General features: G+C 72.8%; 52 protein-coding genes, 1 tRNA gene and 1 pseudogene (1 of these 54 running past the window's edge). 34 read left to right on the top strand and 20 right to left on the bottom strand.

Annotated features, from left to right (window positions below; all coding sequences use genetic code 11):
- On the bottom strand, positions 1–219 hold the beginning of the coding sequence (locus tag FHX44_RS00265; RefSeq protein WP_170308704.1) for an STAS domain-containing protein. The gene continues 246 nt to the left of window position 1, outside the view; 219 of the gene's 465 nt are visible here — the first part of the coding sequence; its start codon is at positions 217–219; its stop codon lies beyond the left edge, outside the window.
- 628 nt (positions 220–847) lie between these two features.
- On the opposite strand from FHX44_RS00265, the gene FHX44_RS00260 reads away from it, so the two are divergent.
- The 5 genes from FHX44_RS00260 (at position 848) to FHX44_RS00240 (ending at position 4,367) form a co-directional block, all read left to right on the top strand.
- Positions 848–1,693, top strand: a complete 846-nt coding sequence (locus FHX44_RS00260) for a helix-turn-helix domain-containing protein (protein WP_147253586.1) — start codon at positions 848–850, stop codon at positions 1,691–1,693.
- Positions 1,694–1,708: 15 nt separating this feature from the next.
- Positions 1,709–1,909, top strand: a complete 201-nt coding sequence (locus FHX44_RS00255) for a DUF397 domain-containing protein (protein ID WP_147253585.1) — start codon at positions 1,709–1,711, stop codon at positions 1,907–1,909.
- Positions 1,906–2,115, top strand: a complete 210-nt coding sequence (locus FHX44_RS00250) for a DUF397 domain-containing protein (protein ID WP_147253584.1) — start codon at positions 1,906–1,908, stop codon at positions 2,113–2,115. The genes FHX44_RS00255 and FHX44_RS00250 overlap by 4 nt, the downstream gene beginning before the upstream one ends.
- Before the next feature lie 5 nt (positions 2,116–2,120).
- Entirely contained in the window at positions 2,121–3,401 is a 1,281-nt protein-coding gene (locus FHX44_RS00245; RefSeq protein ID WP_170308703.1) for a glycosyltransferase 87 family protein, read from the top strand.
- Positions 3,402–4,175: 774 nt separating this feature from the next.
- Complete coding sequence (locus tag FHX44_RS00240) at positions 4,176–4,367, top strand: hypothetical protein (RefSeq protein WP_425469098.1); 192 nt, start codon at positions 4,176–4,178, stop codon at positions 4,365–4,367.
- Positions 4,368–4,480: 113 nt separating this feature from the next.
- Here the strand turns inward: FHX44_RS00240 and FHX44_RS00235 are convergent, their stop codons facing one another.
- Entirely contained in the window at positions 4,481–4,816 is a 336-nt protein-coding gene (locus tag FHX44_RS00235; RefSeq protein ID WP_246170888.1) for a carboxymuconolactone decarboxylase family protein, read from the bottom strand.
- 462 nt (positions 4,817–5,278) lie between these two features.
- Between FHX44_RS00235 and FHX44_RS00230 the strand changes: the two are divergent.
- Positions 5,279–5,682, top strand: a pseudogene (locus FHX44_RS00230) (DUF1269 domain-containing protein).
- Between the two features lie 129 nt (positions 5,683–5,811).
- Here FHX44_RS00230 and FHX44_RS00225 read toward each other — a convergent pair.
- From FHX44_RS00225 to ctaE, 7 genes are all read right to left on the bottom strand, one after another.
- Positions 5,812–7,536, bottom strand: coding sequence for a SulP family inorganic anion transporter (locus FHX44_RS00225; protein WP_147253582.1), 1,725 nt, complete (start codon positions 7,534–7,536; stop codon positions 5,812–5,814).
- Positions 7,537–7,555: 19 nt separating this feature from the next.
- Positions 7,556–7,780, bottom strand: a complete 225-nt coding sequence (locus FHX44_RS00220; protein WP_147253581.1) for a hypothetical protein — start codon at positions 7,778–7,780, stop codon at positions 7,556–7,558.
- Positions 7,781–8,130: 350 nt separating this feature from the next.
- Positions 8,131–10,329, bottom strand: a complete 2,199-nt coding sequence (locus tag FHX44_RS00215; RefSeq protein ID WP_342793505.1) for a phosphatase domain-containing protein — start codon at positions 10,327–10,329, stop codon at positions 8,131–8,133.
- An 861-nt stretch (positions 10,330–11,190) separates the two neighbouring features.
- A complete protein-coding gene (qcrB, locus tag FHX44_RS42605; RefSeq protein ID WP_147253579.1) occupies positions 11,191–12,864 on the bottom strand; it encodes a cytochrome bc1 complex cytochrome b subunit in 1,674 nt (557 codons plus the stop codon).
- A complete protein-coding gene (qcrA, locus tag FHX44_RS00205) occupies positions 12,861–14,021 on the bottom strand; it encodes a cytochrome bc1 complex Rieske iron-sulfur subunit (RefSeq protein ID WP_147253578.1) in 1,161 nt (386 codons plus the stop codon). The genes qcrB and qcrA overlap by 4 nt, the downstream gene beginning before the upstream one ends.
- A complete protein-coding gene (qcrC, locus tag FHX44_RS00200; protein WP_147253577.1) occupies positions 14,018–14,860 on the bottom strand; it encodes a cytochrome bc1 complex diheme cytochrome c subunit in 843 nt (280 codons plus the stop codon). Before qcrC ends, qcrA begins: the two co-directional genes overlap by 4 nt.
- A 32-nt stretch (positions 14,861–14,892) precedes the next feature.
- The gene (gene ctaE, locus FHX44_RS00195; RefSeq protein WP_147253576.1) at positions 14,893–15,516 is read right to left on the bottom strand and encodes an aa3-type cytochrome oxidase subunit III; all 624 of its coding nucleotides are present in this window, start codon (positions 15,514–15,516) and stop codon (positions 14,893–14,895) included.
- 76 nt (positions 15,517–15,592) lie between these two features.
- Here ctaE and FHX44_RS00190 point away from each other — a divergent pair, with 76 nt between their 5' ends.
- Both FHX44_RS00190 and trpD read left to right on the top strand, forming a co-directional pair.
- Entirely contained in the window at positions 15,593–16,042 is a 450-nt protein-coding gene (locus FHX44_RS00190) for a response regulator transcription factor (RefSeq protein WP_147253575.1), read from the top strand.
- Positions 16,035–17,081 (top strand): anthranilate phosphoribosyltransferase, encoded by a 1,047-nt coding sequence (gene trpD, locus FHX44_RS00185; RefSeq protein ID WP_147253574.1) that lies wholly within the window; start codon positions 16,035–16,037, stop codon positions 17,079–17,081. Before FHX44_RS00190 ends, trpD begins: the two co-directional genes overlap by 8 nt.
- Positions 17,082–17,110: 29 nt before the next feature.
- On the opposite strand, the gene FHX44_RS00180 is transcribed toward trpD, so the two are convergent.
- The gene (locus FHX44_RS00180; RefSeq protein ID WP_147253573.1) at positions 17,111–17,389 is read right to left on the bottom strand and encodes an Lrp/AsnC family transcriptional regulator; all 279 of its coding nucleotides are present in this window, start codon (positions 17,387–17,389) and stop codon (positions 17,111–17,113) included.
- Positions 17,390–17,638: 249 nt separating this feature from the next.
- Here FHX44_RS00180 and FHX44_RS00175 point away from each other — a divergent pair, with 249 nt between their 5' ends.
- Positions 17,639–20,173, top strand: a complete 2,535-nt coding sequence (locus FHX44_RS00175; RefSeq protein WP_170308701.1) for an ATP-binding protein — start codon at positions 17,639–17,641, stop codon at positions 20,171–20,173.
- Positions 20,174–21,070: 897 nt separating this feature from the next.
- Here the strand turns inward: FHX44_RS00175 and FHX44_RS00170 are convergent.
- Positions 21,071–22,783 carry a DEDD exonuclease domain-containing protein gene (locus tag FHX44_RS00170; RefSeq protein WP_147253571.1) on the bottom strand — a complete coding sequence of 571 codons (1,713 nt, stop codon included), beginning with the start codon at positions 22,781–22,783 and terminating at the stop codon, positions 21,071–21,073.
- 108 nt (positions 22,784–22,891) lie between these two features.
- Between FHX44_RS00170 and FHX44_RS00165 the strand changes: the two genes are divergently transcribed.
- The 11 genes from FHX44_RS00165 to FHX44_RS00110 all read left to right on the top strand — a co-directional run bounded on the left by FHX44_RS00165 (position 22,892) and on the right by FHX44_RS00110 (position 34,553).
- Positions 22,892–24,250, top strand: coding sequence for an NYN domain-containing protein (locus FHX44_RS00165; RefSeq protein ID WP_147253570.1), 1,359 nt, complete (start codon positions 22,892–22,894; stop codon positions 24,248–24,250).
- 100 nt (positions 24,251–24,350) lie between these two features.
- Complete coding sequence (locus FHX44_RS00160) at positions 24,351–24,629, top strand: hypothetical protein (protein ID WP_147253569.1); 279 nt, start codon at positions 24,351–24,353, stop codon at positions 24,627–24,629.
- A 369-nt stretch (positions 24,630–24,998) separates the two neighbouring features.
- On the top strand, positions 24,999–25,973 hold the full coding sequence (locus FHX44_RS00155) for an NlpC/P60 family protein (RefSeq protein WP_246170887.1): 975 nt from the start codon (positions 24,999–25,001) through the stop codon (positions 25,971–25,973).
- Between the two features lie 95 nt (positions 25,974–26,068).
- Positions 26,069–27,217 carry a glycosyltransferase family 4 protein gene (locus tag FHX44_RS00150; protein WP_147253567.1) on the top strand — a complete coding sequence of 383 codons (1,149 nt, stop codon included), beginning with the start codon at positions 26,069–26,071 and terminating at the stop codon, positions 27,215–27,217.
- A 45-nt stretch (positions 27,218–27,262) separates the two neighbouring features.
- The gene (fdh, locus tag FHX44_RS00140; RefSeq protein ID WP_170308700.1) at positions 27,263–30,598 is read left to right on the top strand and encodes a formate dehydrogenase; all 3,336 of its coding nucleotides are present in this window, start codon (positions 27,263–27,265) and stop codon (positions 30,596–30,598) included.
- Positions 30,591–31,487 carry a 4Fe-4S dicluster domain-containing protein gene (locus tag FHX44_RS00135; RefSeq protein WP_147253564.1) on the top strand — a complete coding sequence of 299 codons (897 nt, stop codon included), beginning with the start codon at positions 30,591–30,593 and terminating at the stop codon, positions 31,485–31,487. Before fdh ends, FHX44_RS00135 begins: the two co-directional genes overlap by 8 nt.
- Positions 31,484–32,389, top strand: a complete 906-nt coding sequence (gene nrfD, locus FHX44_RS00130) for an NrfD/PsrC family molybdoenzyme membrane anchor subunit (RefSeq protein WP_147253563.1) — start codon at positions 31,484–31,486, stop codon at positions 32,387–32,389. Before FHX44_RS00135 ends, nrfD begins: the two co-directional genes overlap by 4 nt.
- 1 nt (position 32,390) lies before the next feature.
- Complete coding sequence (fdhD, locus tag FHX44_RS00125; protein ID WP_147253562.1) at positions 32,391–33,254, top strand: formate dehydrogenase accessory sulfurtransferase FdhD; 864 nt, start codon at positions 32,391–32,393, stop codon at positions 33,252–33,254.
- Between the two features lie 5 nt (positions 33,255–33,259).
- A tRNA-Sec gene (locus FHX44_RS00120) sits at positions 33,260–33,355 on the top strand.
- A 325-nt stretch (positions 33,356–33,680) separates the two neighbouring features.
- On the top strand, positions 33,681–34,151 hold the full coding sequence (locus FHX44_RS00115) for an AbfB domain-containing protein (protein WP_147253561.1): 471 nt from the start codon (positions 33,681–33,683) through the stop codon (positions 34,149–34,151).
- Positions 34,152–34,211: 60 nt separating this feature from the next.
- Positions 34,212–34,553, top strand: a complete 342-nt coding sequence (locus tag FHX44_RS00110) for a hypothetical protein (protein WP_147253560.1) — start codon at positions 34,212–34,214, stop codon at positions 34,551–34,553.
- Between the two features lie 33 nt (positions 34,554–34,586).
- Here the strand turns inward: FHX44_RS00110 and selD are convergent, their stop codons facing one another.
- On the bottom strand, positions 34,587–35,648 hold the full coding sequence (gene selD / locus FHX44_RS00105; RefSeq protein WP_147253559.1) for a selenide, water dikinase SelD: 1,062 nt from the start codon (positions 35,646–35,648) through the stop codon (positions 34,587–34,589).
- A gap of 23 nt (positions 35,649–35,671) precedes the next feature.
- Here selD and selA point away from each other — a divergent pair, with 23 nt between their 5' ends.
- The 3 genes from selA to FHX44_RS41880 all read left to right on the top strand — a co-directional run bounded on the left by selA (position 35,672) and on the right by FHX44_RS41880 (position 39,295).
- Entirely contained in the window at positions 35,672–36,967 is a 1,296-nt protein-coding gene (gene selA / locus FHX44_RS00100; protein WP_147253558.1) for an L-seryl-tRNA(Sec) selenium transferase, read from the top strand.
- Positions 36,937–38,775, top strand: coding sequence for a selenocysteine-specific translation elongation factor (gene selB / locus FHX44_RS00095; protein WP_147253557.1), 1,839 nt, complete (start codon positions 36,937–36,939; stop codon positions 38,773–38,775). Before selA ends, selB begins: the two co-directional genes overlap by 31 nt.
- Positions 38,776–39,139: 364 nt before the next feature.
- Complete coding sequence (locus FHX44_RS41880; protein ID WP_170308699.1) at positions 39,140–39,295, top strand: DUF6131 family protein; 156 nt, start codon at positions 39,140–39,142, stop codon at positions 39,293–39,295.
- A gap of 53 nt (positions 39,296–39,348) precedes the next feature.
- Here FHX44_RS41880 and FHX44_RS00090 read toward each other — a convergent pair whose 3' ends face one another.
- Positions 39,349–41,172 carry an AMP-dependent synthetase/ligase gene (locus tag FHX44_RS00090; RefSeq protein WP_147253556.1) on the bottom strand — a complete coding sequence of 608 codons (1,824 nt, stop codon included), beginning with the start codon at positions 41,170–41,172 and terminating at the stop codon, positions 39,349–39,351.
- 91 nt (positions 41,173–41,263) lie between these two features.
- Between FHX44_RS00090 and FHX44_RS00085 the strand changes: the two genes are divergently transcribed.
- Genes FHX44_RS00085 through FHX44_RS00060 form a run of 6 tightly spaced genes read left to right on the top strand, consistent with a single transcriptional unit; the run spans position 41,264 to position 45,508 of the window.
- Positions 41,264–41,659 (top strand): polyketide cyclase / dehydrase and lipid transport, encoded by a 396-nt coding sequence (locus tag FHX44_RS00085; RefSeq protein ID WP_147253555.1) that lies wholly within the window; start codon positions 41,264–41,266, stop codon positions 41,657–41,659.
- A 19-nt stretch (positions 41,660–41,678) separates the two neighbouring features.
- Entirely contained in the window at positions 41,679–42,467 is a 789-nt protein-coding gene (locus FHX44_RS00080) for a metallophosphoesterase family protein (RefSeq protein ID WP_147253554.1), read from the top strand.
- A gap of 27 nt (positions 42,468–42,494) precedes the next feature.
- The gene (locus FHX44_RS00075) at positions 42,495–42,935 is read left to right on the top strand and encodes an SRPBCC family protein (protein ID WP_147253553.1); all 441 of its coding nucleotides are present in this window, start codon (positions 42,495–42,497) and stop codon (positions 42,933–42,935) included.
- 49 nt (positions 42,936–42,984) lie between these two features.
- Positions 42,985–44,208, top strand: coding sequence for an ArsA family ATPase (locus FHX44_RS00070; protein WP_147253552.1), 1,224 nt, complete (start codon positions 42,985–42,987; stop codon positions 44,206–44,208).
- Positions 44,205–44,555: a hypothetical protein gene (locus FHX44_RS00065; protein ID WP_147253551.1), complete on the top strand. Its 351-nt coding sequence runs from the start codon at positions 44,205–44,207 to the stop codon at positions 44,553–44,555. The genes FHX44_RS00070 and FHX44_RS00065 overlap by 4 nt, the downstream gene beginning before the upstream one ends.
- Positions 44,552–45,508, top strand: coding sequence for an ROK family glucokinase (locus FHX44_RS00060; protein ID WP_170308698.1), 957 nt, complete (start codon positions 44,552–44,554; stop codon positions 45,506–45,508). Before FHX44_RS00065 ends, FHX44_RS00060 begins: the two co-directional genes overlap by 4 nt.
- 11 nt (positions 45,509–45,519) lie before the next feature.
- Here the strand turns inward: FHX44_RS00060 and FHX44_RS00055 are convergent, their stop codons facing one another.
- Positions 45,520–45,990: a hypothetical protein gene (locus tag FHX44_RS00055; RefSeq protein ID WP_147253550.1), complete on the bottom strand. Its 471-nt coding sequence runs from the start codon at positions 45,988–45,990 to the stop codon at positions 45,520–45,522.
- A 174-nt stretch (positions 45,991–46,164) separates the two neighbouring features.
- On the opposite strand from FHX44_RS00055, the gene FHX44_RS00050 reads away from it, so the two are divergent.
- Genes FHX44_RS00050 through FHX44_RS00040 form a run of 3 tightly spaced genes read left to right on the top strand, consistent with a single transcriptional unit; the run spans position 46,165 to position 48,301 of the window.
- The gene (locus FHX44_RS00050) at positions 46,165–46,956 is read left to right on the top strand and encodes a lysophospholipid acyltransferase family protein (protein WP_147253549.1); all 792 of its coding nucleotides are present in this window, start codon (positions 46,165–46,167) and stop codon (positions 46,954–46,956) included.
- A 51-nt stretch (positions 46,957–47,007) separates the two neighbouring features.
- A complete protein-coding gene (locus FHX44_RS00045) occupies positions 47,008–47,772 on the top strand; it encodes a hypothetical protein (protein ID WP_147253548.1) in 765 nt (254 codons plus the stop codon).
- A gap of 40 nt (positions 47,773–47,812) precedes the next feature.
- Complete coding sequence (locus FHX44_RS00040; RefSeq protein WP_147253547.1) at positions 47,813–48,301, top strand: polyadenylate-specific 3'-exoribonuclease AS; 489 nt, start codon at positions 47,813–47,815, stop codon at positions 48,299–48,301.
- 11 nt (positions 48,302–48,312) lie between these two features.
- Here FHX44_RS00040 and FHX44_RS41875 read toward each other — a convergent pair whose 3' ends face one another.
- Positions 48,313–48,459, bottom strand: coding sequence for a GPGG-motif small membrane protein (locus FHX44_RS41875; protein WP_170308697.1), 147 nt, complete (start codon positions 48,457–48,459; stop codon positions 48,313–48,315).
- Positions 48,460–48,571: 112 nt separating this feature from the next.
- Between FHX44_RS41875 and FHX44_RS00035 the strand changes: the two genes are divergently transcribed.
- Positions 48,572–49,960 (top strand): class II 3-deoxy-7-phosphoheptulonate synthase, encoded by a 1,389-nt coding sequence (locus FHX44_RS00035; RefSeq protein ID WP_147253546.1) that lies wholly within the window; start codon positions 48,572–48,574, stop codon positions 49,958–49,960.
- 14 nt (positions 49,961–49,974) lie between these two features.
- Here the strand turns inward: FHX44_RS00035 and pknB are convergent, their stop codons facing one another.
- Positions 49,975–51,750: a Stk1 family PASTA domain-containing Ser/Thr kinase gene (pknB, locus tag FHX44_RS00030; RefSeq protein ID WP_170308696.1), complete on the bottom strand. Its 1,776-nt coding sequence runs from the start codon at positions 51,748–51,750 to the stop codon at positions 49,975–49,977.
- 67 nt (positions 51,751–51,817) lie between these two features.
- Between pknB and FHX44_RS00025 the strand changes: the two genes are divergently transcribed.
- Positions 51,818–52,174 carry an Rv2175c family DNA-binding protein gene (locus FHX44_RS00025; protein WP_246170129.1) on the top strand — a complete coding sequence of 119 codons (357 nt, stop codon included), beginning with the start codon at positions 51,818–51,820 and terminating at the stop codon, positions 52,172–52,174.
- Between the two features lie 252 nt (positions 52,175–52,426).
- On the opposite strand, the gene FHX44_RS00020 is transcribed toward FHX44_RS00025, so the two are convergent.
- From FHX44_RS00020 to FHX44_RS00005, 4 genes are all read right to left on the bottom strand, one after another.
- Positions 52,427–53,368, bottom strand: coding sequence for a phytoene/squalene synthase family protein (locus tag FHX44_RS00020; RefSeq protein WP_147253544.1), 942 nt, complete (start codon positions 53,366–53,368; stop codon positions 52,427–52,429).
- Positions 53,346–55,022, bottom strand: a complete 1,677-nt coding sequence (gene mptB / locus FHX44_RS00015; RefSeq protein ID WP_170308695.1) for a polyprenol phosphomannose-dependent alpha 1,6 mannosyltransferase MptB — start codon at positions 55,020–55,022, stop codon at positions 53,346–53,348. Before mptB ends, FHX44_RS00020 begins: the two co-directional genes overlap by 23 nt.
- A 28-nt stretch (positions 55,023–55,050) precedes the next feature.
- Positions 55,051–56,607 carry a phytoene desaturase family protein gene (gene crtI / locus FHX44_RS00010; protein ID WP_147253543.1) on the bottom strand — a complete coding sequence of 519 codons (1,557 nt, stop codon included), beginning with the start codon at positions 56,605–56,607 and terminating at the stop codon, positions 55,051–55,053.
- Between the two features lie 13 nt (positions 56,608–56,620).
- A partial coding sequence (locus tag FHX44_RS00005) for a polyprenyl synthetase family protein (RefSeq protein WP_147253542.1) occupies positions 56,621–57,671 on the bottom strand: 1,051 nt, incomplete at its 5' end.

Here is a 57,671-nt window from a genome sequence, read left to right as displayed (position 1 = left end):
ACCTCGCGCTTCGAGCGCACCCACCGCGCGCTCGACGCAGTGCACCCCGGCGACGGCGAAGAACCGGACCCCGGTGAGATCGACGAGGATCGACGGGGAGCCGACGGCGAGGGCGCGCTCCAGCGCGTCGGTGAGAGCGGCCCGAGTGCCCGTGTCGACGTCGCCGGTGACCCGGACGGCGACATACCCGTCGCCCGGGCGACCATTGACCTCAGCCACGAACACCCCGATCGGACCTTTCTGCTCGAACCCCGCTGTGCCCTTGTGTACCCAGCGTGATCCGGTATGTGCGGGAGGTCAATACCGCGACGGGAGAAAGATCACCACGACCTGGTGACTTCCTCGGCCGTTCGGCCACGCTGCGCAAACCCGGCCCCGCGGACCTCCGTCGAGTCGGGCATCTCAACGCGGCGAGTCGGGCGTTCTGGCGCGGCGAGTCGGGCATCTCAACACGGCGAGTCGGGCGTTCTGGCGCGGCGAGTCGGGCATCTCAACACGGCGAGTCGGGCGTTCTGGCGCGGCGAGTCGGGCATCTCAACACGGCGAGTCGGGCGTTCTGGCGCGGCGAGTCGGGCATCTCAACACGGCGAGTCGGGCGTTCTGGCGCGGCGAGTCGCGCGATCGGGCCGGCCGGGTGCGCTGATCGATCTGCGAGATGCGTGCGACCGCCATCGCGAGGGCGGCGAGCGCGATGTCGCAACGATCACGGCGCAGTGATCGATCCGACGTGCGGTTTCTCGCCCTGTCGAGGGCGCTCCGGCGGATGTCGGAACGATCAGGGGGGTGGGAATCCCACCTCCGTCGTTCCCGATGCCACGATCGGTCATCGGCCGGACGCGGAGGGCGCATGGGGGCGAAGCGGAACGGGGCGTCGATCAGGCGGCGCATCCTGGCGCGCAGATTGCGGAAGTTGCGGGAGGGAGCCCGGCTGACGCTGGACGAGGCGGCACCGGCGCTGGACACGTCGGCGAGCAGGCTCAGCCGCATCGAGAACGGGCAGCAGAAGGCCGACGTGCACCTGGTGAAGAGCATGCTCGACCTGTACGACGCCGGTGACGTGTGGACCGAGATGCTCGAGCTGGCACGGGAAGCGGCGAAGCCGGGCTGGTACCGGGCCTACGGGCTGGGCGACAACTCGTATGTGGGTTACGAGACCGAGGCCACGCAGGTGCAGGAGTATGCGACGGGGTTCGTGCCTGGGCTACTGCAAGTCCCTGACTACAGCCGCGCCCTGTACGAGGCGTCACCGCTGCCCCGGCCCACTGACGAGCGCGAGCGCGACATCCAGGTTCGCATGATCCGGCAGGAGCGCCTGGAGTCCGACGATGACCCGTTGCATTTCGTAGCGATCATTGATGAGGCTGTGCTCCGCAATCCCGTCGGGGGCAGGGCCACGTTGCGAGCTCAGCTGGAGCATCTGCTGACCGCGAGCGAGTTGACGACCGTCTCCCTGCAGGTGCTCCCCATGGGACGAGGCGCGCATCCCTCCCTCGCATCTGGCTTCCTCATACTCAGCTTCGGCGATCTCGGCGAACCCGACATGGCCTATGTCGAGCACGCCCTCGGCGCCACCCACCTGGAGAAGGAACCGGCCGTCACGCTGGCTAGACTCAAGTTCGAGCGGCTCCGGACCCTCGCGCTGGCCCCGCCCGAGTCGCGGGAGATGATCCGGCGGATCGCCGATGAGCTGTAACCCGAAGGGGGCGCCGTGAACCTGGATCACCTCGACTGGCACACGAGTACCTTCAGCGGTGAGAACGGTGCCAGCTGCGTCGAAGTTGCGCCGACGCCCGCCGGCGTCGCCGTCCGCGACACCAAGGACCGCACCCGCGCCCCCCACCTGCACTCCGCCACCGCTTGGCGGGACTTCCTCACCGCCCTCCGAAAAGGGGAGTTCGACCACTCATGACTTCGCGCGTGCCCGAGGACGTCGTCTGGATGCGCAGCAGCACCAGCGCCGGTGACGACGCCGTCGAGATCGCCCGGCTGCCCGACGGCGGGGCGGCGCTGCGCCGCGCCAACGACCCGGACTGCGAGCCGCACGTGTACACGGCCGCCGAGTGGGACGCGTTCGTGAAGGGCGTGGACGCGGGCGAGTTCGACCTCCCCGAATAGTGGGGGTGCGCCTCCTCTCCGGGGCCGCCGCGCTGGTGCTCGCCGCGCAGGCCCTGGTGTTCGCGCTGTGGCCCGACGCGCACGCGCTGCTGATCGACCTGCAGGTCTACCGGGCGGGCGGGGAGCACGTGCTCGCCGGTGGCCCGCTGTACGCGGGCGGGGTGCTGCTGGACCTGCCGTTCGTCTACCCGCCGTTCGCCGCTGTGCTGTTCGCGCCGCTCGCGCTGCTGCCGCTCGACCTGCTCAAGGCGGTGTGGACGGGCGCGGGGATCGCGCTGCTCGCCTTCGTCGTGCACCGGTGTGCGCCCCGCGCGGGGTGGCCGGTGGTCGTGCTGGTCGCGGTGGTCGCGACGGCGCTCGACCCGGTGCGCACCACCCTGTACCTCGGGCAGATCAACATCGTGCTGCTCGCCCTCGTGGTCGGTGACCTGCTCGGGAGGCCGGGGAGCCGGCTGCGCGGGGTGGGGGTCGGCCTCGCCGCGGCCGTGAAGCTGACGCCGCTGCTGTTCGTCGTGTACCTGGCGGCCACCCGGCGGTGGCGGGCGGCGGCCACGGCGCTCGCCACGTTCGCGGCGGCGGCCGGCCTCGGCTTCCTGCTCGCGCCCGCCGACTCGGTGACGTTCTGGCTCGACGGCACGTTCCTCGCGGCCGACCGGATCTCCGACGTCGCAGGCCCCAGCAACCACTCCCTGAACGGCCTGCTCGCCCGCCTCGGCGCCGAGGGACTGCCCTGGCTCGCTGCTGCCGCCGTGCTCGGGGCGGGCACGATCGCGCTGGCCGTGCGGGCGCACCGCTCGGGGGAGGAGCTGCTCGCGGTGACGCTGTGCGGGCTCGCCTCGGCGGCGCTGGCCCCGTTCGCGTGGTCGCACCACTACGTGTGGGCCATCCCCCTCGCTGTGCTGCTCGGCACCCGCGTCCTGGTGGGCGACCGCTTGGCCGCGGCAGGCCTCGCCGGTGTACTCGCGACGACCGTCGCGGTGGTGACGGCGCTGCCCGGCCCGCAGGTCGGCCCGATCCCGGCCACCGGTCTGATCTCGTTCTGGCCGGACGCCTACCTGCTGCTCTTCCTGGCGGCGCTGGCCGTCGCGGCCCGCTCCCACACCGATCGCGGAGCCGGCACACCAACTGCAGCGGGTGTCACCTTCGCAACAAGGCAGTGCAGCTGCGCTACCCGCGCAAACGCCCCGGTTCGCTCGGCGAGCGCGGGAGGGCCGTCGGTCGAACCGCCCACCCTCGATACGTCCAGGGCGTGGTGGGTGTCACGCTCTGTGCCGACCGCGATGTAGCTTCCGCGGTCGAGAGCATGGCGTGATCAAGAGGCAGCGCGCGGGCCGGATCCAAGAGCTGAACCTGGCGAGTCCGCCAGCAGCCCGGTCAGGGTGCGGCCACGTACTTGCGTGCTGTCCACGTGCGCAAGGCAGCATCCGTGCAGCCCGCCGGTGTGGGAAGGTGTCGCGGCCTCAGCACCTCATCGGCGGAGTTGCCGCGTTCGATCTCGGCGGGGTTGCCGTCGACGTGGTCGTCCGTCGATCGAGCGTCTCCTCGTCGGACGGGGTGACCGGATCCGCGTCGGGTTCGGGCCGGATCCGCAGCTGCCCGTCCCGCGTCCGGCTCTCCGGTCTCTCCCTCGGCCTTCCCCTCGCAGGGGACGGCTGACGGATGCCGGTGACTCGGCGGAGCGACCCTGTTCAGGGCCTCCTCGATCCGCCCCAATCCGAGTGAAGCTGCGATCAGGAACAGTGGCACCAGCAATCCGGTCACGAGTAACTCTGTGATCACGGCCCTCTCCCCCGCGGTGCGAGTTCGGCAGCCGTGATCGTTACCGCTCGGAGGGGGCCGTTCCTCATCCGAGACGGATGAGCTCGTGCTTCGAGCTCGCCCGGGAGAGCTCAGGGACACCCGCGTGCGCCGAACACCGCCCTGCGCAAGGCGGGCATCGAGGTCACCAACATCGAGGGTGGCTTTTCCGCGGTGCGGCGGGCGCGCGAATGGGTCGGCGGCTCGCATCGCATGACGTGCCCGATCGAACGCGATGCCGCGTTCTGACCCCCGGGGCTTCCATGGCGTTCAACCTGAGCGGCCGCAGCTTCCTCAAAGAGATCGACTTCGAGCCGGCCGAGCTCCGATACCTCCTCCGTCTCGCGGAGGCGCTCAAGCTGGCGAATTACGCGGGCAACGAGGTGGAACGGCTCGGCGGCAAGGAGATCGCGCTCATCTTCGAGAAGACGTCCACCCGCACCGCTCCGCCTTAGAGGTCGCTGCGTACGACCAGGGCGCTCATGTGACCTACCGGGGAGCGGACGGCCGTGGCTGCACCCGGTGGCGCCGCGTCCCGGTCGAGCAGCACAAGCACTCGGGCCAGGACCTACTGCCCGGCGTCCGCTTCCTCAGCCATTTCGGCCTCGACGACCATGATCGCGAAGCCGAGGGCCCGGAGGATGTTGCCGGCCGCCGCCACGATCCTGGGCGTGCCGACAACCGGGGCAATCCCAATCATCACTGCCTGAATGTCATCAGCGGTGACGCCGCTGTCGGCGGCGGCACCGGCGTTGGCCACATAGGAGGCGGGCGGTGCGTCCACCGCGATCAGGGTGGCGATCCTGGCGAGCATCAGCTCACGCGGTGGGAGAGCGCAGCGCTGAACTGAGATGGTGGTGAGGTCGACGAGTGTGTCGAGGACGGGTGTCTCGGCGGCGGTCACGGAAGCCCCAATCTGCTCGGTTCGCGCCTTTTCAGTCGCGCTTGGCACTGTCCGAACAGTCCAGCGCTGCTCCGACCGCCGGTCATCACCTCGGGCGGGTGAGCTCCGCCGAACTGCAGAGCACGACCTGGTCGAGCGCTGGCGCCGCCCACCACCCGGCATGCCGATCTGGGCTGCGGCGGCAAGGGCGAAGCGTGAACGTCACGAACAGCACGCGTTGGGGCGGCAGCGGCAGCGGGCAGCGGCTGCCGATCGAGGGCCATGCGGTATCGGAGCCTGGGACGGGCAGCGGGGGCCGGGGTCACCCGCGGTTGGCAAGATCCGGCTCGCCCGCATGGGGTGGTGCCGCAGGGGCCCGCCGACCGACAGTTCCGACGTATTGCAGGGTGGTCGAGGGAGCTGAGATGACGGCGTTGACGGTGGAAGTTCGATTCGGCCGATGGCGCGCGCAGCGCTCTCGACCTGCTGCAGCGGCAGCAGAAGAAGGAGCTGATCCAGATCGTCGACGCGGCGATTGTTACATCGCCGCAGGGGAGCCGGAAGCCCAAGACCGAGCAGCTGCGCAGCCTGGCCGGTGTAGGGGCGCTGGGCGGGAGCTTCTGGGGGCCTGCTGTTCGGTCTGCTGTTCTTCGTTCCGCTGCTGGGGATGGCGGTCGGCGCCGGGATGGGGAGCACTGGCCGGTTCGTTAGCTGACGTCGGAATCGATGACGACTTCATCCGCACGGTGCGCGGGGAGGTACAGGAGGGCACGTCGGCGCTGTTCGTGATGTCGGGCATTGTGCCCGATCGGGTGCTGGGCAACTTCCGCGGAACGGGGGCTCATTTGGTATCGAGCAACCTGATCGCTACGGCGAAGACCGTGTAGCCGTTCATCCACGCGTGCTTGGGACTCCTCCGGCTCCTCGTTGACGGGGATGGGATCTCCGCACTCATGTACGCCTCCTTCGAGGAGAGGGGTTCATCGGCGACATCGTTCAACTGCTTAATAGCCCCGTCACGAGGCCTCCTCGGCAGGAGCCGGGCCCCACTCGGCGCCTGCCGTCGTCCGGAACGCGGTGATCGCGGCGTCGAGCGTGGGGTAGAAGTGCGCCGGGTCGATCGTCGCGGTCAGCTCGTACTGGTCGATCTTGCGCCGCACCGGGTCCTTCATCTCGGCGAAGACGATGTCGACGCCCTTCTTGTTGAGCTCGAGGTCGAGGTCGAGGTCGCGGAGCATGTCCGCCGCGGTCGTGTCCACGTCGGTGATCGGCTCGGCGGCGACGATGATCCATGCGGGTCGCGGCTGCGACTCCGCGAGCGCGAGGATCTGTTCCCGGAACGTCCGCGCGTTCGCGAAGAAGACCGGAGCGTCGAACCGGTATATCGGACACCCGGGAAGACGCTCGGCGTGCGGGTAGCTCCGCACGTCGTGGTACCCCGGGATCCCCGGCACCCGGCCGAGGACGGTCTGGTACGGCCACCATGCTCTGCGGAATACGTTGCCGATTGACAGCGCGACCGCCACCGCGATGCCGGGGAGCACGCCGAGCCACACGACGCCGACGAAGGCGGCGATCGACAGCGAGAACTCGGTCCGGCGCAGTCGGTAGAGCCGCACCGTGCCAGGGATGTCGGCGAGCGAGAGCGATGCGGCGATCACCACCGCGGCCAGGGTCGGCTGCGGGAGGTTGCGGAGCAGACCGGGGGCCAGCAGCAGGATCAACGAGATCGCGCCTGCGCCCACGAGGCCGGTGACCTGCGTCCTCGCTCCGGCCTGTTCGGCAACGGCGGTGCGGGAGCCACTTGTGCTCACCGGAAATCCCTGGAACAGCCCCGCTGCGACGTTGGCCGCGCCGATGCCGATCATCTCCTTGTTGCCGTCGACGCGCTGGCCGGTGCGGGCGGCGAACGCCGTGGCCGTGGAGATGGTGTCGGCGAGCGAGACGACGGTGATGCCCAACGCGCCGGCCAGCAGGAGTGGAACGTCGGACAGGGTGATGTAGGGGATCGTGAGCGGGGGGAAGCCCTGGGGTAGGGGGCCGACGAGGTCGACGCCGCGGTCGCCCAGCCCGAGGACGGCGGCCGCGCCGATCGACAGCACGACGACGACGAGGACGGCCGGGATCTTCGGCAGCACCCGCTGCAGCGCCAGGATCACGACCAGGCCGCCCAGGCCGATGGCCAGGGCCGCGGGCACCGTCGCGCCGCCCGCCACCTCCGCCGCGAATCCGATGAGCTCGGCGAACAACCCGCTCGCGTCCACCGAGAAGCCGAAGAGCTTCGGGAGCTGGCCGACCAGGATCGTCAGCGCCAGCCCGTTCATGTAGCCGATCATCGTCGGCTTCGAGATCAGGTCGGCGATGAAGCCCAGCTTGCCGATCCCCGCGAGCAGGGCCATCGCCCCGGTCATGAGTGCGAGCGCCGACCCGAGCGCGACGGCGCGCCGAGGGTCCCCGTCCGCCGCGACCAGCGGGAGGACCGTGGCGGCGATCATCGGTCCGAGCGAGGAGTCCGGGCCGAGCACGAGGATCCGCGACGGGCCGAAGAACGCGTACCCCAGCAGGCAGAGGATCGAGGTGTACAGGCCGGTGATCGCGGGCAGCCCGGCGAGCTCGGCGTAGGCCATGCCCTGCGGCACCAGCAGCGCGGTCAGGACGAGGCCGGCGACGAGGTCGCGGGGCAGCGACTTCGCCGGGTAGGAGCCCAGCAGAGCCACACCGGGGACGAGCGAGGCCCTCATGGCACGCGTCCTGCGCTGGTCATGGCGCGTTGGGCCGAACAGGGTCCGCCTTCCGTTGCGACCCCGGGGCGATGAGCTTGCCGGGCTCCCAGAAGAACAGCAGCCCCACGGCGGGCACGACCGCCCGCAGGAACTGCACCGCGTTGACATCGACCCTGTCGAGGCCGGGCTCGACATGGTCGATCTCGCCCGCGTACTTCAGCGGACGCCGAGGGCACCCCCCGTCGTTCGCGAAGTGCACCATCCTTTTCGGGTGTACGCGCAGCGGCTCGACGAGCTCCGCGTTCCGTTCGCGCCCTCTTGTCGGTCATGGTCTGCCAACCGTTCCTCCGAGGGCGATCGTGCGGGCTTCCGCGGGCGGCAGCCTCATCCCCAGGAGGTGAGCGCGGCGTCGCCGCGTCTTGGGTCCGCCGCCAAGGGCTATGTCCCTCGCACCAAAGGAGCCGTTGACCGCGCTGCGCATCCACCCTCGCCGCCGAGGACCTCCATGCGCCACAACCCGACGCCCGCGGGAGCGGGCCGCAGGTATCCGGTTCACGACCGACTGGGCGAGGTGGCGGTCGACCCAGGACGCACGGCATCCGCCCGGTCGGCTCAGTAGGTGCGCCGCAGTCGCATATCAAGGGGGCGACCGTCCGGGTCGAGAAAGGACCGGTAGATCGGGGCGGTGAGCCAGCGATGCCGGGCGGGCAGCTTGCCTTCCTTACCGATGGGGTGGCTGCGCAGTCGGCCGGCAGGTCGGGGTCCGTGGCATCCGCCGTCATGCCACGCGTCGAGCTCGGCGGCGCTCTTGCGGACGGTTTCCGCGGCCCCAGTGGGGTCGAGCAGATCATCGTCCTCGTCGAGGTCGAGGTGTTCGCGCATCAGCGTGAGACGTAGTTCACGCGCGAACCGGCGGGCTCCGTCCCCGAGCCCACCGGGATCGGTCGGGGCGCGCGGGTCACGTTCGGTGTCCAACACCGCGACGGTCAGCTCGGAGTCGTGCGTCCAGGACCTCGTGTTGAAGTTGTCGCTACCGACCGCTGCCCAGACATCGTCGACGACGCACAGCTTCGAATGAACGTAAACGGGTAAGCCCTGCAGGTTCTCGACATCGAGCACCTGGACCCGGTCCCCGCCCGCCTCCCGCACCATGGCCAGGGCTTCGGCGTGTCCCAACATCGCCGCCTCGTTGTAGAACTGGTTCTCGTTGTCCGGCCGCCGAGGCACCACGGCGATCACACGGAGTCGTGACGACCGCTGGAGGGCGGCGGCGAAGATGCGGGCGACGTCGAACGACCACAGGTACTGGTCCTCGATATAGATCAGTTGCTCCGCCCGGCCGAGCGCCTTGGTGTAGGCCAGGGCGATGCTGCGTTCCCCTGACGGGGCATACGGGTAGCGGGGTCGTCGGCGCGGGTAGGTCCGCAGCAGCTGGACCGAGCACGTACCGGTGGCCGGGGGGGCGGGTGACGCCGGCGGGAGCGGAGAGGCGGTGCGGGGAAGGCCGTGGATCCGGTCGGGTACCACGTGCCAGGGCAGCCGCGACACCGCTGCCGGGTTCTGCCACCGCTCGCGGAAGGTCTCCTCCGCCTCCCGCACCACCGGACCCTGCAGCTCCAGTTGTACGTCGTGATAGGCGGGGTTGGGTCCGTACACGGGATCGGCTCCCACGCTCTGCCGATCGCCACGGTGATCGGCGTCGTCGCGGCTGCCGTGGTCGAGGTCGATGCCGCCGACGAACGCCACATCGTCCCGGGGACGGCCGGGATGGCGGACGATGACCATCTTCTGGTGGTGGCAGCCGAACGGGAGCACCCGCTGGTCCAGCAGCACCTCACCACCCGCCTTGCCCACGGCCAGGGCGAGCATCCGGTTCGGACCCACCTGCGAACCCACCGCGCCCGTGTGGGCGTGCCAGAGCAGCCCACGCACCCTCGCCCCACGACCCGCCGCCCCGGAAAGCGCCTCGACGACCGTCGGCCCGCCGTCGGCGAGGAGCTCATCGGCATCCCCTCGCCACCCCACGAACTGGACCGAATCGCCGTCGCCCGCCGCGGCCAGCACTCTCGCCAGGGCGTCGTAGTACACATGTCCGTGCACCAGTGGGCGCACTGCGTTGCCCTCGGTCCATGCCCTGAGGCGGGTGGCCGCATTGCCGCGCTCGAACTCCGAGAGGAACCAGTCCGCGACCGATCCCTCCCGGGGTTGCCCGATCCCGAGAGCGGCTCGCACCAACGGCAGTAGCTCCTCGCCGTTCGGTGCCCCGACCAGGGCCGCACCGACAATCTCGTCGGCCCGGGAGGACAGATTGATCTTCGAGCGACCTACGTCGAACACCTGCCGCAACGCGATCACCGCAAGACGGTCCCGGCGGCGGCACGCGAAATCGACGAATACCTGCGGGTCGTGCCCCCCATCATCCCCGAGGAGCACCCATCGCACGTTCGGCATCCGGTCCGCGAGGTGTTCGATGCCAGCAAGCTTGCGCGCCCTGCTGCCCCCGACGACCCATCGCGGCGCGAAGTTGCGGCCCATCGTCAGCAGCGTGCCCGAAGGATAGCCATCACGTCTGAGCAGGGACGTGATCGGCCGAGCCAGCACGCTCGGAAAGGCCGTCAAGTAGAACACCGGCGCGCTGCCCAGATCAGCTGAAAGTGCGCGGATGAGACGGGGCATGGCCAGCATCGAACGGCGATCTCGGAGACTGGTCGTGCGCAGGGCTCGAAGCCGCCCCAGCAGACGACGGAGCGACCCCCACCGGAGCACACCATCCACATCGAAAATCACGCCATGAGCATCGCCGCTCGACATCATCGAACTCCAGCTGTAACCCGGTTGAACCGTCGTGTGTGGAGGAGGCGCTGATTCAGCCAGGAAATTGCTGAGGCGGTGATCTGCAGGGGTGCCTCAGTCCCGTCCTTCCGCGGATCGCCGTTCGGCCGTGGACTTGTGGGCGAGTTGGGTCTGGTTTCGACCTCGACGACGCGAACCTGGTCAGCAGCCACGACAGCACCGCAGCATCGCCGTGTACCGCGCGAGGCCGCTCATCCGGCTCTCCGGCAGAAGCTGGCCCACGCCGACTTGCGCTGTTCCGTCGGTGACCGGAACGGGTTCCCGGTACTCATGTGCTGCTCCTCATTTGAGTGCGTCGGTCACGCTTCGCGGATCGTCACCGCCTCGCCAACCCCGCGCATCGCCCGTCTCGGGTGACCACCGATCCCCCGGCCTACGTCGTCGAGCAGTTGCCCCTCAAGCGGGTCGTACCTGCTCGTGGTGGCCTCGCAACCCCTCCGCTCGTTCAGGGTCTGCCGGCAGGTTTCGACGAGTTCGCCCGCAAGGGGGGATACGCAGTCGCCTGCGTCTGAGGATGGTTGTGCAATGGCCGAGCCCCAGACGGTCCGCGTAAGAGACGGGGTGCGTCGGCCGAGACGGGGCGCCGGCGGCGGGGGGTGGGGGAGCGGGCGGTTGGCGGCCGCGCTGACGCACCCCTTCTCCGCCCAGGTACCCCCTGTCCGCTGACGCCACGGATCGACGGGTCGCGTCAGCGGAGGCGGGATGCGCCGTCCGAATCGGCGTGCGCGGGCGCGTTCTGGCGAATGGGATCGGGCGGCGGGCGGAACGACGAAGGCCCCGCCGGGCGACCGGCGGGGCCTTCTCGTGGTGATCGGGACCTTACTGCTGGCCGATCGCCTCACGCTCTTCCGTGCGGGTGGCGACCTCGGGGGGCTGGTGCCCGTTGCGGGCCGCGGCCTCCCGCTCGGCCTCCTCGTGCCGGGCCCGCTCCAGGGCCACGGTCTGGTCGGCCGGGTCCGGCGTGAGCAGCGAGCCGGGGACCGGTGCGCCGCCCATGCCGAGCTGGTTCATCCGCTTGGGCACCGGGGCGCCCTGGTACTCCAGCGGGATCGCGTGGCCGTGGTCGTCGACACCGCCCAGCGGCTGGTGCACCTCGATGAACTCACCGTGGGGCAGTCGCTTGATGATGCCGGTCTCGATGCCGTGCTCGAGCACCGCCCGGTCGGAGCGCTGCAGGCCGATGCAGATCCGATAGGTCACCCAGTAGGCGATCGGCGGGACCACCAGCACCCCGATGCGGCCCGCCCACGTGGTGGCGTTGAGCGAGACGTCGAAGAAGTAGGCGATCAGGTCGTTGCTTCCCGACAGGACGAGCACCGTGTAGAAGGAGATGCCCATGACGCCCAGCGACGTGCGGACCGGCACGTCCCGCGGGCGCTGCAGCAGGTTGTGCAGGGCGTTGTCCTTGGTGAACTTCCGCTCGATCCACGGGTACGCCCCGGCGATCGTGTAGAGGATCGGGAGGAATGCCGGGCTCGCCCAGAACGCGGGCGGGACGTTGTAGTCCCCGAGGTAGATGTCCCACGGCGGGAAGATCCGCAGCATGCCCTCGGTGAAGAGGACGTACCAGTCGGGCTGGGACCCGGCGGAGACGTGGGCCGCGTTGTAGGGCCCGAAGTTCCAGATCGGGTTGATCTGCAGCAGTCCGCCCATGATCCCGAGGACGCCGACCGTGACGGCGAAGAACGCGCCGCCCTTGGCCGCGAACGCCGGAAGGATCCGCACGCCCACGACGTTGCCCTCCGTGCGGCCCGGGCCGGGGAACTGGGTGTGCTTCTGGTACCAGACCAGCCCGACGTGCACCGCGATCAGCGCGAGCAGGATGCCCGGGATGAGCAGCACGTGCACGATGTAGAGCCGCGGGATGATCTCGGTACCGGGGAACTCACCACCGAAGATCGCCCAGTGGCTCCACGTGCCGACCACCGGGACGGCCAGCATGAACCCGGACGCGATCCGCAGGCCCGTGCCGGACAGCAGGTCGTCGGGGATCGAGTAGCCGGTGAACCCGGCGAAGAAGCCGAGGAACAGCAGCAGCACGCCGATCACCCAGTTGGCCTCGCGCGGCTTGCGGAAGGCGCCGGTGAAGTACGTGCGGAACATGTGCACGACCATCGCGGCCATGAACAGCAGCGCCGCCCAGTGGTGCACCTGGCGGACGAACAGCCCGCCGCGGACCTCGAAGGAGATCTGCAGGGTGCTCTCGTACGCCCGCGACATGTGGATGCCGCGCAGGTTCTCGAACGTGCCGTTGTAGGTGACCTCCTCCATGGAGGGGTCGAAGAAGAGTGCGAGGTAGGTGCCCGACAGCAGCAGCACGATGAAGCTGTAGAGCGCGACCTCACCGAGCATGAACGACCAGTGGGTCGGGAAGACCTTGTTGAACTGCTTCCGCAGGCCAGCGGCCGGGTGGTAGCGCTGGTCGAGCTCGTCGAGGGCGCCGATCACCTTGGCGTTGGCTCCCGAGCCCGTCGGAGTGGTGAGGGCGCTCACGGGTTGTACCTCCGCTCCCAGAAGGCCGGGCCGACGGGCTCGGCGAAGTCGCTCGCGGCCACGAGGTATCCCTCGTCGTTCACTGTAATAGGAAGCTGGGCGAGCGGCCTGGTGGCCGGACCGAACACGGGCCTGGCGTACTCCGTGGCCAGGAACTGCGACTGGTGGCACGGGCAGAGGATCCGGTTGGTCTGCGACTCGTACAGCGAGGTGGGGCAGCCCAGGTGGCTGCAGATCTTGGAGAAGGCGTAGTAGTCGCCGTAGTTGAAGTTCTCCTGGCCGTTGCGGTGCACGACGCGCTCGTCGGGCCGCAGGCGGATCAGCATGACCGGGGCGTCCGAGGCCCGAAGGCTGCGGATCAGGGCTTCCTCGTTGTCCCGGTCGGACTCCCGGAACGGGAACACCGTCTCCATGGAGCCGGGCGCCTGGTCCTCGGGGCGGACGAGCGAGATCTCGTGCGGGTCGCCCGTGTCGCGGCGCAGGTAGACGGTCTCGCCGTTGACCGGCTTCCACGGGGTGACCCACAGCGCGGCGTTGTCGCCGCCCTTCCACGGGTCGCGCACCAGCGGCGCGACGGCCGCGACGCCCAGCCCGAGGCCGAGCACACCCGCCGCCCCGCCGGCGGCCCGGACGATCAGCTTGCGCCGGGCGATGTCGGTGTCCTTGCCCGCCTTGACCAGCTGCGCGGTGACGGTGAGCCGGGCGACGTCGTCGGAGGCGCCGTCGTGGCGCTGCTGGACCGACACCTCGTCCGGGAAGAACTTCTTGATGTAGGAGATCACGCCGATCCCGATCGCGAGGACCGAGAGCCCGAACGTGCCGCCGACGACCGGCGTGTAGAGCGTGTACGTCAGGTAGCCGGGCTCACCGGGCGCCACGTACTCGAACGGCCACGCCACGAACGCGACGAGGAACGCCAGCCCGGACAGCGCGGAGATGGCGAACCACATCGCCACGGCCCGTTCGGCGCGCTTCTCGGCGCGCGTGCCCGGGATCGGCCACTTGCGCTGGTTGTGGACGACGTCGACGTCGTCGAGGTCACCGGCGAGCCGCGCGCGCTGGTCGAGGGTCATGTCCTCGACCTCGGCCGGCGTGGGCGTGGGTGGCTTCGGGTTCTCCGTGCCGAGTGCGGGTGGATGCTGGCTCGAGGTGGTCATGACTTGGCTCCCAGCCACATTGCGAACCCGACCATGGCGGCGATGCCGACGATGAAGGCGACGAGGCCTTCGGACACCGGTCCGATCCCGCCGAGGGGGTCGCCGCCCGGGTTGTTGTTCCCGTTCGTCACCGACTTGACGTAGGCGATGATGTCTTCCTTCTCCTCCGGCGAGAGCTGCCGGTCGGAGAACTTCGGCATGTTCTGCGGTCCCGTGAGCATCGCCGTGTAGATGTCCAGCTCGGTGGCCGGGTCCAGCGACGGCGCGAACTTCCCGGACGACAGCGCCCCACCGCGTCCGGTGAAGTTGTGGCAGGACGCGCAGTTGAGGCGGAACAGCTCGCCGCCGCGCGCCGGGTCCTCGCCGCGAAGGGCGTGACCCTCGACGTTCGGCCGCGTGGGCCCGCCACCGTTGGCCTGGATGAACGCGCCCAGGGCGTCGATGTTGCGCGCGCCCTCCTCGGTGTTCGGGTCGAACTGGGCGGGCGGCGGCTTGCGCTGCGCCTGCGCCTCCTGGCGGGCCAGCGGCATGCGCCCGGTCGCGACCTGGAAGTAGACGGCCGCGTCACCGACGCCGATGAGGCTCGGACCGCGGTCCTGCACGCCCTGCAGGTTGGAGCCGTGACAGCTGACGCAGGTGTTGTTGTAGAGCTGCTCGCCCTGCGCGATCAGCGCGGCGTCGCCCTCCTGCGCCGTTGCCACCTGCGGCTGCGGGGCGAAGGCGGTGTACAGGCCACCCGCGGTGAGCAGGCCGATCCCCAGCGCCAGCGCGCCCGCCACGCGGCGGCGGAACCGGCTGCGCGGCCCACGGGGCTTCCTCGAAGGGGGTGTGGTGGTCATCGTCGGCGTCGTCCAGCCCTAACGGTCGGGTATCAGCGGATGAAGTAGATGACGGCGAACAGCCCGATCCACACGACGTCCACGAAGTGCCAGTAGTAGGACACGACGATCGCGGCGGTGGCCTGCTGCGGGGTGAACTTGCTGAGCTTCGTGCGGATCAGCAGGTAGACGAAAGCGATCAGCCCGCCGGTGACGTGCAGGCCGTGGAAGCCGGTGGCCAGGTAGAACACCGTGCCGTAGGCGCTCGACGCGAGCGTGGTGCCCTCGTGCACCAGCTGCACGTACTCGTAGGCCTGACCGAGCACGAACGCCGTGCCCATCGCGAGCGTCAGCAGGTACCAGCGGCGCAGCCCGTACACATCGCCGCGCTCGGCCGCGAACACCCCGAACTGGCAGGTGAACGAGGACGCGACGAGGATGATCGTCACGACCAGCGCGTAAGGCACGTTGAGGTGCGTCGGAGCGGGCGGCCACGTCGCGTCCGGCGGGTTCTGCGCCCGAGCCGTGAAGTAGATCGCGAACAGCCCGGCGAAGAACATCAGCTCGCTGGACAGCCACACGATGGTGCCGACGCTGACCAGGTTGGGGCGGTTCAGCGAGTGGATGCGCGCGCTGATGGTGGGAGCCGCAGTCGTCACCGGGGCAGTATGAACCATCTTCTACAGGCTGTCGTCTTTACCCCCGGGCAGGCGGGAGGGGGCGGACGAGCACGTCGCACTACAGTTCCCGAGTGTGAGCAGCCCCGTCGCGCACGAGACCCTGACCGTGCTGGTGTTCAGCCACCGCCCCGAGGTCCGGGAGGCCATCATCTCGGCCATCGGCCGGCGCCCGGCGCCCGACCTCCCCCGCGTCCGCTTCCACGAGGCGAGCGGGATCGCGGAGGTGCTGCAGGGAGCCGACGCCGGCGAGTTCGATCTCGCGATCCTCGACGGCGAGGCCCAGCCCACCGGCGGCATGGGCATCTCCCGTCAGCTGAAGAACGAGATCGACGACTGCCCGCCGATCATCGTCACGGTGCGCAGGCGTGACGACCGCTGGCTCGCCACGTGGTCCCAGGCCGACGCGGTGCTCGTGCACCCGCTCGACCCGCTCACCGCCGCCGAGACGGTGGCCGACGTGCTGCGGGGCTCGGCGCCGCTCCCGGCGCGCAGCGCAGCGCCCATCGGCACAGGCCGTGGCTGAGAGTGTCCTCAGCTGGCCGAGCCTGCTCGGCCGGCTGATCCGCGGCGAGCACCTCGGCGCCACCGACACCGCGTGGGTGATGGACCGGGTGCTCTCGGCCGAGGCCACCCCCGCCCAGCTCGCCGGGTTCCTGGTCGCGCTGCGGGCCAAGGGGGAGACGGCCGCCGAGATCGCCGGGCTCGCCGAGGCGATGCTGCGCCACGCCCGGCGGGTCACGGTGGCCGGTCCGGCCGTGGACGTCGTCGGCACCGGTGGCGACCAGGCGCACACCGTCAACATCTCCACCATGAGCGCGGTCGTCGTTGCGGCCGCGGGGGCGCCGGTCGTCAAGCACGGCAACCGGGCCGCGTCGTCGTCCAGCGGGGCGGCCGACGTGCTCGAGGCGCTCGGCGTCGCGATCGACCTGCCGCCCGATGGCGTCGCGGCGTGCGTGGCGGAGGTCGGCATCGGGTTCTGCTTCGCCCCGGTGTTCCACCCGGCGATGCGGCACGCGGCCGCACCGCGTCGCGAGCTCGGCGTGCCCACCGCGATGAACGTGCTCGGCCCGCTCACCAACCCGGCCCAGCCGCCCGCCGCGCTCGTCGGGTGCGCCGACCGGCGGCTCGCGCCCGTGATCGCCGAGGTGCTCGCCGGACGCGGGGGGTCGGCGCTCGTGGTCCGCGGCGACGACGGCCTCGACGAGCTCACCACCACGACCACCAGCACGGTCTGGGTCGTCGCCGGAGGGCAGGTGCGGCAGGAGAGCATCGACCCGGCCGCGCTCGGCCTAGCCCCCGCCACCCGGGAGGCGCTGCGTGGCGGCAGCCCGGCGGAGAACGCCGATGTCTTCCGCGCGCTGGTCGGCGGGCGCACCGGCGCCGTGCGCGACGCGGTGCTGCTCAACGCCGCCGGCGCGCTGGTCGCGTTCGACGGACCGCCCGCGCAGCTGGCGGACGCCTTCCCCGCGGCCCTCGACCGCGCCGCCGCCGCCATCGACTCCGGCGCGGCCGAACGGCTGCTGACCCGCTGGGTCGAGGTCTCCACCGCCCACAAGCCGTAGGACGGTCCCCAGGAACCCGCGAGTCGCGGTCAGTCCAGGCCGACGGAGAAGGTGGCCTCGGTGTCGGCGCGGGAGTACGAGCGGAAGGCGATGTGGGTGTCGGTGCGCCGCACGCCCTCGATCTTGCTGAGCCGCCCGGCGATCACGTCGGCGAGCTGGTCGTGCTCGGCGACCTTGACAACGGCGATCAGGTCGACGTCGCCCGCGCAGGAGTAGACCTCGGACACCCCGTCGAGGTCGGCGATGGTCTGCGCCGTCTCGGGGATGCGGTCGGCGGCGGTGTGCACCAGGACGATCGCGGTGATCACGACGGCTCCCTCGGGTCTCGGACTGAAGGCGACACTAGCGCCCCCGACCGGAAGTCCTGCACGTACCTCGACGGCCCAGCTTCCCGCTGGGCGCACCGGCGAACCGGCCGAGTACGCCCGGTACGAGGCCGGCTCGGCGGCACACCCAGCGGAAACCTGGATCCGCCGATCCACACACAGCACTTCCGGTCGGGGGCGCTGGTCGTTCCGGCCGCGCCCGTAGCCTGACACCCCGAGGGGTGATCCATCGTGGCCATCGGCGCGAGTCTGCGGGCATGGCGCGAACGTGCGCTGTTGACCCAGGAGCAGCTGGCCGAGCGATCCGGCATCAGCGTCCGGTCGATCCGGCGGCTGGAGGCGGGTGGTGCGGCCCGGCCGCGGAGCTCGTCGCTCGAGCTGCTCGCGGCCGCGTTGGGCCTGACCGAGGCGGAACGGGCCGCACTGATCGGCGCGGCGCGGGACACGGGCGCGATCGGAACGAGGAACGTGCCGGAGCGGTCCGGCGCGTTCCCGTCGCGGCCCCCGGGTGCGGTGCCGCGGCAGCTCCCGGCGCCCCCTCCGGCGTTCACCGGCCGGGCGGCGGAGTCGGCGGACCTGGAGCGGATCCCCGACATGTCGACGGTGGTGATCACGTCGATCGACGGGATGGCCGGTATCGGGAAGACGGCGCTCGCGGTGCACGCCGCGCACCGGATGGCCGGCCACTTCCCGGACGGTCAGCTGTTCCTGGACCTGCACGGCTACACCGAGGGCGTGGCGCCGGTCGAGCCCGCTGACGCGCTGGACCGGATGCTGCGGGCCATCGGGGTGCCGGGCGATCAGATCCCGGGCGACCTGGACGACCGTGCCGCGTTGTACCGCAGCCGGATGGCCGGTCGGAAGGTCCTGGTCCTGCTGGACAACGCGGCGAGCGAGGCGCAGGTGGCGCCGTTGCTCCCCGGGACGCCGGGCTGCCTTGTGGTGGTGACCAGTCGCCGCAGGCTGGTCGGCCTGGACCAGACCCGGGTCGTGTCGCTGGACGTGCTCCCGCTGCCCGACGCCGTCGCCCTGTTCGTCAACGCGGCCGGGGACGGCCGTACGGCCGGGGAGTCCGCCGAGGCGCTGGCGGAGGTCGTCGAGCTGTGCGGGCGGCTCCCGCTCGCGGTGCGGATCGCCGCGGCCCGGCTGCGCGCGCGTCCGGCGTGGTCCGTCGAGAACCTCGTGGAGCGGCTGCGCGACCGGCGGCATCGTCTGGTCGAGCTCGAGGCGGGCTCGCGCAGTGTGGCGGCCGCGCTGGAGTCGTCCTGCCGGGACCTCGATCCGCAGCTGCGCCGCGCCTACCGGTTGCTGGCGCTGCACCCCGGCGGCGAGCTCGACCGGTACGCCGCCGCAGCCCTCCTCGACGCCGACCTGAGCGACACCGGCCGGCTGATCGAGCAGCTCGTCGACGCACACCTGCTGCAGGAGCCGTCGCCGGGCCGCTTCGGGTTCCACGACCTCGTGCGTGACCACGCGCGGGCGGCGGCGATCCGCGACGAGGCCGAGCCCGACCGCCGAGCGGCGATCGCCCGGTTGCTCGACCATCACCGGTACGCCGCGTCGGCGGCGATGGACGTCGCCTACCCGCACGAACGGAGCAGACGGCCCGGGAAACCGCGAGCGCGCACGCCGGTACCGGCCTTCCCCGACCCGGTCCGTGCGGGGGCCTGGGTCGAAGGCGAGCTGTCGAACCTGGTCGCCGCCGCGCAGCACGCCGCCGAGCACGGTTGGCCAGAGCACGTCTCGCACGTGGGCGCCACCCTGCACCGCTACCTGTACGACCGGGGGCGCGGGGCCGAAGCCGCGACGCTCCACCAGCACGCGCTGGCCGCGGCCCGGGCCGCCGGTGACGGCCACGGGGAGGCCGACGCGCTGGTCCTGCTCGGCAAGGTGCACTGGTGGTTCCACAGCAGGCTGGAGCAAGCGGGCGAGCTCTTCGAACTCGCGGCGGCCACCGCCCACGCCGTCGGCCACCACCTCGGGGAGGTGAGGGCGTTGACGTCCCTCGGCGCGGTCCGCAGCCTGCAGGGCGCCCACGCGCGTGCCGCCGATCACTTCGCGGCCGCACTGGCGCGCGTCCGCCACGTCTCGGATCACGACGCCGAGCTGGACGCGCTGTGCTTCCTCGGGTGGCACCACCTCCGGTGCGGCGAGCCTGCGGTGGACGAGTTCGAGCAGTGCGTCGCCCTCGCTCGCGCCCACAGCGACCGGAACGGCGAATGGTTGGCGCTCCACGGCCTCGGTTACGCGCATCGGACCGATGGCCGGTTCGAACGGGCCATCGAGTGCTTCGAACAGGCGTTGCACATCTGCCGGGCCGTCCGCGACCAGCGCGGCACCCTCGGCTGCTTGATCGGCTTGGCGTGTGCCCACCGCGACGAGGGCCATGTCGCGCCGGCCGCCTCCTACTACGAGCAGGCCATCGACCTCGCCCGCGAGGTCGGCAACCCGAGCTGGGAGTACGAAGCCGTGTACGGCCTCGGCCGGCTCGCCTGCGTGGCCGGCCGGGCCGAGCGGGCGCTGGTCCTGTTCCACCAGGCGCTCGACCTCGCGACGACACTCGGCAGGCCCGTGGCCGATGTCCGCGCCCACGACGGCCTCGCCCACGCCCACCACCTGCTGAACGAGCGTGATCACGCCCGCAGGCATTGGCAGCGCGCCCTGGACATCCTGACGGATCTCGGCCTGACGACCATCGGCACGGACATCAGCTACGGCGATCGGATCACCACCACGGCGATCCGCTCCCACCTCCGCGATCTCTAGCGCTCCGCCGAGGCAGGTTCAGCACGCAACTCGGCGGCCCAGGCGTCCGCAGGCCGCGTTGCCGACCGGGCCGAGTACGCCCGGCTGCTTTGCACGATCAGGTCGACCCCATGCGTGCTTGGTTGCGCGGGGGCAGACCCATGGCGTCGATGTGAGGACGCATCGTGTTCATTCCGGAACGCCGCACCGCCCGCCACGGCTGGGCGCGACGACGGGTCGGTGCTGCTGCCGAGGCTCGTGTGGAGTAGTTGGGCCCAAGATCCGCAGTGTCGGTTGGCTATGGCTGTGGCGGCAGCCATGGGCAACCGACACGTGCGATCTTGGCGTTCATGATCCGCGGTGGCGGGTGCTCATGGTCGTCGGCGCAGGCATGGACAACCGACAGTTCGGATCATGCGCGCCGCCGCCCGGTGAGGCCATGGTCCGAGCCTGGTCACCTGCCGGGCGTGAGGCGGTCAGCCCGTCGATCGGGGCCTATCGAGTTCGGCCTGATCGGGCGGGTTCCGGTGGGCGCGCCGTTCCGGTCTCGGGACACACGACGGACGCCGCTCTTCGGGGCCTCCCGCGTGTTCCCGCGGGTCCGCGTCGCACCCCTCACCTGCGCGGGGTGGCCGGGTTGGGTTCACCGCCCAGATGCAGGCTCCGGCCGAACCGGATCGACACGACAGCAGCCCCGCGCCGATACGCGGGGCGAAGCGGCCCGAGCCGGGAACGGCGCGCCCACGAGACGGCTCGACCCGCAGCGGTACCCGGCACGTTCCGCGGAACACACCCGCCACTCAGCCGTGATCAGCGGCTCGGCAACCCGGGGTCAGATCCGCCGACCGCGCACCGACCCGCCGATCCCTGCGGCGGGAAGCCCTCCCCACACGGGCGCAGCGATCGACAGCTGGAGCACTAGGAGTCCACTTCCAGCGGCCTGGCCCGCTCCGCCCACGCCCGCCAGCCGCCCGCACCGCGGGCGGGTTCGGTCCACGCCGGTTCGCTCGCGACGAGGCGCGTGCCCCCGGTGGTGAGCCACCGGTGCAGCAAGCGGACCTCCTCCACGGGCGCGCCGCGCAGCGGGCCGGGGCCGGGCAGGATGGTCTGGGCGCCGAGCCGCAGCGCGTCGATCACGGGCATCGGCCCGACGCCGCGCCGGGCGACGCCCGCGGCGGCGAGCCGCCCGTACCGCACCACGGCGATCTCCCAGCCGCGGTTGCCGTCCGGCCGGGCGCCCACCAGCTCCGGCAAGGAGGCGAGCGCGGTGAGCCGCTGCGACCTCCCGAGCCCGACGATCAGCGCGGCCAGCTGGTCGCGCCTGCGCGCCGCGGTCTCGAAGCGCTCCCTCGCCGCGAGCGCGTCGATCTCGGCGGCCACGCTGCGCAGCGGCGCGTCGTCGCGGCCGTCGACCAGGTCCGACAGCGCGCGGACGGCGGGCGCGTACTCCTCGGGTGTCTGCAGCCCCGCGCACGGTGCCGCGCAGCGGCCCATCTCGTACAGCACGCACGGTGCGGCCGAGGCGCCCTTCGCCGGGATCCGCTGGGTGCACGGGCGCAGCGGCACGACGTCGAGCACGGTGTCGACGGCCGCGGCCGCCGACCGCCGGGACGGGAACGGCCCGAGGGCGCCGTCGCGGGGCGAGGTGACGACGGACAGCCGCGGGAACGCCTCGGCCGTGGGGACCACCCACCACGTGTGGTTCGGGCGCTTGGAACGGCGGTTGTAGCGGGGGTGGTGCGCCGCGATGAGGCGCAGCTCCCGCACCGAGGCCTCGAGGGCATGGGCGCAGACGACGGTGTCGACGCGCTCGGCGATCGCCACCATGTCCCGCACCCGCCTGCGCCGCTCACCCGAGGTGAAGTAGCTGCGGACGCGCCGTTGCAGGTCGCCGCTGGTGCCGACGTACAGCACCTCGTCCCGGGGCCCGCGGAACAGGTACACCCCGGGCGCCGACGGCACCCCCTCGGCGAGCACCCGCTTGCGCCGCTGCTGCTGGGTGGGCCGGTGCGGCGCGGACTCCTTCGCGAGCGCGAGCAGCTCCTCGAGGCTCTGCACACCGAGGTTGCCGACGCGTTCCAGCAAGCGGTGCAGGACCTCGACGGTGGCGCGGGCGTCGGCGAGTGCGCGGTGGGTGGGGCGCGTGGCCGTGCCGAACAGCTCGGCGAGTGCGCCGAGGCGGACGCTCGGCGCTTCGTCGTGGGACAGCACGGCACGGGCGAGCCGCGCCGTGCACAGCACGGGCGGGCGCGGCCACACCTGGCCGTGCCGCTCGCACGCCGCACGCAGGAACCCGGCGTCGAAGGGGGCGTTGTGGGCGACCAGCACGGCGCCGCGCAGGAACTCCAGCACGGACGGGAGCACCTGCGGCAGCCGGGGCGCCCCCGTGATCATCGCGGAGGTGATGCCGGTGAGCGCGACGATGCCGGGCGGCACGCCGGTGCCCGGGTCGACGAGCGTGGCGAGCTCGCCGATCCGCTCGCCTGCCCGCACCTTCACCGCACCGATCTCGGTGATCGAGTCGTTGCCCGCCGACCCGCCCGTGGTCTCCAGGTCGAGCACGACGAACGTGACCTCGCGCAGCGGGGTGCCGAGCTCGTCGAACGTCAGCTGGGGCGACCGGGCAGGCACGGGCGCGGACGCTAGCGACACTCTCCGACAGTTCTTCGAGGCCCGTTGGTACGGATTGTGACCGCCGCGTCACCGGTGAACCGGCGCGAACGCAGATAACCTGGTGCGATGTCCAGGTCCGAGGGCGCTTCCGGCCCGCCCGAGCAGGGTGGGGCCGCGCCGTCGGCCGGGCAGTCCGCGTCGGGGCAGGTCGACTGGGCCAAGCTCCCGGACCCGTTGCGCTCCCGGCTGGCCGAGCTCGCGTCCACGGCCCTCGGTTCGATGCCGGTCACGGACATCCCGGTGCCGTTGCGCCGGCTGGCGCGCTTCACCCCCGCCAAGCGGGCCAAGCTCGGCGGCGGTCCGATCACGGCGGAGCTGGAGGCCTCGGCGGCGTTCCGCACGGCGGTGGTGGCCTGGTGGGAGGACCAGCGTCCGGGCGAGCTGACCACCGCGGCCGACGACCCGCTCATGGCCGCAGCCGCGGCACTGCTGAACGACGACCCGGACGCGGGCGAGGTCGTCGCGGCGGCGGCCCGCCGCGGCGAAGCGGGGGAGCTGCGCGCGGAGCGTGACGCCGCGCTCTCCCGGGTGGACAAGCTCACCACCGAGCTCGAACGGCTGCGCGGCGAGCTCACCGAGGCCCGCGCCCAGGCCCGCACGGCGGGGCAGCAGCGCGACCACGAGTACCAGCAGCTGCGCCGCCGCGTGTCCGAGCAGGGGGCGAAACTCCGGGCGGCCCGCGACGCGCAGGCCGCCGCCGAGACGGCGGCCGAGGAGCTGCGGCGCGCGGCCGAGCGCGATCTCGCCGCCGCCTTCGCCGAGCGCGACCGCGAGCGGGAGCGCGCCGATGCCGAACGCAGGCGCGCCGACCGGGCCGCGGCCGAGGTGGCCGCCGCCCGGCAGGCCGCCAGGGAGGCGCGCAAGGCCGACGAGGTGCGGCTCGCGCTCCTCATGGACACCCTCGGTGGCGCGCTCACCGGCCTGCGGCGCGAGCTCGCGCTCGGCGGTGGCGGTCCCCGCCCCGGCGACCTCGTCGCGGGCGCACGGGCGGCGCGCGGCGGCACCGCCGTCGGCACTGTCGCCGAGCTGGACGCCCTGCTCGCCGTCCCGTCGCTGCACCTGGTGGTCGACGGCTACAACGTCAGCAAGACCGGCTACCCGGAGCTCCCGCTCGCCGACCAGCGCTCCCGGCTCGTCGGGCAGCTCGGCGTCCTCGCCGCGCGCACCGGGGTGGAGATCACCGTCGTGTTCGACGGCGCCGGCGTGATCACCGCGCCTCCGCGCGGATCCCGCGGGGTGCGGGTGCTCTTCAGCGATCCGGGCGTCCTGGCCGACGACGTCATCCGCGACCTGGTGGCGGCCGAGCCGCAGGGCAGGCCGATCGTCGTGGCCACCGCCGACCGCGCCGTCGTGCAGTCGGTCCGGCGCAGCGGGGCGCACGCCGTGCCGTCGGCGGTGCTGCTCACCCGTCTGGTCCGGGGATAGGCGCCCGCCTCTCGCGGCGGGCGGGAATTGTCGGAGGTCACTCCTAACGTCGCGCGCATCGGACGGCGACAGGCGCGTCCGAACCGTCGAGGGAGCAGAAATGATCATCGACTGCGACGGCTGCGCGGTGCGCGGCGTGGCCTGTGGTGAGTGCGTGATCGGTGTGCTGCTGGGTGCGCCGGCGCCGGTGGCGCCCGCCGATCATGATCCGGAGGTGCCGTCCGGCGCGCCGATCGTGCAACTCGACGCACCGGAGCGGCGGGCGCTCGCCGTGCTGGCCGATCAAGGGCTGGTGCCGAGATTGCGGTTGGTGGCCACCCCATCGCGCCGAACGCCTCGGGATGCGAGCGACGGGGGCGTGGTCCGTGACGCAGGGTGAGCGGATCTCCACTTAGACCGCATTTCCGCTGCGCTCCGTGCACGGGGGTGACGTCACAGCACGCCCCACGCCGGGCCGACCCCCGGGTTGAACGTGTTCCGGGTTGCTCCGTAATCTCCGCGAGACCTTGCGGAACGTCAGCCATTCGACCGCGAGTGGCAACGCGAGGTCACCGCGCGATGGTCCGATCGGCGCTCCCCTTCCCCCGATCGAGTCACTCGCGCGGGTGGCGAGAGGAGATCCGTCCGCGTGGAGTCGCGTCGACGCACCTCTTCGGGTCCTCGGAAGCCCGTCCTCCCCGTCGTGGGTCGCATCGGCCGCCACGGCAGGTCGGTGTCCTCCGTCGGATCGATCGTTCTGATCGTGATCATGTCGCTGCTGGTCGGCGCTTCCCCCGCCGCAGCCCAGCAGGACCCACCAGGCGACGCGGAGGACGCCGCGCAGCGGCTCGAGCAGGTCAACCGCGAGGCGGAGGCCCTCACCGAGGAGTGGCACGCCGCGAAGGACACCTTCGCGGCGCGGCAGTCGGAGCTCACCACGCTGCAGGCCGCCGTCGAGCCCGCCAAGGAGGCCGTCCGAGCCGCGGTCGAGGACGAGGAGCGGTTCCGCGTCGAGGTCGACAGCGTGGCGCTGTCGACGTTCGAGAGCGGCAACCTCGACCAGCTCAACGCGCTGCTCGCGAGCCGGTCGCCGCAGGAGTTCCTCGACCAGATGTCCGCGCTGGAGACCCTCGCCGTCGAGTACCGCGAGAAGCTCGACCAGCTGATGACGAAGGTCGGCGACACCGCGCAGAAGCAGGCCGACGCCGACGCCGCGGTCGCGCGTGCCCAGGCCGCCGCCGACGAGGCGGCCCGGGCCGAGCAGGACGTCGAGAACCGGAAGCGCGACGCCGAGAAGCGGATCGACGAGGCCCAGCGCCTCCTCGACCGGCTCACCCCGCAGCAACGACGCCAGCGCAACGGCCCCAACCTGACGGGGCCGAGCGTGATCGCAGGCACCGGCGTCGGGGTGCAGGCGGCGAAGGCGGCCGCGGAGATGCTGGGCAAGCCCTACCGGTACGGCGCGGAAGGCCCCAACTCGTTCGACTGCTCGGGTCTCACCTCGTGGGCGTTCCAGAAGGTCGGGATCACGCTGCCCCGGTCGAGCAGCCAACAGGCACGGGTGGGCACTCCCGTCTCCCGCGACCAGCTCCGGCCTGGTGACCTGCTGTTCTTCTACCAGCCGGTGAGCCACGTGGGCATCTACGTCGGCAACAACATGATGATCAACGCCCCGCAGACGGGCGACGTCGTCAAGTACTCGGACATTTCCCGCCGCCCGCTCACGGGCGCCCGCCGGTTGTAGCCGAAGGACCTCGTCCGCTCCCCGGAACGGGCGGCGGCCGGCCGGGTCGACCGGCCGCCGCCCGATCGCCGAGAGGCGGGGGATAGCGTCGCGCGGTGGCGCGCACGCTCCTCGTGACCAACGACTTCCCGCCCCGCACCGGCGGCATCCAGACATACCTGCAGGCCTTCGCCGACCGCCTGCCGCCCGGGGAGCTCGCCGTCTACGCGCCCGCGTGGCCCGGCGCCGCGGAGTTCGACGCGGCTTCGCCCGTCCCCGTCCACCGGCACGAGACGTCGCTCATGCTCCCCGTCCCGGCGGTGGCCGCTCGCGCCACGGCCCTCGCCCGCGAGTACGGCGCCACCACCGTCTGGTTCGGCGCGGCGGCGCCGCTCGCGCTGCTCGGACCGCACCTGCGCAGGCGCGCGGGCGTCGAGCGCGTGGTCGGGAGCACCCACGGCCACGAGGTCGGCTGGTCGATGGTGCCGGGCGGGCGCCGGGCGCTGCGCCGGATCGGCGCCGACGCCGACGTGCTCACCACGATCTCGCGCTACACCCGCTCCCGCGTCGCGGCCGCGTTCGGACCGCGGGCGGCACTGGAGGTGCTGCCCGCCGGCATCGACACCGAGCGGTTCCGCCCCGATCCGGCCGCGCGGGCGGAGCTGCGCAGGCGCTACCGGATCGGGGAGGCGCCGCTCGTGGTGTGCGTGTCCCGGCTGGTGGCGCGCAAGGGCCAGGACGTGCTGATCCGGGCCCTGCCGCTGGTGCGCGAGCGCGTGCCGGGGGCGCGGCTGCTCGTCGTCGGAGACGGGCCCGGCGCCGCGCGGCTGCGGCGGCTGGCCCTGGCCGGCGGGGTGGAGCGGCACGTCGTGTTCGCCGGCGCCGTGCCCGCGGCCGACCTGCCGGCCCATCAGGCGGTCGGCGACGTGTTCGCCCTCCCGTGTCGCACCCGCGGCGGTGGACTCGACGTCGAAGGTCTCGGCATCGTGCTCCTGGAGGCGGCGGCTGCCGGGCTCCCGGTCGTCGCGGGCCGGTCGGGTGGGGCACCGGAGACGGTCCGGGATGGACGCACCGGGCACGTCGTCGATGGCCGCAGCGTGCCGTCCGTCGCGTCCGCGGTGACCGGCCTGCTCGCCGATCCGGACCGCGCCCGGGCGATGGGCGCCGCCGGCCGGGCGTGGATGCAGCAGGAGTGGACCTGGGCCGCACGGGTGGCGCGGCTGCGGGCTCTGCTCGCCGGGGATCCCGCATCGATCGACCGTTAGTCGATCGCATGTTTCCCCTGGCGCCAGCGGGACAAGCCCCGGGGCGTGGGTGCGCGGACCTTCATCGATCTCTGGCCGGTCGTCCGTCAGCTCTCCGGGCATGACCCGCTGGGCCGTGGCGCGGCCGCGAAGTCCGCTCGGAGCCGGAGCCTGACCGCCCGTACGGAGACCGCCGACCGGATGGTGAAGTCGGTCTGCCCGTACTGCGCGGTGGGCTGTGGCCAGCAGGTCTACGTGTCGGACGAGCGGGTCACCCAGATCGAGGGCGACCCGGACTCACCGATCTCCCGCGGCCGGCTGTGCCCGAAGGGCGCCGCCAGCCACCAGCTGGTCACCGCGCCGACCCGGCAGACGAAGGTCCGCTACCGCCGCCCGGGCGGGACGGAGTGGGAGGACCTCGACCTCGACGAGGCCGTGGACATGATCGCCGACCGGGTGATCGAGACGCGGCGGCGGACCTGGCAGGACACGGACGCCGGCGGGCGGGTCCTGAACCGGACGCTGGGGTTCGCCAGTCTCGGCGGTGCCACGCTGGACAACGAAGAGAACTACCTGATGAAGAAGCTCTACACCGCCCTCGGCGCTGTGGAGATCGAGAATCAGGCCCGTATTTGACACTCGTCCACCGTCCCCGGTCTGGGGACCAGCTTCGGCCGCGGCGGCGCCACCACGTTCCAGCAGGATCTGCAGAACGCCGACTGCATCCTGATCCAGGGCTCGAACATGGCCGAGTGCCACCCGGTGGGATTCCAGTGGGTGATGGAGGCTAAGGCGCGCGGGGCGACCATCCTGCACGTCGACCCCCGGTTCAGCCGGACGAGCGCGCTCGCCGACATCCACGTCCCGCTGCGGGCCGGCACCGACATCGCGTTCCTCGGCGGGCTGATCCACTACGTGCTGGAGAACGACCGGTGGTTCCACGACTACGTCGTGCACTACACGAACGCGCCGATGATCCTCCGGGAGGAGTTCCGGGACACCGAGGATCTCGACGGCCTGTTCTCCGGGTTCGACGCCGAGGGACGCCACTACGACCAGTCGACCTGGCAGTACGAGGGCGCCGAAGTCGCGGCGGCTGCGGGTCAGCGCGACCAGTGGGCGACGATGCAGCGCGACGAGGGCGGGAACGGTGGCGACGATGACGGGGACGATCACGGGGCGCGCGTGAGGCAGTCCTCCTCGATGGAGACGTCCGGCTCCGGTGGCGGCACGTTCCACGGCACACCCCACCGCGACGACACCCTGCAGCACCCGCGATGCGTGTTCCAGGTGCTCAAGCGGCACTTCGCGCGCTACACCCCGGAGCGGGTCGCCGACATCTGCGGCATCTCCGCGCGGGAGTTCCTCCGGATCGCCGAGATCGTCACCCGCAACTCGGGGCGCGACCGCACCACGGCGATCGCGTACGCGGTCGGCTGGACCCACCACACCGTCGGCGTGCAGTACATCCGGACGGCCGCGATCCTGCAGCTGCTGCTCGGCAACATCGGCCGCCCCGGCGGGGGGATCCTCGCGCTCCGCGGGCACGCGTCGATCCAAGGGTCGACCGACATCCCGACGCTGTTCAACATCCTTCCCGGCTACCTGCCGATGCCCCATGCCCACGAGCACCTGGACCTGCGGCAGTACATCTCCTCCGGCGCCGGGAGCAAGGGCTTCTGGGGCAACATGGACACCTACGCGGTGAGCCTGCTGAAGGCGTGGTGGGGCGACGCGGCGACCGCGGAGAACGACTTCTGCTTCGGGTACCTGCCCCGGTTGACCAGCGGGCACTCCAACTACGACACCGTGATCAAACAGGCTGATGGCGGGGCGGAGGGCTACTTCCTGGTGGGGGAGAACCCCGCGGTGGGCACGGCCAACTCGCGGATGAACCGGATCGGGCTGGCAAACCTGAAGTGGCTCGTCGTGCGCGATCTCTACATGGTCGAGAGCGCGACGTTCTGGAAGGACGGCCCGGAGATCGAGTCGGGCGAGCTCCGCACCGAGGACATCGGTACCGAGGTGTTCTTCCTGCCCGCCGCGGCGCACGTCGAGAAGGACGGGACGTTCACCAACACCCAGCGGTTGCTGCAGTGGCACCACAAGGCCGTCGAACCGCAAGGCGACCAGCACAGCGAGCTGTGGTTCTACTTCCACCTCGGGCGGAGGATCCGCGAGAAGCTGGCCGCGTCGACCGACGAGCGGGACCGGCCGATCCTCGACCTCACGTGGGGCTACCCGACGTCAGGTCGCCACGCCGAGCCGGACGCGGAGGCGGTGCTCGCCGAGATCAGCGGCTGGGACGGCGACGGCGAGCCGCTCTCGTCCTACACCGCGCTGAAGGCCGACGGGTCCACCCGCTGCGGCTGCTGGATCTACTGCGGCTCGTTCGCCGACGGGGTCAACCAGACGGCCCGGCGCAAGCCCGGCCGGGAGCAGAACTGGGTGGCTCCGGAGTGGGGCTGGGCGTGGCCTGCAAACCGTCGCCTGCTCTACAACCGGGCCTCGGCGGACCCGGACGGGAGGCCGTGGAGCGACCGCAAGGCCTACGTCTGGTGGGACGCCGACCAGGAGAAGTGGGTGGGTCACGACGTCCCCGACTTCGAGGCCACCAAGCGTCCCGACTACCGGCCGCCCGAGGGTGCAGAGCGGCAGGACGCCCTCGCCGGCACCCACCCGTTCATCATGCAGGCCGACGGACGTGGCTGGCTCTACGTCCCGGCGGGGCTCGCGGACGGCCCGCTGCCCGCCCACTACGAGCCCGCGGAGTCACCGGTCGGCAACCAGCTGTACGGGCAGCAGGCGAACCCGGCCCGCCGGGTGTTCCCGCACCGGCTCAACCGGTACGCCCCGAGCGGCGCCAGCCCGGGGGCGGAGGTCTTCCCGTACGTGTTCACCACCTACCGGCTCACCGAGCACCACACGGCCGGCGGGATGAGCCGGTGGCTGCCGTACCTGTCGGAGCTGCAGCCGGAGATGTTCTGCGAGGTCTCCCCGGATCTCGCGGCAGAACGGGGCCTGGAGCACATGGGCTGGGCGACGATCGTGAGCGCCCGCGCGGCGATCGAGGCACGGGTGCTCGTCACCGAGCGGATGCGGCCGCTGCGGGTGGGCGGCCGGACGATCCACCAGATCGGCCTGCCCTACCACTGGGGGCCGAACGGCATCTCGACCGGCGACGCGGCGAACGAGCTGCTGCCGATCGTCCTCGACCCGAACGTGCACATCCAGCCCACGAAGGCGGACACCTGCGACATCCGCCCGGGACGGCGGCCACGCGGTGCGGCGCGGCTGGCGCTGGTCGAGTCCTACCAACGGCGGGCCGGCATCACCGAGCGCACCGGAACGACGGCGGCCACGACGGACACGGCTACGACGGACGGAGGGCGACGTGGGTGAGTACACCCTCGAGGAGCGGCTGGCCGGCCCGCTGGCCGATCCGGCCGCCGAGGCAGGCCACGCCGAGCACCCGCAGCGGGTCGGCTTCTTCACCGACACCTCGGTCTGCATCGGGTGCAAGGCCTGCGAGGTGGCCTGCAAGGAGTGGAACCTGATCCCGGAGGACGGCCTGGACCTGACCGGGATGTCCTACGACAACTCGGTCGGGCTGGGTGCCTCGACCTGGCGGCACGTCGCGTTCGTCGAGCAGACGCGGACGCGGAAGGACGCGGTCGACCTCGGCATGCCGTCCGTGCCGCAGGGCGCGCTGGAGGCCGACCGCGAAGTGCGGTGGCTGATGGCCTCGGACGTGTGCAAGCACTGCACGCACGCGGCCTGCCTGGACGTCTGCCCGACCGGCTCGCTGTTCCGCACCGAGTTCGGCACGGTCGTCGTGCAGGAGGACATCTGCAACGGCTGCGGCTACTGCGTCCCGGCCTGCCCCTACGGGGTGATCGACCTCCGGCCCGGGGACGGCAGGGCGTGGAAGTGCACGCTCTGCTACGACCGGCTCGGTGCCGGAATGGAGCCTGCCTGCGCGAAGGCATGCCCCACCGACTCGATCCAGTTCGGCCCGCTCGACGAGCTGCGTGAGAAGGCCGCGGAGCGGCTGGACGTGCTCCACGAGGCCGGGGTCGGTGAGGCCCGGCTCTACGGCCACGACCCGACCGACGGCGTCGGCGGCGACGGCGCCTTCTTCCTGCTCCTCGACGAGCCGGAGGTGTACGGCCTGCCACCGGATCCGGTGGTGACCACGCGCGACCTGCCCGCGATGTGGAAGCGGGCCGCGCTGACCGCCGCCGGTGTGGTGGCAGCGGTCGCCGCGGCGTTCGTCGGAGCAGCGCGATGACCGGCGACTTCCGGTCGTACTACGGCAAGCCCGTCCTCAACCGGCCGACGTGGAAGAACCCGGACGTGCCCGCCTACCTCTTCAGCGGGGGGATGGCAGGTGCCTCGGCGGTGATCGCCGAGCTCGCCGCGGCCACCGGGCGTCCTGCCTTGACCCGGGTCGCGCGGCTGGGTGCGGCGGGTGGGGCGATGGCCGGGGCCGGTCTGCTGGTCCACGACCTCGGCCGCCCCGCCCGGTTCCTCAACATGCTCCGGATGTTCAAGGTCACTTCGCCGCTGTCGGTGGGCTCGTGGATCCTCGCGCCCTTCTCCGGGCTGACCGCGCTGGCCGCCGCATCGGAGCTGAGCGGGTACGCCCCCGCGCTGGGCCGCGCGGCCGGCGTGGGCGCCGCCGCGCTGGGCGGGCCGATGACCACCTACACCGCGGTGCTGATCAGCAACACCGCGGTTCCGGCCTGGCACGAGGCGCACCGCGACCTTCCGGTGGTGTTCGCTTCCAGCGCCGTCGCGGCCGGTGGCGCGCTCGGGCTGGTCGGGGTCGGCACGGACGAGAACGCGCCGGCCGCGCGGCTCGCGGTGCTCGGCGCGGCCGCCGAGCTCGCGGCGAGTACCGCGATGGAGCGCAGGCTGGGCCCGCTCGGCACCAGGTACACGACCGGCCGCGCCGGCCGCTGGAGGCAGGCGGCGCGCCTCCTCACCGCGACCGGGGCCGTCGGAGCCCTGCTCGGGCGGCGGCGCCGTGCGGTCGCCGTGGCGTCCGGGCTCGCCGTTCTCGCCGGCTCGCTCGCCACGCGGTTCGCGGTCTTCCACGCCGGTCTGGCATCGGCCGCCGACCCGGCCGACACCGTCGTTCCGCAACGGCAGCGCCTCGGCGGACGGGAACAGGTCGAGGTGGGGAGCTGAGATGGGACGGATCACCGTGAGGCGCCCGGTGCTGGCCCTCTCCGGCGACGGGGAACGGCCCTGTGAACGGCGCAGACCGGACGCTCTCGCCGGCGAGGAACCACTCGAACTGCGGGTCGACGGGGAACCGCTCGCCGTCACGATGCGCACTCCGGGAGCGGACGTCGAGCTCGCCCACGGCTTCCTGCTGGGGGAGGGCGTCATCGGCTCGCGAGCCGACGTCAGCGCCGCGCGCTTCTGCGACTCCCGCGACGCCGACGGCCGCCACACCTACAACGTGCTCGACGTGCGGCTGGCGCCGGGCGTCCCGCCGCCCCGCCCGGACGTCCGGCGCAGCGTCTACACCACGTCCTCGTGCGGGGTCTGCGGGAAGGCGTCGCTCGACGCGGTGCGTACGAGCACGCGTTACCCGCCCGCGTCCGACCCCGTGACCGTCAGCACCGCCGTGCTCACCGGGCTGCCGCCGACGCTGCGGGCCGCGCAACGCGTCTTCGCGGCCACCGGCGGGCTGCACGCCGCCGGGCTCTTCACCGCCGACGGCGAGCTGCTCGTCGCCCGCGAGGACGTGGGCCGGCACAACGCGGTCGACAAGGTCCTCGGTCATGCCCTCCTCGACGATCGCGTCCCGGCGACCGGGCGCGTGCTGATGGTGTCCGGGCGGGCGTCGTTCGAGCTCGTCCAGAAGGCGGTCATGGCCGGGGTGCCGATGCTCGCGGCGGTCTCGGCACCGTCCTCACTGGCCGTCGAGCTGGCGGTGGAGGCCGGTGTCACGCTCGTGGGCTTCCTGCGGGGCAGCACGATGAACGTCTACGCTCGGGCGGACCGCATCGAGCGCCGAGGTCGGTGGTGGTCGGATCTGGCGTAGCCAGGGGAGGCGTCTGGGTGCCTGGTGGCCCCCGCGGTCTTCAAAACCGACGTGGCCGAGTAGCTCGGTCAGGCGGGTTCGATTCCCGTCCGCCTCCGCCAGTACCCGGCGTGCTCCGTGGCCGGGTTGAGCAGAACGGTGGTTCCTCCGCGGTGTCGCGGGTGGGGTACCACTCGCGTCCGATCACGCGGCCGGCCGAACGGCCGCGCTGATCAGTGCCTCTCTGAGCACCCATCCGCGTATCAGGCACCGGGGTTCCCCCTCCTTGTCGAGCGTGGAGGGAGGTGGAGGCGTGGCTCGCGTCGTGCTCGTACGTGCCGACGATCATCTGATCCCGGGGCTCCGTCGGTCGGGATTCACCCGTCTCCCGAGGATCGGCGGCACCCGGCCGGCGACCGACAACGGACACATCGCAGGGAGGGCAACATGCCCCTGGTCTCAGCGTTCTCGAACAACTTCCCGGACTTCTTCATCGTCGAACGGTCCGGCTTGGCGGATATCGCCACGATCGAAACCGATGCCGACCGTGGCGATGCCACGTTCGAGTGGACCGGCTCCGACCTGGGATTCGGCGGAACGGGACAGCTGCGGCGAGCGGTTGCTCCGACCGGCTTCGTGCTGCGCATCGCGACGTTCGACGGTTTCCGCATGCACGGCAAGTTCGTCGACGGCATCACGGATCCTGATATCGCGGCCGAGGTGCGCGCGGACTCGACTTTCGTCCTGGAAAGAGGGGTCATCGACCCGAGCCAGTTCTCATTTCGTTCCGTGAGGTTCCCCGATCGGTTCATTCGGCACAGGGATTTCAAACTCTTTGCGGAGCCGGTGAACACTCCGGACGAACTTCAGTCCGCGACCTTCAGGATTGTCTCACCGCTCCACTCGGACGACCGATAGACGGGTCGCCCCCGACCGCCGGCGAACGAGCCCGGTATCGAGATCGCACAGGAGGATGTCATGGCCACCGCGGGTTTTGCCAAGATGATGTCTCTGGAGGTATTCAGCGTTCGTGATCCAGATGGTGCCGACGAGATCCAGATCAGCAGGACCGGCGGTGCCATCTTCGAGCAGATACGAATGAGTAGAGGCGAGGTGTTCACATTCGACGACGACCGCCTCCTTCCATTCGTCGACCAGGCGCCGATCGAGGTTGTCTTCTTCGAGATCGACCAGGGGGGCTCGAACACCAGGCGCATCGGGACGGCGACCATCAGCGCCGCAGAAGTCGGACTCGGAGAACGACAGCAGCAGATCCGCGGCGCAGGGTCCGAGTACCAGCTGACCTACAAGGTCATTTGACTCCCTCGGTGCGCCCGGCGACGGCATACCCGGTCAGGGTCGGAGCACGATCCGGCCCCGGCCGGGGACCGTCCGGCCGATCAGCGCCGCCTCGAGCCCCTGCGCCCGCAGCTCGGCCACCGCCGCCGCGGCCTGTTCGGGCTGCGCGCCGAACAGCAAGCCGCCCGAGGTCTGGGCATCCGCGAGCAGCACGACGTCGGTCTCGCCGACGCCGGGCGAGACGTCGAGCACCTCGGCCACCCAGTCCCGGTTGCGCCGGGTTCCGCCGGGCACGACCCCGGCGTCCGCCAGCTCCCGCGCGCCGGGGAGCAGCGGCACGGCGCCCACCTCGACGACGGCGTCCACCCCGGACGCCGCCGCCATCTTCCGCAGGTGGCCGAGCAGCCCGAACCCGGTGACGTCGGTGCAGCCGGTGGCGCCCGCGGCGAGCGCGGCCGTGGCCGCTGCGGCGTTCGGCCTGCACATCGTGGCGACCGCGGCGTCGAGCAGCTCGGCGCTCGCGGTGCCCGCCTTCACCGCGGTCGTCGCGATCCCGATGCCCAGCGGTTTGGTGAGCACGAGCGCGTCGCCGGGGCGCAGGCCCGCGTTGGTGAGGATCCGGTCCGGGTGCACCTCACCGACGACCGCGAGCCCGTACTTCGGCTCCGGATCGTCGATCGAGTGGCCGCCGACCACGGCGAACCCGCACTCGCGGCCGACGTCCGCCCCGCCGGCGAGTACCTCGCCGAGCATCTCCGCCGGCAGCACCTCCGACGGCCAGGCCACGATGTTCAGCGCGAACAGCGGACGGCCACCCATCGCGTAGACGTCGGAGACGGCGTTGGTCGCGGCGATGCGGCCCCATGTGCGCGGATCGTCGACGACGGGGGTGAAGAAGTCGGTGGTGGCGACGAGTGCGCGGTCGGTGTCGAGCCGCCAGACGGCCGCGTCGTCGCCGGTCTCCGTGCCGACGAGGAGGTCCGGGTGGGTGGCGGGGGCGACGGTCGCGAGGATCTCCGCGAGCCGGCCGGGACCGATCTTGCAGCCGCAGCCGGCGCCGTGGCTGAACCGGGTGAGTCGTTGGAGGTCCGTCTGCCGCGCCGATGCGTCCACCATGACCGGATCGTAGGCTCGGACCCGTGGCCAGCGATCCGCGCCGCCGGGTGCCCCGCACGGACGCGGTGCTCGCCGATCCCCGGATCGCCGCGGCCGCCGTCCGGCTGGGAAAGCCGCTGGTGAAGCAGGCGGTGACGGCGGCGCAGCAGCGGGTCCGGGAGGGCGCCCTGCCGCCCGATGACGTCGTCGACGCGACCCTCGCCGCGTTGCCCCGGGCCGCCACGACGCTGCGGCCGGTGCTCAACGCCACCGGCGTGCTGCTGCACACCAACCTCGGCCGGGCCCCGCTCGGCGAGGCCGCCCGCGACGCCATCGGCGTCGCCGCGGGGACCTGTGACGTCGAGCTGGACCTCACGACCGGCGCCCGCGGCCCCCGCGGCGCCGGGGTGGTCGACGCCCTGCTCGCCGCCGTCCCCGGCGCCGGTGCGGCGCACGTGGTCAACAACGGGGCCGCCGCCCTCGCGCTCGTCGCCGCGACCCTCGCCACCGGTCGGGAGATCGTCGTCTCCCGAGGAGAGCTCGTCGAGATCGGTGACGGGTTCCGGATCCCCGACCTGATCGAGTCGGTCGGCGCGCGGCTGCGCGAGGTGGGCACCACCAACCGCACCCACCTCGCCGATTACGAGCGCGCGATCGGGCCGGACACCGCGTTCGTGCTCAAGGTGCACCCGTCGAACTTCACGGTCACCGGCTTCACCAGCGCGGTCGGGCCCGCCGAGCTGGCCGGCCTCGGGGTCCCGGTCGTCGTCGACATCGGGTCGGGCCTGCTCGCCCCGCACCCGCTGCTGCCCGACGAGCCCGACGCGGACGGCATGCTCGCAGCGGGCGCCGCGCTGGTGACGGCGTCGGGGGACAAGCTGCTCGGCGGGCCGCAGGCGGGATTGATCCTCGGTGACGCCGAGCTGGTCCAGCGCGTGCGCCGGTTCCCGCTCGCCCGCGCGATGCGGGTGGACAAGCTGACGCTCGCCGCGCTGGAGGCGACGTTGCGCGGGCCGGTGCCGCCCGTTCGCTCGGCCCTCGACACGCCGGTCGCCGAGCTGCGCGTCCGGGCCGAGGCCATCGCCGCCCGGCTGGCCGGGCTGGACGTGGGGGTCGTCGACTCGCAGGCGACGGTCGGCGGGGGCGGCGCGCCGGGCGTGCGGCTGCCCAGCGTCGCGCTGTCGCTGCCCGAGCCCTGCGCCGCGGCCCTGCGCGCAGGCACCCCGGCCGTGCTCGGTCGTCTCGAGGGTGGTCGCTGCCTGCTCGACCTGCGCGCGCTGGCGCCCGCCGACGACGAGACGCTCGCCGCATGCGTGCGCGCTGCGGGGGCCGGGCCGTGACCAGCCGCGTGGTGGCCACCGCGGGACACGTCGACCACGGCAAGTCGACGTTGGTGCGCGCACTGACCGGGATGGAGCCCGACCGGCTGGCCGAGGAGCGGCGCCGAGGGCTGACCATCGACCTCGGGTTCGCGTGGACCCGCCTGCCGTCCGGAACCGACCTCGCGTTCGTGGACGTCCCCGGGCACGAGCGGTTCGTGACGACGATGCTCGCCGGCGCCGGGCCCGCCCCGGCCGTGGTGATGGTGGTGGCCGCCGACGAGGGGTGGATGCCGCAGTCGGCTGAGCACCTCGACGCGCTGGACGCCCTCGGGGTCGAGCACGGGCTGCTCGTGATCACGCGGTGCGACCTGCTCGACCCCGAGCCGGCGCGCGAGGACGCGCTCGCCGAGATCTCCTCCTCCTCGCTCGGCGGAGTGGGGGTGGTGGAGGTGTGCGCGCCCCGCGGTGACGGTCTCGACGCGCTGCGCACCGCACTGGACGGCCTGGTCGCCGCGGTACCCGAACCGGAACCGGGCGCCGACGTGCGGCTGTGGGTCGACCGCGCGTTCAGCATCCGGGGTGCCGGCACGGTCGTCACCGGGACGCTCGGCGCCGGCACGATCCGGGTCGGGGACGAGCTGGACCTGGGCGGCAGGCGGGTGCACGTGCGGGGGCTGCAGAGCCTCGGCGAGCCGGTGCAGGTCGCCCGCGGGGTGGCCCGGGTCGCGGTGAACCTGCGCGGCGTCCCCCGCGAGGTCGTCGCCCGCGGCGACGCGCTGCTCACCCCGGACAGGTGGCTCGCGCCCGCCGAGGTCGACGTGGCGCTGCGCGGTGTGCGGGGGGGCGGGGTGCTGGGGGCGGAGCCGGGCGCACTGCCGCGCGAGGTGATGCTGCACGTCGGCTCGGCCGCGGTCACCGTGCGGGTCCGCCCGCTCGGCTCGGGGTTCGCCCGGCTGCGCCCCGAACGCCCGCTGCCGCTGCGGATCGGGGACCGCGCCGTGCTGCGCGACCCCGGCCGGCGCGCCGTCGTCGCGGGCGTCGAGGTGCTCGACGTCCTCCCGCCGGCGCTACGCCGTCGCGGAGCCGCTGCCCGCCGCGCCGCGGAACTCGCCGAACCGGACGTCGGCACCGCAGCGGCCGAGCTGCGCCGCCGGGGCGTGGTCCGGGCCGCTGACCTGGTGGCGATGGGTGTGCCCCGCGCCGAGGTCGACGCCCTGCCCGCGGTGCGGGCGGACGGCCACCTCGTCGCACCGGCTCGTGCGCAGGAAGCCGTCTCCGCGCTCGCCGCGGCCGTCCGCGTGCACGACGCCGCCGAGCCCCTCGACCCCGGTCTGACGATCGAGGCCGCCCGGCGGGCCGCGGACCTGCCCACACCGGGTCTGGTGACGGCCGTGCTCTCCGCCGCCCGGCCGGGCACCGGAGCGGTGACCCCGCAGCTGCGCGCCGGCCGGGTGCACCTCGGCCGGGCCAGCGGGCTTCCCGAGCCGGTCCGCGTGGCGATGGAGACTCTGCGTGCCGACCTCGTCACCCACCCGTTCCGCGCCCCGGACGCCGAGCGCCTCGCCGAGCTCGGCCTCGGCCCTCGCGAGCTGGCCGCGCTGGTCCGGGCCGGCGAGCTGATCGCGGTCGCCGAGGGCGTCGTGCTCCTGCCGGAGGCGCCGGACCGTGCGGTGGACCTGCTCCGCGGCGTCGGCCCCGAGTTCACCCTCAGCGAGGCGCGTCAGGCACTCGGCACGACCCGCCGGGTGGCGGTGCCGCTGCTGGAGCACCTCGCGCGCACCGGCCGGACCGTTCGGTCCGACGATCTCACCCACCGGCTCCGGTGACCGTCGCCCGGCCGCTCAGGCCCGCGGATCCGGCTCCGGCGGTGGGGCGGGAACGGGCGGTGCGGGGTCCGGTGCGGGCCCCGGCATCGGCTCCGGCTCGGGCATCGGCGGGGCCGGTTCCGGCCCCGGTGGGGGCGTCGGCGGGACCGGCGGCGGCTTCGGAACCGGGCCGGGGCCCGGCACCGGTGGCTCGGTCGCACCGACGGTGGTTGCACGGGATTGGTCCATTCGCCCGGCCTACCCGCGGCCGCCGTGCCCAACACGGCGATTGCGCATGCAAATGCCGGGTACGCACCTGTCAGGTCCGATCGTGGCACATGCGTCGGCCCGTCATCGGGTCGAGCGATCGGGACGAGGAGGAATCGTGATCGTTCTCGGCGTGATCCTTTTGGTCCTGGGATGGCTGCTCGGCATCCAGCTGCTGACCTACCTCGGCGGAATCCTGCTGGTCGTCGGCGTGGTCCTGATGCTGCTGGGCAGCACCGGCCGGGCCATCGGCCCCCGGAGGCACTACTACTAGGCAACTGCACCGAGAACGGCGGGCCACCGATCGGTGACCCGCCGTTCTCGTGCTCAGGCCGGGGCCTTCGCCCCGCTGTAGATGCTCGCGATGTCGGCGGCGAACGTCTTGGCGACGACCGCGCGCTTGACCTTCATCGTGGGCGTCATCTCGCCGCCGGCCTCGGTGAAGTCCACCGGGAGGATGCGGAACTCGCGGATCTGCTCCGCGCGCGACACCGCCTGGTTGGCGTCCTCGACCGCGTGGGCGATCTCGGCGCGCAGGTCGGGGTCGTCGACGAGGTCGGCGATGCGCGCGCCGACCGGCTTGCCGGAACGCTCGAGCCAGCCGGGGAGGGCCTCGGCGTCGATCGTGACGAGCGCGCCGATGAACGGCTGCCCGTCGCCGACGACCATGCACTGGCTGATCAGCGGGTGGGCGCGCAGCCGGTCCTCCAGCACGGCGGGGGCGACGTTCTTGCCCCCGGCCGTCACGATGAGCTCCTTCTTCCGGCCGGTGATCCGCAGGAAGCCCGCGTCGTCGAGCTCGCCGATGTCGCCGGTGTGGAACCAGCCGTCATCGAGCGCATCGGCGGTGGCGGTGTCGTTCTTCCAGTACCGGCGGAAGACGATCGGGCCCTTGACGAGCACCTCGCCGTCGTCGGCTATCCGGACCGAGTGGCCGGGCACCGGCCGCCCGACGGTGCCGATGCGCTGGGCGCCGAGCGCGTTGAGCGTGACGCCTGCCGTGGTCTCGGTGAGGCCGTAACCCTCGAGGACCGGGAGCCCGATGCCCCGGAAGAAGTGGCCGAGCCGCTCACCCAGCGGCGCCGCCCCCGACACCGCCGCCACCACGCTCCCGCCGACGACGGTCCGCAGCTTGCCGTACACCAGCCGGTCGAACAGCGCGTGCCGCAGCCGCAGCGCGAGGCCGGGGCCGCCGGTGTCCCGGGCCTGGCTCCACGCGATGGCGGTGTCGGTGGCCATGTCGAAGACCCGGCCCTTGCCGCTGTCGTGAGCCCGCTGGCGGGCGCTGTTGAAGACCTTCTCGAACACGCGCGGGGCGGAGAGGATGAACGTCGGCCGGAACGAGGCGAGGTCCGGGAGCAGCCGCTTCACGTCGGGCGTGTGCCCCACGACGGTGCGGGTGTACAGGGCGCCGCATTGGATGACCTTGCCGAACACGTGCGCGAGCGGCAGGAACAGCAGCACCGACCCGCGGTCGGTCAGCAGCTCGGGGAGCATGCTGACGGTGCTCTTGACCTCGCTGACGAGGTTGCCGTGGGTGAGCTCGCAGCCCTTGGGGCGGCCGGTGGTGCCGGACGTGTAGATCAGCGTGGCGAGGTCGTCGGCGCGCACGGCGGCGCTGCGCGCTCGCACCTCGTCGGCCGGGGTGTCCGCGCCAAGGGCAACGAGTGCGTCGACGGCACCCGGCCCGTCCTCCGACGGATCGATCTGCCAGACGTGCCGCACGCCGGGGCATGCGGCTCGCACGCTCTCGACCAGGCCGGCGTGCCTGCCCGACTCGACGATCGCGGCGACCGCCTCGGAGTCGGACAGGATCCAGCCGATCTGGTCGGCCGACGACGTCTCGTAGATCGGCACGGTGGCCGCGCCCGCCGCGAGGATCGCGTAGTCGATCAGGCTCCACTCGTAGCGGGTGCGCGACAGCAGCGCCACGCGGTCGCCGGGCCGGACCCCGGCGGCGACGAGCCCGCGAGCCACCGCCACGACCTCGTCGGCGAACTGCGCGCAGGTGACGTCCGACCATTCGCCGGGAGTGTCCTGGCGCCGGTACACCACCACCGACGCGTGCTCATCGGCATTCGCGTACACCGCGTCGAGGAGGTTCTCCTCGTCACCCACGCGGAACGTGGCTGGAACGCTGTACTCGCGCACGGTGTGACCTCCTGGCCGGCACTGGCTCCCGTTTCCCGAAACCTACCTCGCGGTAGGCGATCTCGGCACGACCTGGCACTAGGCTGGCGCGGTGCCGTCGGTGGACGTGGTGGACGAGACGTTCCTCGCCGTGCCGCCCGCCGTGGTGGCGGCCGAGTTCGCGGTGCCGTCCCGGTGGCGGCGGCTGTGGCCCGACCTGGAGCTCTCGGTCATGACCGACCGCGGCGTCCAAGGCATCCGGTGGACCGTCCGCGGCGCGCTCGTCGGCAGCATGGAGGTGTGGCTCGAGCCCGTGCTGGACGGCACCGTGCTGCACTACTACCTGCGCGCCGACCCGCAGGGCCCGGACGGGATGCCGCGGCCTGCGCCACCGCGGCACGCCGCCGCCGAGGTCGATCGACGGCAGCGCGCGGCCAAGACCATCGCGTTCGCGTGCAAGGAACGGCTCGAAGCGGGCCGTGAGCCGGGGGAGCCGCCTCGCGGGTAGGGGGCGCTATGTTGAGCGCATGCGCGTGCACGTGGTCTCCGACGTGCACGGCGCCTCCGACACTCTCGCCAGGGCGGGCGACGGGGCCGACGCGCTCGTCGTGCTCGGCGATCTCGTCGACTACGTCGACTACCGCGACCCGGCGGGCGGCATCCTCGGGCGCGTGCTCGGCCCAGAGGTGAGCGCCGAGTTCGCCCGCCTGCGCACCGCGGGCGGGCGTGACGCGCTGATCCGCTTCGTCCGGGACGCGTGGGCGCGGGTGCCCGACGCGCCCGCCGTGGTGGAGGACGCCGTGCAGGAGCAGTACGACCGGCTCTTCGGTGCGCTCACCGCGCCGACCTATGCGATCCCCGGCAACGTCGACATGCCCCGGCTGTGGCCGCGCTACGCCGGACCCGGGCTCACGCTCGCCGACGGCCGGGTCGTGGAGATCGGCGACCTGCGGTTCGGGTTCGTCGGCGGCGCGCCGCTGCCGCCGGGCGTGGAGCCGGGCACGGGCGGCCCGTGGACACCGCACCTGCTGCGGGCGACGGAGTTCACCGCGGCCGTGAAGGCACTCGACCGGGTGGACGTGCTGTGCAGCCACGTGCCGCCGGCCGTCCCCGAGCTCGCGTTCGACGTCGTCACGCGGCGGGCCGAGGCGTCCTCGGTGGCGCTGCTGGACGTCGTGCACCGCGACCGGCCGCGTGCCGCGCTCTTCGGTCACGTCCACCAGCCGCTCGCGCAGCGGGTGCGCGTGGGGCGCACCGAATGCGTCAACGTCGGGCACTTCCGCTCCACCGGCACTCCCTACGTCCTCCGCTGGTGAGCACAGTGCCCCGGTAACGTTCCCGCCATGGCCGACGCTACGACCTCCTCGATCACCATCGCCGCGCCGCCCGAGCGCGTGATGGCCGTGATCGCCGACTTCCCCGCCTACCCCGATTGGGCCTCGCAGGTGAAGAGCGTCGAGGTGCTGAGCAGCGGTAGCGACGGGCGCGCCGAGCGGGTCCGGTTCACGATGGACGCGGGGCCGATCAAGGACTCCTACACCCTCGACTACACCTGGGCGCCGGACGGCCGCTCGGTGAGCTGGACGCTGGTGAAGGGGCAGATCCAGAAGGCGCAGAACGGCTCCTACACGCTCGCCGGCACGGCCGGGGAGACCACGGTGACCTACTCGCTCGCCGTGGACCTGAACATCCCGATGATCGGCATGCTGCGCCGCAAGGCGGAGAAGGTGATCATCGACACCGCGCTCAAGGGGCTGAAGCGACGGGTCGAGAGCACTTCCTGACGGCCCCGCCGACAGGTCCGACCTGTTCCCGCGATTACGCTTCCGCGTCGTGCGCGTCGTCCTGTTCACCGGCAAGGGAGGCGTCGGCAAGACCACCCTCGCCGCGGCCACCGCCGCTCTCCTCGCGCGCTCCGGCCGCAAGGTGCTGGCGGTCTCGACCGACCCCGCGCACTCGCTCGGCGACGCGTTCGAGGCCGAGCTGGGCGCAGAGCCCACCGAGCTCGACCCCGGCCTCTTCGCCGCACACGTCGACACGCGGACGCTGCTGGACGGCGCGTGGGCCCGGCTCCAGGCCCACCTCGGCACGCTGCTCGCAGGCGCGGGCGTCGACGAGCTGATGGCCGACGAGCTCACCGTGCTGCCCGGCGTCGAGGACCTGCTCGCGCTGGGTGAGGTGCGCCGACTCGCCGAGAGCGGGCTGTGGGAGGTCGTGGTCGTCGACTGCGGGCCCACCGCGGAGACGCTGCGGCTGCTCGGCCTGCCCGAGGCGCTCTCGACCTACCTGGAGCGGCTGTTCCCGGCCCACCGCAGGGCCGTTCGGGGCCTGATCAGCGGCTTCGCCGCAGGCCGCGACGCCCAGCCGGCATGGGACCGCGCGATCGGTGCGCTGGACACGCTGGCCGAGCAGCTCCAGGGGCTGCGCCGGCTGCTCGCCGACGAGGCCACCACCTCGATCCGGCTCGTGCTCACCCCGGAGCGGGTGGTGGCCGCGGAGACCCGCCGCACCCTCACCGCGCTGGCACTGCACGGCCTGCGCGTCGACGGGCTGGTCGCCAACCGGATCGTGCCCGAGGCGCCCTCGTCCCTCCGCGGGCCGGCCGGGCGCTGGCTGCGCGAGCGCTACGCCGAGCAGAGCGCCGTGCTCGGCGAGCTGCAAGCGCTGCCGTTGCCGCTGCGCGTGGCGGAGCACACCGCCGCTGAACCGACAGGGCTGCCGGCGCTGCGGGAGCTCGCCGTCGGCCTCTACGGCACCGACGACCCCGCTGCCGCGCCGGACACCCCGGCCTCCCCGCTGCTGAAGGTGAACCGCACCGCAGGCAGCGGCACGTCCGTGGACTCCGCGTTCGAGCTGGTCCTGCGGCTGCCCGGGGTGGAAAGCGGACCGGTGGACCTCGTCCGGCTCGACGACGATCTCGCCGTCACCACCGGGGGTACGCGGCGGATGATCGCCCTGCCGTCCGTGCTGCGCCGCTGCACGGTCACCGGGGCCCACGTCGCGGGCGACGACCTGTGCGTCGCGTTCGTCCCCGACCCCGCGGTCTGGCTCCGGTGACCGCCGCCGACGGCTGCGGCGGCCACGAGGGGATCGGGGAGGACCTGCGGGTGCTCGCGCTGGCCGCGCTCGAGCGGCTCGACCCGGTGCTCGACCGGCTGCGGGCCGAACCCGAGAGCGACCCGCCCGAGACGTGTGCGTCGTGCCCGATCTGCGCCGTCATCGCCGCGCTGCGCGGGGAACGCCCCGAGCTCGCGGTGCGGCTGGCCGAGCACGCGACCGGGCTCGTGGCCGTGCTGCGCGCCGCGCTGGAGGCGGGTGGTCCGGCTCCCGCTGCCGCGGACGTCACGGAGCGGCCTCCCGCGCGTCGAGTGCAACGGATCAGGGTCGAACGGCGATCCTCATGACCGTGCTGACCATCGGCGTCGACGTCGGCGGGACGAGTGTGCGGGCCGGTGTCGTCGACGCAGAGGGGAACGTCCACGACACGGCGCGCACCCCGACCCCACGCAGCGAGACCGCCCTGGAAGCGGCACTGGCCGGCGTGATCGGCGAGCTCGCGCAGCGGCACCGGATCGGGGCCGTCGGGCTCGCGCTCGCCGGCTTCGTCACGCCGGACCGGCGGGGCGTCCGGTTCGCACCGCACCTGTCGTGGCGCGACGCGCCGGTCGCCGACCGGATCGCCGAGCGGATCGGCCTGCCGGTCGTCGTCGAGCACGACGCGAACGCAGCCGCGCTCGCCGAGCGGCATTTCGGCGCCGCATCCGGGGCGGGCACGGTCGTGTTCATCGCGCTCGGCACCGGCATCGGCTCGGCCCTCCTGATCGACGGCGAGTTGTACCGGGGCGCGTTCGGGGTGGCGCCGGAACTGGGGCACCTGCGGGTCGTGCCGGACGGACGGCCGTGCCCGTGCGGGAAGAACGGCTGCTGGGAGCGTTACTGCAGCGGCACGGCCCTGGCCACCACGGCCGTCGAGCTGCTCGCCCGTGACCCGGGAGGCTCGCCGCTGCTGCGCAGGCTCGTGGCGGGCGACCCGGGCCGCGTCACCGGTCAGCGGGTCGCCGCCGCCGCACGCGACGGCGACCAGGTGGCGATCGCCGCGATGGACGAGCTCGCCAGGTGGCTCGGCGAGGGACTCGCGCTCGTGGCCGACGTGTTCGACCCCGAGCTGGTGGTGATCGGCGGGGGAGTCTCGGTGTCGGCGCCGCTCTTCCTCGACGAGGCGCGCGAGCACTACGCCGCCACGGTGACCGGGGCGGGTCGCCGCCCGCTGGCCCGAATCCGCACTGCGCAGCTGGGTGAGGCCGCTGCGGTGGTCGGCGCGGCTCAACTGGCCCGCGAGCTCGCCCACCGGCACTGACCGCCGTCGGGTCAGATCACCGCGCCGTCGTCGTCCTCGTCGCGCCGGTCCGGTGGGTCGGGCCACAGGCGCAGCACCAGCCAGCCCAGGCCGGCCGCGAGCCCGACCAGGCCCAGCGGGAGGCCGTACGGGTCGGAGACACCCAACCACCCGGGGGAGACGACCAGCACGAGCCCGAGCGCGATCAGGGCCAGCCCGACCAGGGCGGGAGGGCCGAGGCGTGGCAGCGGCGGCGGCTCCGGCGGGATGAAGTGCTCGTCCTCGGGCAGCGTCGGGGGCGAGTAGGACCGCGGCGGTAGCGGGGCGGGCGCGGGTCGCGGAGCGGGATCCTCCAGGTCGGTGGGCGTGGCGACGGGGTCAGGGGTCTCGTCGTCGGGCCACTCGGGCACGTCGCCCTCGTTGCGCCAGAGGGCCACGATCGACTCGAACTCGTCGGGCGCCGCGCCGTCGGGTTGCGGGCGCTCGTCGGGATCGCGGTTCACGCGGCCTCCTCCCTCGGCGCGGGCCGGCGCGGCGGGGACCCCATCCTGACACGACGGCACCGGGGTAGGGGAAGAGTTCGGCCCCTCTTCCGGAGCCGATACCCCTGTGCCCGTTGTCGGCGCGTCGCGGCGATCCGTAGGCTGGCGCAGTCGAGCTGGAGGGGGCACGCCCAGGTGCTGTACTGGTGGTCCAAGTTCGTGCTCCTCGGCCCGCTGCTGCGACTGTTCTTCCGGCCATCGATCGAGGGCCTCGAGCACGTCCCCGCGCGGGGCGGGGCGATCCTGGCGAGCAATCACCTCGCCGTCGCCGACTCCTTCTTCCTGCCGTTGCTCGTGCCCAGGCGCATCACGTTCCTCGCCAAGCGCGAGTACTTCATCCAGCCGGGCCTCGTCGGGTGGCTCAAGAAGATCTTCTTCACCGGGGTGGGCCAGGTGCCGATCGACCGGTCGGGGGGATCGGCGGCGCAGGCGGCGATGGACACCGCCGTCCGCCTGCTGCGCGAGGGCAACCTGCTCGGCATCTACCCCGAGGGCACCCGATCGCCCGACGGGCGGCTCTACAAGGGCAAGACGGGTGTTGCGCGGATGGCGCTCGAGGCGGACGTCACGGTGGTCCCGGTGGCGATGATCGGCACCGACAAGGTCAACCCGATCGGGTCGCGGATCTGGCGGCCGCGCAAGGTGCGCATCAAGATCGGCCCGCCGCTGGACTTCTCCCGGTACGCCGGGATGGCGGGCGACCGGTTCATCGAGCGTTCGATGACCGACGAGATCATGTACGCGCTCATGGAGCTGTCCGGTCAGACCTACGTCGACCTGTACGCGGCGTCGGTCAAGGAGAAGGCGGCAGCGGCGTCGGAGGCAACGGACACCGCCACGACCACCACCACGCCGCCGATCACCACCGACGGCGAGGGCGGCGACGGCCGCGCCGCGAGCCGCGTGCCGGGCACGCGAGCCAGCTAGCTACCCGACCCAGGGGCGACCCCGGTATCGCGCAGGTAATACCGTGCTGGCGTGGCGCGATGGTCGGGTGTGGCAGAGCCGGACGACCCCTTGCGCGCCGACGACCCACTCGTCGGTGCCGAGCACGAGGACGTCCTGCTCGGTTCCGGCACGGCGGAGGAACGCGAGCCGGCCGCCGAGCACGTCGACTCCGTGCAGGACGACCTCGACGAGAACCCGACGTTCGTCGCAACCTCGGACGACCGGCCCACCACCGAACTCCCGCGCGTGGTGGCGCCCACGCCCGCGCCCGAGCCGACGACCTGGTCGGGCGGGGTCGCCCCGTGGGCGGTGTTCGCGGCCGTCGCCGTGGTCGTGATCGCGGCGACGACGACCCTGGCGTCCTGGTTGCAGGGCCCCACGTCCGAGCGTCAGGGCTTCACCGGGCTGACCCAGCCCTTCCCGACCGCCACCTCCGCCCCGCCTGCGCCAGTGGAGGCGCCCGCGGCACCTCCCTCGGCCGAGCCGGAACCCGAGCCGGAACCGGAACCGGCGGCGCGGCCCACACAGCGGCCGCGGGCGACCAAGGCGCCTGCCGCCCCGCGCCCGCCGGCCGCGGCCGTGAACGGGCGGGCCACCCCCAACGGGGAGGAGAAGGAGGAACCCGCGTCGACGACCTCCGCCCCGAGCCTCCCGGCCGCCGCCGACGCAGGCGCGGCCGGCACGGGTGCGGCCGACACGGGCGCAGCCGACACGGACATCGAGAAGGAGTCCTCCGAGGCGGACAACGCGAAGCCCGAGACGGACGAGGACTCCGACGAGTCAGAAGACGGCTAGCGGCGCGCGCTCGGGGAGCATCGTCAACTAACCTCTCGACGTGCGGTTCTTCTACGACTGCGAGTTCATCGAGGACGGGACGACGATCGACCTGGTGTCGATCGGCGTGGTCGGGGAGGACGGGCGCGAGTTCTACGCGGTGTCCACCGAGTTCGACCCCACCCGCGCTGGGCCGTGGGTCCGCGCGAACGTACTGCCGAAGCTGCCGTCACCCGCGGACCCGGCCTGGCGGTCCCGCGCCCGGTTGCGCACCGACCTGCTGCAGTTCCTCACCGCGGCACCGGGTGATGTGGAGCTGTGGGCGTGGATCGCCGCGTACGACCACGTGGCGCTGTGCCAGCTGTGGGGCGCCATGCCGGCGCTGCCCCGCGCCCTGCCGCGGTTCACCCGCGAGCTGAGGCAGCGCTGGGAGGATGCCGGGCGGCCACCGCTCCCACCGCCCACGGCCGACGCGCACGACGCGCTCGCCGACGCGCGGCTGAACCGGAGGCGGTGGGAGGCGATAGAGGCGGCGGTGGCCGCTCGCTGAGCTCTGGGGCGTCAAACGTTGAAGATGCTCACACCGCCCGGCCCCACGAGCAGGCCGACGATGATGAGCACGATTCCCCAGATCAACTGGCGCCGGAGGATCGCGAAGATGCCGGCGACGACGAGGACCACTGCCAGGATCCACAACAGAGTAGCCATGACGCCTCTGTGCCCGGAACCGTCCACTCCGGAATCGGGCCGAACGGGTGATCACGGCCACTGGTGGATCCGGCGCGTGCCGCCGCCGCACGACGGCCTACTCTTGGACATCGTGAACTGGACGGTCGACGCACCGGTCGAGGTGCTGCCCGAGTTGCCTCCGCTGCCATCTGAGCTGCGGGCTCGCCTCGACGACGCGCTGGCCCGCCCGGCGGCGCAGCAGCCGGAGTGGCCCGACGGGGAGCAGGTCGCCCATGTCCGCACCGTGCTCGAGAGTGTGCCGCCCGTCACACTCCCGCCGGAGGTCGACCGGTTGCGGGAGCGCCTCGCCGCCGTGGCCAGGGGTGAGGCGTTCCTGCTACAGGGTGGCGACTGCGCCGAGACGTTCGTCGACAACACCGAGCCGCACATCCGCGCCACCATCCGCACGCTGCTGCAGATGGCCATCGTGCTGACCTACGGCGCGTCGATGCCGGTCGTGAAGGTCGGGCGGATCGCCGGTCAGTACGCCAAGCCGCGCAGCGCTCCCATCGACGCGCTCGGCCTGCCGTCCTACCGCGGCGACATCGTCAACTCGCTGCACCCGACGCTCGAGGCCCGGGTGCCCGACCCCTCGCGCATGGTGCGCGCCTACGCCAACGCGGGCGCGGCGATGAACCTGGTGCGGGCGCTCACCGCCACCGGCATGGCCGACCTGACGATGGTGCACGACTGGAACAAGGACTTCGTGCGCACCTCACCGGCGGGGGAGCGGTTCGAGGACATCGCCACCGAGATCGAGCGCGCGCTGAACTTCATGCAGGCCTGCGGGGTGGACGACCACAACCTGCACAGCGTCGAGTTCTACGCGAGCCACGAGGCGCTGCTCATCGACTACGAGCGCTCGATGCTGCGCCTGGACACCCGCGCACCCGAGCCGCGGCTCTACGACCTGTCGGCGCACTTCCTGTGGATCGGGGAGCGCACCCGCCAGCTCGACGGCGCGCACATCGCGTTCGCGGAGCTGCTGTCCAACCCGATCGGTCTCAAGATCGGCCCCACCACCACCCCGGAGCTGGCCGTCGAGTACGTCGAACGGCTCGACCCGCACGCCACCCCCGGTCGTCTCACGCTGGTGAGCCGGATGGGCAACGGGCGGGTCCGCGACGTGCTGCCCGCGATCGTGGAGAAGGTCGAGGCGTCCGGGCACAAGGTCATCTGGCAGTGCGACCCGATGCACGGCAACACCCACGAGTCCACCACCGGCTACAAGACCCGGCACTTCGACCGGATCGTCGACGAGGTGCAGGGCTTCTTCGAGGTGCACAGGGCGTTGGGCACCCACCCGGGCGGCATCCACGTCGAGGTCACGGGTGAGGACGTCACCGAGTGCCTCGGCGGCGCACAGGAGATCTCCGACGCCGACCTCGCCGGCCGCTACGAGACGGCCTGCGACCCGCGCCTGAACACCCAGCAGTCGCTGGAGCTCGCGTTCCTCGTGGCGGAGATGCTCCGGGGCTGAGCCCGCCGGGGCGGTCAGACCGTGATCAGGGTGACCGTCGAGCCGCGCTCCACCGTCGTGCCCGCACGCGGGCTCTGCTCGACCACCTGGCCGTCGCTACGGCCGAGGAACGGGATCGCGCTGCGCCCCTCGGCGTCGAGGTCGAGCTCGTCGAGGACGTCCTCGGCGTCGTCGAAGTCCTTGCCGACCACGTCGGGCACCTGCACGGTGTCGGACTCGCCGCTGCTCACCACGATCGTCACCGGGGCGCCGAGCCGCAGCTCGGTGCCGGCCTCCGGGGCGGTCCGCAGCACGGAGCCCGCCGGGACGGAGTCGCTGTCGTCGGTGTCGTCCGAGCCGTGCACGGGCGTGAGACCCGCGTCGCGCAGCGCCTGCTCGGCGGCCGCCACCGAGGTGCCCGGCGCGATCTCGGGCACCGTCGGGCGTCCGGTCGAGACCGTGATCTGCACGGTGCTGCCGCGCAGCAACGCCGCCTGCGCCGCCGGGTCCGTGGCGCTGACGAGGCCGTCGGCGACCTCGTCGTCGTAGGCCTCGATCACCCGTACGACGAGATCGGAGTCGGCGAGCAGCTGCTGCGCCGCCGCCGCGTCCAACCCCACCAGGCTCGGCATCTCGGTCCAGCGCCCGCTACCCAGCCACCACGCCGTGACCCCGACGAGCAGCGCCAGCACGAGGACGACCGCCGTCCAGAAGGTGAAGGCCCGGCGGCTGCGCCTGCGGGCCCGCACGTGCGGCGGTGGGGTGCCGTCGTCCGGACGGGGGAGGGCGCGGGTGCCGCGCGGTCCCGGGGCGGGGAGGGCCGCGCTCACCGCCGTGCCGCCTGGTGTGCTCGCCGTGCCCCCTGCGAGGCGCTGCGGTGCCGCGGGCACGGTGTCCTGCTCCTCGAGCGGGCGCGGGGGCGGAACCGGCGGTGGCACGCGCGGGACCTCCAGCCGCACGGCCACCCGGTGCATTTCCGCGAGCATCGCCGCGGCGTCGTCCGGCCGGACGGCCGGGTCGCGACGGGTGGCGCGCAGCACGAGCTCGTCCAGCTCGGGGGGCACCTCGCCGGCGATCTGCGACGGCGGCGGTACGTCGGAGTTCACGTGGCGGTAGGCCACCGAGAGCGCGGTGTCGCCGCTGTAGGGCGGCGCGCCGGTGAGGAGCTCGTACAGCATGATGCCGGCCGCGTACACGTCGCTGCGGGCGTCGGCGTTGCCGGTGGCGACCTGCTCGGGGGAGAGGTACGCGACCGTCCCCATGATCATGCCGGCCGTGCTGGGGCCCGCCTGGGCGCTCGCGGTGACCAGGCCGAAGTCGGCGACCTTGACCTCGCCCGTCCGGCTGATCAGCACGTTCTCCGGCTTCACGTCGCGGTGCACGAGACCGATCCGGTGAGCCGCCGCCAGGCCGGAGAGCACCTGCTCCATCACGGCGAACGCGGCAGGCACCCCGAGCGCGCCCCGCGCGCGCAGGACGTCGCGCAGCGTGCCGCCCTCCACCAGCTCCATGACGAGGAACAGGAGCGGCCCGTCGCCGCCCAGGCCGGTGCCGGCGCCGGTGGCGGCCTGGCCCTGGTCGTACACGTCGACGACGGCCGGGTGATCGATGCGTGCCGCCGAACGGGCCTCGCGCTCGAGCCGGCCGCGGAACGCGGGATCGGCGGCCAACCGGGGATCCATCACCTTGATCGCGACCGGCCGGTCGAGCCGCGTGTCGGTGCCCCGGTAGACCGTGGACATCCCGCCGCGGGCGAGCAACGAGCCCACCCGGTAGCGCGCGTCCAGCAGCGCGGCAGGCGGGGCGTTCACGCGATGACGGTACCGTCCGCGCATTCGGCTTCTCCCGCGCGGCGCGCCTGTGGCATCGTATCGCCCCGTGAACGAGGTTCTCGGGCTGTCGGCGGACATCGCGACCCTGCCGGTCGTGGAGGTCGCACAGCGGCTTGGCCAACCGGTCTCCCGGGTGCACCAGCTCGTCCGTGACGGCCATCTGCTGTCGTTCCGGCGCGAAGGAGAGGTCGTCGTCCCGACCGACTTCCTCGGCGACGACGGCGAGGTGATCAAGGGGCTGTCCGGCACCATCACGGTCCTGCGCGACGGTGGCTACGCAGACCCGGACATCCTGCGCTGGCTCTTCGCCGAGGACGACTCGCTACCGGGCACCCCGGTCGCATCCCTGCGCGCGGGCCGGCACCGCGAGGTGAAGCGCAGAGCGCAGGCCATGGCGTTCTGACGCACGACTCACCGCGCGCAGACGCCCGACTCGCCGCGCCCGAACGCAAGACTCGCCGCGCCTGAACGCAAGACTCGCCTGCCAGGGCTCGCATCCCGGGCGCGAGTCCGACGTTCTACCACGGCGAGTCGAGCGTTCCAGCACGGCGAGTCCGACGTCTCGACGCGGCGAGTCGGGCGTTCCAGCACGGCGAGTCGGGCGTTCCGGCGCGGCGAGTCCGACGTCTCGACGCGGCGAGTCGGGCCCCGGGCGTCAGGAGCGGGCGCGGGCGGCGAGGGCGCGGACGAGGCCGGGGACGGCCACCGCGAGCCGGGTGTGCCGGGGGACCGAGACGCGGCGGTTGAGGATGTCGTAGTCGGCGGCCTCGATCTGGTCGAGGATGCCGCGGTAGAGGGTGAACGCGCAGGCCACGCAGGCGCGGGAGACCGGTTCGAGCATCCCGATCCCCGGCGCGGCGCGGCGGTAGACCGCGCGGGTGTGCGCGACGAGGTGGGCCAGCGCGCGGCGCACGCGCGGGTCGGGCCTGCGGGTGCGGCGGCACCACGCCAGTAGCTCCCGGTCGACGCCGAACGCCGCCAGCTCGTCGGTGGGCAGGTAGACCCGGCCCCGGTCGAGGTCCTCGCCGACGTCGCGCAGGAAGTTGGTGAGCTGGAACGCCACGCCGAGCGCCGCCGCCGGTCCCTCGGCCTCCTCGCGGGGCACCGTGGTGCCGAGGACGGGCAGCATCAGGAGACCGATCACCGCGGCCGAACCGTGCATGTAGCGGCCGAGCTCGTCGAACGTGGCGTACGCGGTGACCTCGGTGTCCATCCGCATCGACGCGAGGAAGTCGGCGAAGAGGGTGGGAGCGAGCGCGTACCGCCGGGCCGTGTCGGCGACGGCGGCGAGAACCGGCTGCTCCGCACGCTCCCCGGCCAGCGCCTGTCGCAACCGCAACCCCAGCAGGTCGATCTCGGCCGCCTTCTCGGCGGCGGGGCGGGCGTCGCCGAGGTCGTCGACGATCTCGTCCGCGTACCGCGCGAACCCGTACAGCGCGTGGACCGCGGGCCGCCTGGCGGCGGGGAGCAGGCGGGTGGCGAGGAAGTACGTGCGCCCGTGGTGCGCGTTCAGCGCCCGGCAGACGACGTAGCCGGCCCGCAGCGCCGGATCCGTGATCCCGGCGGCGTCGAGCTCAGCTCGTGCCGCGTTCGGCACCGTCGACGCCCGCCGCGGCGGGCGACGACGTCGCGGGCACGGTTGTCGGTTCGGGGAACGGCTGCCGTCCGCGCTGCCAGGCACCCGCGGACAGCCGCAGCGGGTCGGGGCGCACCAGCGACACGGCGGCGAGCAGCGCCACCAGCGCCCACGCGATGAGGTAGGGCGGGTTGTAGAGGGCGTCCTCGCCGTTGGAGTAGTAGCAGATGGTGAGCATCACCGACACGAACACGGCGAACTGCAGCGCGCGCACCGACCACGCGGCGGCCGCGAGCAGCGTCATTCCCCAGCTGACGTACCACGGCAGCATGGCGGGGGAGAGCACGGCGGTGGCCAGGAGCACCACGCCTGCCCGGCGCACGGCGTCCGGCCCGCCGTCGCGTGCCGCCCACCACTGCCGCACCGCGACGTAGACCAGCAGGATCCCGCCGAGCACGCGCGAGACGTTGATGAACGGCTGCTTCGGGACGTTGACGAGCACGCTGACCAGCGAGTGGGTGAACTCGCCGACCGCGGTGGGGAGCGACATCCAGTTGACGATCATCGACGGTGCGCTCAGCGCGGGCAGCCAGCCGAGCGAGACACCGGCGGCGAGCGTGCACGCGGCGAACACCGCGACGAAGACCCCGCCGCCCGCCGCGATCGCCTTGGCGATCCGGACCCGCTGCGAACCGGACATGTGTGCCGCCCACACGAGCACGAGGAACGGCAGCGCGATGGCGGCACTGGCCTTGACGGCCATCGCGCCCGTGACGAGCGCGATCCCGGCGACGTGGCCGCCGCGCAGCGCGACAAGCGCTCCTGCGGCGAGCAGGCCGACCACGAGCAGGTCGTTGTGGCCGCCGCCGACCATGTGGATCACCATCACCGGGTTGGCCACGGCCACCCACAGCGCCACCGACACCCGGCCGCCGAGACGGCGGGTGAGCTCGGGCAGCGCCCACACGAACAGCAGCAGGCCGGGCAGCAGCGCGAGCCGCATGAGCACGACGCCGAGGATGATCGTGTCGCCGGTGACCCACGCGACGGCCTTCGCGATCAGGATGAAGAGCGGCCCGTAGGGCGCGGGGGTGTCCTGCCAGAAGTAGTGGACGTTGTCGGCGAAGATCCCCGGCATCGCCTCCGGGCCCACCGCGTACGGGTCGAAACCGGCCAGCGGCAGGCCGCCCTGGGCGAGGTAGCTGAAGATGTCGCGGGTGAACAGCGGCGGGGCGAACAGCATCGGCGCCATCCAGACGGCGGCCGTGATGAGCACCGCGCGGCCGCGCGCCCGGTGGGCGAGCACCTCGCGGCCCAGCTGGATCCAGGCCCACACCATCAGGCCGACGCCGCCGTACATGAGGATGCTCGCCAGGTCGCGGCCGTGCCCGTAACGCCAGAAGCCGAGCGGCGAGTTCGTCAGCAGCGGGTCGTGGATGAGCACGCCGCCTGCGCCGAAACCGCCGATGAGCAGCATCAGCGAGGCGGTGAGGCCCAGGAGCAGCGGCCGGCGGGCCGGGCGGCCGAACCGGTCACGCCACGATCGCCGTACGGCAGGACGGGCTTCGACGGGGGGCGGCACGTCGAGGATGTCGGGCGCGCCGTCGGGCGCGGCTGCGCGTTCCGCTGCCGTGTCGGGGAGCGTCGACCCGTCGACCGGTGATGGTGGCTTCATGACGCGATCCATGCTCGCACGACCCCTGTCAGCCCCCTGTGGGTACCCTGCGCGCCCGCGAGGAGCGCCGGTGGACGGCGCCCGTGATGCGCTGTGCGGCGAGCCGACCGGAGATCAGGACGGGCGGGATGCCGACGCCCGGGGTGGTGCCGCAGCCCGCGAGGACGGCGTTCTCCAGCCCGCGGACGAGGTTGCGCGGCCGGAACGGTCCGGTCTGCGCGAGCGTGTGGGCGGCCGAGAAGGGGGTGCCCGCGCCGTACCCGACCGCGGCCCATTCAGCAGGAGTCACCATGTGGGTGACGTCGAGATCTTCTCGGAGCTCGATCCCGCGGTCCGCGAGGACGGCGAGCAGCTCGTCCCGGTAGGCCGGGCCGACGCGGGCCCAGTCGATGCGGCCGCGCTCGAGGTTCGGGCACGGTGCCAGCACGTAGACCAGCTCCGATCCGGTGGGCGCGAGTTCGGGGTCGGTGGCGGTCGGCCGCGTGACCAGGAGTGACGGGTCGCTCATCAGCCGGCCATCGTCGATGATCTCCCGGAACGTCCTGCGCCACGCCGCGCCGAACGAGATCGTGTGGTGCGCGAGGTCCGGGCGGGGGGTGCGCAGCCCGGCGTGCAGCACGACCGCGCTGGGCGACCAGTGCAGCGGCACCGGCCTGCGCGGCGCTCGCCCGATCAGGTCGTGCACGACCGGCAGGTCGGGGGTGAGCACCACCGCGTCGCACGGCAGGCGCTCGCCGCCCCCGTCGCGGCCGCCCCCGGTGACGCTGTGCCGGACCGCGGCGACCCGCCCGCCGCGCCGTTCCAGCCCGGTGGCCGTGCGGCCGTAGTGGATCATTGCGCCCGCGGCGACGGCGGCGTCGGCCAGGACCTGCGCGACCTGCCGCATCCCGCCGCGCGGGAAGAACACGCCTGCGATCGTGTCCATGTAGGCGATCACGCCGTACGCGCCGAGCGCCCGATTCGGTGGCACTCCTGCGTACAGCGACTGGAAGGTGAAGATCCGCGCCAGCCGCTCGTCGGGCAGCATCCGGGCCACGCGCGGGCCGAGCCGGCCGAAGCCGCCGAGCGCGGCGAGCCGGGCGAGGTCGGGGCCGACCAGGCCCAGCGGCGAGTCGTGGTTGGCGCAGATGAACCGGTCGATCTCCACCTCGTAGAGCCGGGTGAGCCACGAGCGCAGGCGCTCGTACCCGGCGGCGGCCGCAGGGCCGCAGGTCGCGCGCACCTCCTCGGTCATCGCCTCGGCGTCGGCGTGCACGTCGATCGTGGAACCGTCGGCGAAGCGGGCGCGGTAGGCGGGGTCGAGCGGCACGAGGTCGAGCCGCTCGTCGAGCTTCTCCCCGACCGCGGAGAGGGCCTCGTCGAGCAGCTCGGGCATGGTGAGCACGGTGGGGCCCGGGTCGACGCGGTAGGTGCCGTGCGGTGAGCGCAGGTCGAGCTGCCCGGCCCGGCCGCCGGGGTGCTCGGAACGTTCCAGCACGGTGACGCGCCGGCCCGCACCGAGCAGGTGCAGCGCGGCCGAGAGCCCCGCGAGCCCGGCGCCGACGACCACGACGTGGTCGGTGCGTCCGGGGACGCGGTGGCTCAACTCGGAGTCCGGGTCAACTGCGTCTCCGCGTGGCGGTGACCGCCAGCTCGGCCAGCTGTGACGCGGCGGGCTCGGCGACGTCCGCCGCCGACAGCGCGTCGAGCGCCGAGCCGGTGAGCGCGGCGATGCGCTGCTCGACGGCCTGCACGGCGCCGAGCTCGGTGAGCAGCCCGCGCACCCGCTCGACGCCGGCGTCGTCCAGCCCGGGGTCGCCGACGGCGTCCAGGACGGCCTGACGCGCGTCGGGCAGCCCCCGCTGCTCCGCCCGCTCGACCGCGAGGGCCACCAGCAGCGTGCGCTTGCCCTCGCGCAGGTCGTCGCCGGCAGGCTTGCCCGTGACCTCCGGATCGCCGAACACCCCGAGCAGGTCGTCGCGCAGCTGGAACGCGACGCCGATGTCGGCGCCGAACCGGCGGTAGGCGTTCACCAGCTCGGGCGGGGCGTCGGCGATCGCCGCCCCGAGGTGCAGCGGCCGCTCGACGGTGTAGGCGGCGGTCTTGTAGCGGTCGATCTGCAGGGCGGCCCGCACGGACGTGTCGCCGGTGGACTGGTGCAGCACGTCGAGGTACTGCCCGCCGAGCACCTCGGTGCGCATCGCCCGCCACGCAGGCGCCGCGCGGCGCAGGGCGGCCGGCGAGAGGCCGGCGGCGTGCAGCATGTCGTCGGCCCACGCGAGGGCCAGATCGCCCAGGAGGATCGCGGCGGCCGCGCCGAACCGGGCCGGCTGACCGCGCCAGCGCGCCGCGGCGTGCTTGCGGGCGAACTCGACGTGCACCGTGGGCCGGCCGCGCCGGGTGGCCGAGGCGTCCATCAGATCGTCGTGGATGAGCGCGCTGGCCTGGATGAGCTCCAGCGCGCTGATGGCGCGCAGCACGGCCAGCGCCTCGGGCGCCTCGACCGGCCCTCCCGCTCCGCGCCAACCCCACCACGCGAACGTGGGGCGGATCCGCTTGCCACCGCGCAGGACGAAGTCGGCGAGCGCCTCGGTGGCTTCCCCGAACACCGGGTCGATCGTGCCGGCATCGGCCGTGCGGCTGCGCAGATAGGTGGTCAGCGCCGCCTCG

The organism is Pseudonocardia hierapolitana (assembly GCF_007994075.1).
GTDB lineage: Bacteria > Actinomycetota > Actinomycetes > Mycobacteriales > Pseudonocardiaceae > Pseudonocardia > Pseudonocardia hierapolitana.
Note: the sequence above shows the minus strand (reverse complement) of the source record. Positions and strands in the feature narration are given on the sequence as shown.

What these genes read in the sequence shown, in the direction of transcription:
- FHX44_RS00260 (WP_147253586.1), top strand. Translation starts at nt 848, where the DNA reads ATGGGGGCGAAGCGGAACGGGGCGTCGATCAGGCGGCGCATCCTGGCG.
- FHX44_RS00250 (WP_147253584.1), top strand. Translation starts at nt 1,906, where the DNA reads ATGACTTCGCGCGTGCCCGAGGACGTCGTCTGGATGCGCAGCAGCACC.
- FHX44_RS00240 (WP_425469098.1), top strand. Translation starts at nt 4,176, where the DNA reads ATGGCGTTCAACCTGAGCGGCCGCAGCTTCCTCAAAGAGATCGACTTC.
- FHX44_RS00225 (WP_147253582.1), bottom strand. Translation starts at nt 7,536, where the DNA reads ATGAGGGCCTCGCTCGTCCCCGGTGTGGCTCTGCTGGGCTCCTACCCG.
- FHX44_RS00220 (WP_147253581.1), bottom strand. Translation starts at nt 7,780, where the DNA reads ATGGTGCACTTCGCGAACGACGGGGGGTGCCCTCGGCGTCCGCTGAAG.
- FHX44_RS00215 (WP_342793505.1), bottom strand. Translation starts at nt 10,329, where the DNA reads ATGTCGAGCGGCGATGCTCATGGCGTGATTTTCGATGTGGATGGTGTG.
- qcrA (WP_147253578.1), bottom strand. Translation starts at nt 14,021, where the DNA reads ATGACCACCTCGAGCCAGCATCCACCCGCACTCGGCACGGAGAACCCG.
- qcrC (WP_147253577.1), bottom strand. Translation starts at nt 14,860, where the DNA reads ATGACCACCACACCCCCTTCGAGGAAGCCCCGTGGGCCGCGCAGCCGG.
- ctaE (WP_147253576.1), bottom strand. Translation starts at nt 15,516, where the DNA reads ATGGTTCATACTGCCCCGGTGACGACTGCGGCTCCCACCATCAGCGCG.
- FHX44_RS00165 (WP_147253570.1), top strand. Translation starts at nt 22,892, where the DNA reads ATGTCCAGGTCCGAGGGCGCTTCCGGCCCGCCCGAGCAGGGTGGGGCC.
- FHX44_RS00160 (WP_147253569.1), top strand. Translation starts at nt 24,351, where the DNA reads ATGATCATCGACTGCGACGGCTGCGCGGTGCGCGGCGTGGCCTGTGGT.
- FHX44_RS00155 (WP_246170887.1), top strand. Translation starts at nt 24,999, where the DNA reads ATGTCGCTGCTGGTCGGCGCTTCCCCCGCCGCAGCCCAGCAGGACCCA.
- nrfD (WP_147253563.1), top strand. Translation starts at nt 31,484, where the DNA reads ATGACCGGCGACTTCCGGTCGTACTACGGCAAGCCCGTCCTCAACCGG.
- fdhD (WP_147253562.1), top strand. Translation starts at nt 32,391, where the DNA reads ATGGGACGGATCACCGTGAGGCGCCCGGTGCTGGCCCTCTCCGGCGAC.
- FHX44_RS00115 (WP_147253561.1), top strand. Translation starts at nt 33,681, where the DNA reads ATGCCCCTGGTCTCAGCGTTCTCGAACAACTTCCCGGACTTCTTCATC.
- FHX44_RS00110 (WP_147253560.1), top strand. Translation starts at nt 34,212, where the DNA reads ATGGCCACCGCGGGTTTTGCCAAGATGATGTCTCTGGAGGTATTCAGC.
- selD (WP_147253559.1), bottom strand. Translation starts at nt 35,648, where the DNA reads ATGGTGGACGCATCGGCGCGGCAGACGGACCTCCAACGACTCACCCGG.
- selB (WP_147253557.1), top strand. Translation starts at nt 36,937, where the DNA reads ATGCGTGCGCGCTGCGGGGGCCGGGCCGTGACCAGCCGCGTGGTGGCC.
- FHX44_RS00080 (WP_147253554.1), top strand. Translation starts at nt 41,679, where the DNA reads ATGCGCGTGCACGTGGTCTCCGACGTGCACGGCGCCTCCGACACTCTC.
- FHX44_RS00075 (WP_147253553.1), top strand. Translation starts at nt 42,495, where the DNA reads ATGGCCGACGCTACGACCTCCTCGATCACCATCGCCGCGCCGCCCGAG.
- FHX44_RS00060 (WP_170308698.1), top strand. Translation starts at nt 44,552, where the DNA reads ATGACCGTGCTGACCATCGGCGTCGACGTCGGCGGGACGAGTGTGCGG.
- FHX44_RS41875 (WP_170308697.1), bottom strand. Translation starts at nt 48,459, where the DNA reads ATGGCTACTCTGTTGTGGATCCTGGCAGTGGTCCTCGTCGTCGCCGGC.
- mptB (WP_170308695.1), bottom strand. Translation starts at nt 55,022, where the DNA reads ATGAAGCCACCATCACCGGTCGACGGGTCGACGCTCCCCGACACGGCA.